This is a genomic window from Mesorhizobium sp. B2-4-1 (genome assembly GCF_006442185.1).
Lineage (GTDB): Bacteria > Pseudomonadota > Alphaproteobacteria > Rhizobiales > Rhizobiaceae > Mesorhizobium.
Genome location: NZ_VFVN01000004.1, coordinates 109,211 through 164,236 on the forward strand (window position 1 = coordinate 109,211; position 55,026 = coordinate 164,236).

The window sequence follows — 55,026 nt, forward strand, 5'->3', positions numbered from 1 at the left end:
GCCTGTCCCTTCCCGCAGTTCCGCTTCGTAGAGCTCGAACGGAAACTCTTCGTAGCGGCCGGAAACGACATCGTCGAACGACTGCCGGTTGAACGGCCCGACCGCCTCGCGCGGCAGCCGGTCGAAGGAATTTGGCCGCCCGCCATGCGCGTAGCGCACGTCGCGGATGAAGCCGAAGATGATGGGCAGCAGTGTTTGGCGAAATGATTGCTGCAGCCGCGTCGCCGGCTTCATCGCCTGGAAATAAAGCAGGATCGAAACCGCGAAACCGACGACATAGAGGAACACATGCGGCGTCGAGAACCATTGCTCGTTGGGATCGGCGACCTTGTTGAACAGCCAGGCGATCAGCACCACCGTCGCCAGCACCAAACCGACGAACAGCGGCACCCGCCAGCGTACCTGCCGCACCACGGAGGCCCGCGCCGCTTCATAAGCCTCGATGTTTTTCCGGATGCCGGCAACCACGGCGTCGCCAGGTATGAAATCCGCTGTTTCCACCGCCACCCCCGCTTGCCTGGACCGGTTCATGATAGCCGGTTTTGTCTGAAGTATCGACTGTAGCGCCTCTTCAACAGATGCTTGCGCCGCCTCTTCATTCGCCAATCATCAGCGCTTGGAAAAGCGCCGACATGGCGATCTTGGCCAATGTCCACCACCTGTAGTTACGGAAAGACCGCGCTCAACCGCCTCTCCACCTTGTCACGCATGCGGCCCTCCAATCCTTCCACCGGCGCCAGCCGCTCATGATCCCCGGCGCGCAGCCGCACAAAGGGATGCATCCGGTAGGAAATGACTGACCCCCGCGTTCCCGCATCGGCGCTGACGTCGGCGACAAGAATCCCGCCAATGCGTCCCGGCCAAGGCTGGCGGATAAGGGCGGTTCCGAGGAAATCGCCAAGTCCATAGGCGACAATCGTATCGCCGATCCACTCCACCGGCTGCACGACATGGGCGTGGTGGCCGGCGATCAGCCCGACGCCCTGCCCTGCCAGGCGCCTCGCCAGTCTCCGCGTTTCGGCGCGCGGAAAGTGGCGGAACTCCCAATCCCAATGCGGCACGGCGCAGAGGAGATCGAACCCGTCACCTCGCAGGTGGGCAATATCGCCGGCCATCGAAACGCGGCCGGCGAACAGGTCCTCGCCCGCATTGCGCCACAGCGTGAAGGCGGCGAACCCGACAGTCAGCGGCCCGACTTCGACAGGCTGCACCGGGCTGTTGCCGGCGAGGCCAATAGTGCCGATACCGAGCCGCTTCAGCGCCGCCACGGTCTCATCGAAACCGGCGACGCCCTGGTCGAGCACATGGTTGTTGGCCAGCGACAGCACCAGTCTTTCACGCGAGATGCCGACTGCCGCCAACGCGTCGCCGAGAAAGCGCTCGCTCATCGCGTGATGGGTGCCGAGCCTGGTGCCGAGCACGGCGCTTGGCTTGTCCACGATCGGGCTTTCGCAATTGCCGATCACCAGGTCGGCCGCGCCAAGCAGCGTTTTGATCACCGGATCACAGTCGGGCGCGCTGCGGTTGGCCACCGCCGAAATGTCGCCGACGAAGGCGAGCCGCACCGTCCGTTTCGGCGCCCGATCCACCATCGTTCCGGCCACGGGCGCGAAGCCTTGCACACCACCGGACAGCGACGGTTTCAGGAATCGCGGCAGCCACGACAGTTTGTAGGAGAGCGGATAGTTCGACACGCGACGTCCAATCGTTTGCCCTGTGTAGACCGTCTGCCGGGCGCGTTGAAGCCAGCCAATGGCAATCATGCATCAGCGCCCGGCAGACGCGGCATTGCAAATGCGTGTATGATTGCCGGCACGACGCGCATGGGAGGGGGAAAATGACACCACTGGCAAGTCTGCTGGCATTGGCACTTGCTCTGGTTCTGCCGATGTCTTCGGCGCAGGCCGCCATGCCCGAAACCGCGGCCGCTCTGTTCGAGGCCAAAACCGTGGTCGCGCGCGACACGGCGCTCTCGACGCTGGAGGCAGCCGCATCCACCGACCCGGCATCCGCCTATGCCGCCGGCGCCGGCGAATTCTTCACCGCGCTGGAATTGCTGGCCAGCGGCCTGCACCGCCACGGCTTCGAGAGCCCGCGATCCTTCATGCTGCCGCTGATGCGGCTGCCTGTGCCGGAAAACCCGAACCCCGAACCGCTGACCTACGAACAGTTCCGCGCCATATTGGTCGCCTTCCGCAACCGGCTCGAGAAATCCGCAGCCACGCTGGGCTCGGTGCCTGCCGATGCCGATATCGGCATTGTCATTGACCTCACCCAAGTCGGCATCGACCTTAACGAGGACGGCACGATCGCGCCGGACGAAAGCATTGCCGCCATAATGGCCTCGCTGTCGCGCGGCGTGGCGCCCGACGATGCCGCGCCTGCGCTCACCTTCCGCTTCGACCGCGCCGACGGTTATTGGCTGCAGGGCTATGCCGAGTTCCTGATGGCGCAGGCCGATTTCTGGCTGGCGCATGATTTCAGGAGCACGTTCGACGGTTCCTTCCACATGCTCTTCCCGCGCGCAAAACTGCCGTTGCAGGACATCCTCGTTCCGCCGGCTGGCGACATGGGCAGCAGCATCTTCTCCTCGGAATGGCGCATCGCCGATTTCATCTCGCTGGTGCATCTTGTCAACTGGCCGGTGGTCGAGCCCGAGCGGCGGCAGGCGGCGCGCCGTCACCTGCTGGAGATGATCCGGCTGTCGCGCGAGGACTGGAAGGCGATCCGCGCCGAGACCGACAATGACCGCGAATGGCTGCCGGGACCGCAACAGAAGGGCGAAAACCCGCTCACCGGCCTCGAAGTCGGAGAGCAGCAGGTCGCGGCCTGGCTCGCCACCTTGACCATGGCCGAGGACCTGCTCGAAGGCCGCGTGCTGCTGCCGCATTTCCGCATCACCGGCAAGGGCATCAACATGAAGCGCTTCTTCGACGAGCCGAAACCCTTCGACCTGGTGCTGTCGATCACCGGCCCGGCCATCGCGCCCTATCTCGAAAGCGGCAGGATCCTGACCAGCGACGATTTCGACCAGATCCAGAGCGAGTTCGGCGGCGGTGGCTTCCTGACGTTTGCGCTGTGGTTCAACTGAGGGCCCAAGAGGGCTGCGTTCCTGGGCGGTCAGCGCCAGCCCCCCACCCGGACCTGCGGTCCAACCTCCCCACAAGGGGGAGGTAGAAGCTCCATTGCAAACCCTAGAAAATCGCGCCTTGGTACAGCACCGCTTCCGCCTCCTCCGGCGCGAACCGCCGCGCCAACACGGTGGCCGATCAATGGTCGCCGCGAAACCGCGGTACGGGCCGGTTATCTGCTGCGGGCGGATAGCAGTTTTGGGGCGACGCACTGGGCCTTCTCGGGAGTACGGAATGACACGCGCCACCGTCGCGGCCCCGCTGAAACGGCCATTCGCTTCAATTAGCAAGAGCTGTTTTGCTTGACTCGGCCGTTAAAAGCAGGCAGCAAAATACTCTTGGAAGGGCTGCAATACCGCGTTCATGGTCGTGGACGAGCCTTTTTTGGCACAAAGTCCACGTCTCTCGGTTGGTTTTGAGAGGGATTGGTTAACCAACTTTGTCCATATTTTGAAGCAATCGGCAACCAAAGACAGGCGCGGCAAACGCGTCGGGGACCACCTGGGATCACTCACAGAATGGTCGTCGCGGCTATCACAGCCGCGGACGTGGGAGCCGATTGGAGCAAGATTGGTTGAATGGCGTTCTTGAGTAAGAAAATTGTCGGGGACAGGCGTTGGGACGGCGAAGCTGCCGACAATGCGTCACGTGCCTCATCCTTCAACTCTAAGCGGATCGTCCGCTGGGTCGCGGTGCCCGGCGTCAGCGCTGCCGTTGGCCTGTGGCTGGTCGGGACAATGGCTGGTCTGAGCTCCGTCGGCGCTTCGCTGTCGTCGACGTCGAGCGTCCTGCCGCAGAGGCTGGCCATGCCGGGCTCGCTCGCTCTTGCCGATCCGCTGAAACAGCATTTCCTGATGCCCGCTGCGCCATTCGCACTGGCCAACGCCGATGGCGGCACGCAGGCGCTGCAGAACCACGCCGTGCAATGCGGCTCCGGATGCTTCAGGCTGGCCGCGCTCGCTCCTCGAGCGGAAAAGTCGGCGCGCCTCGTGGCCGCGTCCACGGCACACCCGGTCCCGGTCGCCAAGACGACCTCGCAGGAGCGCTTCGAGCGCATGGAAGCATCTCTCTCGCCAAGCAAGCTCGCCGCCGCCTTCGCCAACGCGGCCAAGCCCGTGGCCACGGCCGGCGCACCCGCCCGTCCTATCATCTCGACCTCCGCTCCACAGGTCGCCGAGGCATCGCTGGTGCCGGGCGCCAAGCTCGTCGCCAGCCTGTCTGAAGACTTGCCGGCACCCGCGGCGGAGCGCTTCGCCCGGATCGACACCGGCTCGGTGGTTGTCCAGACAGCGCCGCAGCCGATGCATTTTGCCCAGCCGGATGCCGGCACGCCGGACAATTCGCAACTGGCCCTCGCGCTTGCCCGCTCGCTGCCTGTCGAGGACGAGGCATTCGCCTCGCCATTGCCGATGACGGACTCTTCGGCCGATGTCGCGGTTTCGCCTGTCGAAACCCAGCAGGAACAGCCGGGCGATGCCGCGGCCTTGCCCGACGCGCTCACCGATGACGTGCCGCTGCCGACCCGTCGGCCGCAATTCGACGCGCCGGAGCCGTTGAAGTCCGTGGAGCAGGAAAAGCCGACTCAACAGCCCAAGGTCGTGCAGCAGAAGCCGGCACCTCAGACAAAGCCGGTCCAGCAAGCCCAGCCGGCAAAGCCGATCCAGCAAGCCCAGCCGGCAAAGCCGGCCCGGCAGGGCCGGCCGGCGGATGGCGGCGACGCGTTGGCCTATGCAAAGCCAGACACGCCTTCGGGCGGCCTCGGCCAGGCGTTCAGGAACCTGTTCAACGCGCCGGGCGGCTCCAGGAGCGGAGCCGGCAGCGGTGTCGCCATCTATGACATCAGCGCCAAGACCGTCTACATGCCCGACGGTTCGAGGCTCGAAGCGCATTCGGGCATCGGCGCCATGGCGGACCAGCCGCGCTATGCCGATCAGAAGAACCGCGGACCGACACCGCCCAACACCTACAATCTGTCCTTGCGCGAGTCGCGCTTTCATGGTGTCGAGGCTTTGCGTCTGACACCCGTCGATGGCCGCAATAAATACAACCGCGACGGGCTGCTGGCCCACACCTACCTGCTTCGGGGCCGCTACGCACAGTCCAGTGGATGCGTCGCGTTCAAGGACTATGCGCGCTTCCTCGCCGCCTTCAAGAAGGGCAAAATCAAGCGCCTCGTCGTGGTGCCGCGCCTGAACGGATCGCCGACACGCGTGGCGGACAACGCACGCGGCGCCTGACCGCAATAGGCAGGCATCACCGGCACTTGCCTCCTCCTGACAGCCTTCTGTCAGGAGCTGCATCTGGTGATGCGCCTCGGCTGATCGCGCTCTTTCCATTTTCGCCAAGACCTCCCATATTCCGGCCATGGCCAAATCCACCGAAAAGAGAACGCCGTCGACGGCGAATGACGACCGCGCCGCGCCCAAGCGGCGCAGCCCGCTGACCGATTTCCTCGACGCCTCGGAGCCGCTGCACGAAGGCGGCTTCGCCGAGATGCCCCAGCCCGAACTGTCCGGCACGCCGCTCACCGGTTCGGTCGCGGACTGGGCCGAGCAGATCGAGCAGGAAGCCGAACGCGAAGGGCGCCAGGCCGGCAAGGACGGCGGCAAGTCGCCGAAGCCATCGAAGAAGATCCCCGAGCGCTCCGCGGCGCCCGGGCGCACGGCGCGTGGCACCTCGATGGGCGGCGCGGCGACAGCCCGCGAGCGCGCTGCGGCCGGCCTCAATCCCGTCGCCGGCCTCGACGTCTCGCTCGAGGAAGCCGAGACGATGACATCGAGCGGCGTCACCGCGACGGTGGCGGCTCTCTCGGCATTGATTGAATCCGGCAATCCGCTGCACAAGGACGGCGTGCTGTGGACGCCGCACCGCCCGGCCCGGCCGGAAAAGTCCGAGGGCGGGATCACCATCAAGATGGTGTCGGATTTCGAGCCGGCCGGCGACCAGCCAACCGCCATCAAGGACTTGGTCGAGGGCGTCCAAAACAACGATCGCACGCAGGTGCTGCTCGGCGTCACCGGCTCGGGCAAGACCTTCACCATGGCCAAGGTGATCGAGGAGACGCAGCGTCCCGCCTTGATCCTGGCGCCGAACAAGACGCTGGCGGCGCAGCTTTATTCCGAGTTCAAGAAATTCTTCCCCGACAATGCGGTGGAGTATTTCGTCTCCTACTACGACTATTACCAGCCGGAAGCCTACGTTCCGCGCACCGACACCTTCATCGAGAAGGAATCCTCCATCAACGAGCAGATCGACCGCATGCGCCACTCGGCGACGCGCTCGCTGCTCGAACGCGACGACGTCATCATCGTCGCTTCGGTCTCCTGCATCTACGGTATCGGCTCGGTCGAAACCTATACGGCTATGACCTTCCAGATGCAGATCGGCGACCGGCTCGACCAGCGCGCTCTGCTCGCCGACCTCGTCGCCCAGCAATACAAGCGCCAGGACATCAATTTCGTGCGCGGCTCGTTCCGCGTGCGCGGCGACACGATCGAAATCTTCCCAGCCCACCTTGAGGATCGCGCCTGGCGCATCTCCATGTTCGGCGACGAGATCGAGGCGATCACCGAATTCGACCCGCTGACCGGCCAGAAGACGGGCGAGCTGAAAAGCGTCAAGATCTACGCCAATTCGCATTATGTGACGCCGCGCCCGACGCTGAACCAGGCCATCAAGTCGATCAAGGAAGAGCTCAAGCACCGTCTGGTCGAGCTCGAGCGCGCCGGCCGCCTGCTGGAGGCGCAGCGTCTGGAACAGCGCACCCGCTTCGACCTGGAAATGCTGGAAGCCACCGGCTCCTGCGCCGGTATCGAGAACTATTCGCGCTATCTCACCGGCCGCCAGCCGGGCGATCCGCCGCCGACCCTGTTCGAATATATTCCCGACAACGCGCTGGTCTTCATCGACGAAAGCCACGTCACCGTGCCGCAGATCGGCGGCATGTATCGCGGCGACTTCAGGCGCAAGGCGACGCTTGCCGAATACGGCTTCCGCCTGCCTTCCTGCATGGACAACCGGCCGCTGCGCTTCGAGGAATGGGACGCCATGCGCCCGCTCTCGGTCGCTGTCTCGGCAACCCCCGGCGGCTGGGAGATGGAGCAGTCCGGCGGCGTGTTCGCCGAGCAGGTCATCCGACCGACCGGCCTGATCGACCCGCCGGTCGAGGTGCGCCCGGCCAAGACCCAGGTCGACGACGTCGTCGGGGAGATCCGCGAGACGACCAAGGCCGGCTACCGCACGCTGGTCACCGTGCTGACCAAGCGCATGGCCGAGGACCTCACCGAATATCTGCACGAGCAAGGCGTGCGCGTGCGCTACATGCACTCCGACATCGACACGCTGGAGCGTATCGAAATCCTGCGCGATTTGCGCCTCGGCGCCTTCGACGTGCTGGTCGGCATCAACCTTTTGCGCGAAGGCCTCGACATCCCCGAATGCGGCTTCGTCGCCATACTCGACGCCGACAAGGAAGGTTTTTTGCGCTCGGAGACGTCGCTGATCCAGACCATCGGCCGCGCCGCCCGCAATGTCGACGGCAAGGTCATCCTCTATGCCGACCAGGTCACCGGCTCGATGGAACGCGCCATGGCCGAGACCAATCGCCGTCGCGAAAAGCAGATGGAGTGGAACGCCGCCAACGGCATCACGCCGGAATCGGTCAAGTCGCGCATCTCGGACATTCTGGATTCGGTCTACGAGAAGGACCATGTCCGCGCCGATATCTCGCAGTTCACCGACAGCGCCGGCGCCATGATGGGCAACAACCTCAAGGCCCATCTGGACGCGCTGGAGAAGCAGATGCGCGACGCCGCCGCCAACCTCGATTTCGAGAAGGCGGCCCGCATTCGCGACGAGATCAAGCGGCTGCGTGAGATGGAGATGTCGATCTCCGATGATCCGCTGGCCAAATACGCCGATATGGAAAGCCCGGTCTCGGGCCGCGAAAAAGGCAAGCACAACAAGGGCGTGGCCAGGCATCGTACATCGGAGGAACAGGAGCGGTTCCGCAAGCTCGACGAAGCACGCGCCGCCGAAGAGGCAGCCAAGGCTGCCCGGCCCAATCTCTTCCGCAAGCCCGATCTCGACGAGATGGGCGCCGATGGCGCGGTGCCGGTGAAGAAGCCCCTGTTCGCCAAACCGTCGATCGACGACATGGGCCCAGGCACCGACATGCCGACGCCGGCCGGTGCCGTGTCGCGCTCGCTGTTCAAGAAACAATCGGCGTCCGAAGCACACGGCTCGGATTTCGGCATTCCCGGCGAGCCGACCAAACCGCTGTTCAAGAAAAACTCTCTCGACGAGATGACCGTGCGCCGCACCGAGAAACCGGTCGAGGGAAAAGTGCCGGCGAAGCCTCAGCCGATCTCTCCCGTTGTTGGGGCCGGCAGGACAGACGGGGGCGCGAAGGAACGCGAGGACAAACCCGTCGTGCGCCAACGCGCCGGCATTGGTTCTTATGAAGACCCCGGCGACGCCCGCCGCGAAAAGCGCCGGCCCGCGAAGACAGGACGGCCCGGAAAGTAGTTCGTTCGAAAGGCCGGCGGGACGGCGCCCCCTCTGTCCTGCCCGTCCTCCACAGCAGCTGCGCTGCAGCTGCGGAGGGTGGACCGGACATCTCCCCCGCGAGTGGGGAGATTGGCAGCTTCAGCGCCCCGCTCGACGCTACCCTCCTCTTGCCCAGCGCATGACCTTTGGTGTACTCAGTCCCCACACCCAAACGTCTTGAAAGGAGGGCTGCGTGTTTATCGATCACCATCGTCAGCGTGGCCCGATTTCCGCCCTGCGAGCTTGCTTGCAGGGCTGACCAGGGACGGTCCGGGTTTTTCCCGCTTCGATTTTTTGGTCTGCCCTTCGTGGTGCGCATTGCCGAGCCTGATGGCCGCTTGCGCACTGACAAAGTGCATTGAGCCGGACTTTCCGGATAGACCAGAGAAATCGACATGGCCCTGATCAGCCTCAAATCCCTCGGCGTCACGATGAGTGCGCCGCTCTTTTCCAATCTCGACCTCACCATCGGCAGCGGCGACCGGCTCGGCATCGTTGCCGCCAATGGTCGCGGCAAGTCGACCTTGCTCAAATGCCTGGCCGGCGAGATGGAGCCGACCTCCGGCGACATTAGCCGCACGCGCGGCTTGCGCGTCGGCCATGTCGAGCAGTCCGTTCCTGCTGCCCTGCTTGGCCGCAGCTTTCATCAGGTGGTGGCTGACGCTTTGCCGCCCGAGCAAGCCGAAAGCGAACTATGGCGTGTCGATGTGGTGCTGGATTCGCTCGACGTTCCTGAGGCGATGCGCGAGCGAGAGATGCAGGCGCTGAGCGGCGGCTGGCAGAGGCTGGCACTGATCGCGCGTGTCTGGGTCACCGATCCCGACATGCTGCTGCTCGACGAACCGACTAACCATCTCGACCTTGCCCGCATCAGCCAGCTCGAAACTTGGCTGAACGCGCTACCGCGAGAGGTGCCGGTGGTGATCGCCAGCCACGACCGCGCCTTTCTCGACGCCGCCACCAACCGCACGTTGTTCCTGCGCCCGGACCAGTCGCCGGTGTTTTCCCTTCCCTACTCCCGCGCCCGGCAGGCCCTCGATGAGGTCGATGCCTCGACCGAGCGAAAATTCCAGCGCGACATGAAGGTGGCGCAGCAATTGCGACGCCAGGCTGCCAAGCTCAACAATATCGGCATCAATTCGGGCAGCGACCTTCTCACGGTCAAGACCAAGCAGCTCAAGCAGCGCGCGGAGCGACTTGAGGACGCGGCGGCCCCGGCGCATCACGAGAAATCGGCGGGGGCGATCCGGCTGGCCAATCGCGGCACGCACGCCAAGGTGCTGATCACGCTCGACGACGCGGCGGTGGAAACGCCCGACGGCACGCTCTTGTTCAGGACCGGCAAGCGCCACATCTGCCAGGGCGACCGCATCGTGCTGCTTGGCCGCAACGGCGTCGGCAAGTCGCGCTTCGTCACGCTGATCCGCAACGCCATTATCGAACCCGACACGGTTCAGAACGTGAAGGTGACGCCGTCGACGGTGCTCGGCTACAGCGACCAGGCGCTGTCCGGCATCGGCGGCGACGATACGCCACTGGCGATGGTGTCGCGCCGTTACGATGTCGGCGAACAGCGCGCCCGCTCTCTGCTTGCCGGCGCCGGCGTCGGCATCGAGATGCAGGAGCGCAGGATCAGTGTGCTGTCCGGCGGCCAGAAGGCGCGGCTGATGATGCTGGCGCTGAGGCTCGCCAATCCGAATTTTTATCTGCTCGACGAGCCGACCAACCATCTCGACATCGACGGCCAGGAAGCGCTGGAGGAGGAATTGCTCAAGCACCAGGCAAGTTGCGTGCTCGCCTCGCACGATCGCTCCTTCATCCGTGCCATCGGCAACCGCTTCTGGCTGATCGAGAGGCGGCGGCTGACCGAAGTCGACGATCCCGAGGAGTTCTTCCGCTCAGTGGCTGAAGGGGCGGGATAGATCGGATTGTAAATTATCCGCTTACAGGTCCTTGAATCTTGTAAGCGATCTGTTTACATACGTCATGATCAAGTCTTTCAGGAACAAGGCCCTGTCAGAGCTCTTTCAAACCGGGAAAACCGGCAAGATCGACGCCAAGATGCACAAGCGCATCTTGTCCGGCTTGACCGCCTGGAAGCTTCAGAAAAGCCGGAGGAGATGAACCTTCCTGGCTTTGCCTTCCATGCGCTGAGAGGCTTCGATCCCATCCGTTACACGGTCCACGTCAACGGCCCGTGGTGCATCACGTTTGAATTCGACGGCAAGGACGCCGCCCGCGTCGATTTCGAGCAATACCACTGAGGCGGCCAGATTGGAGAAGTTCGACCAATGAGCGTGCACGAGCCGACGCGTCCTATCGAGCTCTGTCCCTCCCACCCGGGAGCGCTGCTTGAGGACATTATCCCGGCAACTGGAAAGACCAAGGTGGAAATTGCAAACCTGCTCGGCATCTCCCGGCAGCAGCTCTATGACATCATCCGCGAAAAGAAGCCGGTTTCACCGGCTGTAGCCGCCCGCCTTGGGAAGCTGTTCGGCGACGGGGCCGCGATCTGGCTTCGCATGCAGGCAGCTTTCGATGCCTGGCATGCCGAACGTGAGGTGGATGTTTCGGCTATTCCGACGCTCAAGGTTGCGTAGGCCGTGGCGCTCGAATGAGAAATTAAACGCTGCGAGAAAAAAAACGACGACCTGTCGGATCGCCTGAACCTGCCTCGTCCTTGGGATGCCGACACGATGATGCCGGCGCCAACCCAGGGAGAATGCATCATGTCCGTCCTTTCCTCCATCGGCCGCATCGCAACCCGATATGCGGCGGCGCGTGCCCGCCATCGCAGCGAGCGCATCCTGCTTTCGCTGCCCGTCGAACTGCGCAAGGACATCGGCTTTCCGGAACTCTTCGACGCGCAGAACAGCCGCCGCTCAGCCGCCGTCCCGGCCAGGGTCATATGAACGGCCGAGCCATGCGTCTATTGCTGGAGTTCGCCGGTCGCCCGGCCAGTCCGGGCCCGGCCCACGAGAAAAATTTCAAGCCCATGTAGGACCGCCGTCACCTCACGCGTCCTATGTCCGCAAGGCCAAATCAAACGTGAAGAGGAACACGCAATGACCGACCAGACCCCTGTTCAGCCCAAGGCGAAAGTGCTCGGCGGATTGACCCCCTATCTGCAGGTGGACGGCGCCTTCAAGGCTGCCGAATTCTACCAGAAGGCGTTCGGCGCCGAACAGGTCTTTGCCTACCCCGCGGACGAAAAAGGCCGCACGATGCATGTCCACCTCCACATCAACGGCTCGACGCTGATGTTGGGCGACGCCTATCCCGAGCACGGCCACCCGCACCAGGCGCCGCAGGGCTATACGCTCCAGCTTCATCTCGGCAGCGACGAGATCGACGGCTGGTGGCAGCGCGCGGTCGACGCCGGCTGCGAGATCGTGACGCCGCTGCAGGTGATGTTCTGGGGCGACCGCTGGGGCCAGGTGAAGGACCCTTTCGGAGTCGCATGGGCGATGAACGCTCCAGTGGAGCAATAACCGTCGCAATTCGATAGCGGGCGTCAGCACTCTCGGCGAGAAGTGCGCGCCCACCTGCCCCGGGTCGCATCCCTGCCGGCCCGGCGCCGGATGCAGCAAACAAGGAGATTGCCATGTCCTATGTCGACGGTTTCGTGCTTGCCGTGCCAAAGGCAAAACTCGACGATTACAAGAAGCTGGCCAACACCGCCGGCGCCGTCTGGAAGGAACACGGCGCGCTCGCCTATGTCGAGTGCGTCGGCGACGATGTGCCTTATGGCGAGGTCACGTCGTTTCCACGCGCCGTGCAGGCCAAGGACGACGAAGTCGTCATCTTTTCCTGGATCGTCTACAAATCCAGGCAGGACCGCGACGCGGTCATGGCCAAGGTGATGGCCGATCCACGATTGCAGCCGGATATGTCGACAATGCCGTTCGACGGCAAGCGCATGATCTTCGGCGGATTCCAGACGTTCATGGAATTGTAGGCAACGCACTTGGGCGGAGCGGGAGCGCTCCGCCGGAAATGCCGAGCCGCATTAAGCCAGTCTGTCCAGCAGGGGCTTCAGCCTGTCGCCGTAGCGCTTCCACAGGTCGACCGAGCCTTGATACATCGGCTGGCGCACCTGCGCGGCGGAAGCCGTGCGCACCGGCCGGTCGGTCTGGTGGAACGACAGCACGGCATCGTCCCATGGCAGCCCGAGATAGTCGATCAGCGCCCGGCTCTGGCCTTCCTGGTCGGCGACGAAATCCTCGTAGCGCACATCGTGCACGACGCCAGGCAGCACCTTGTGCCAATGCGCCATGATGTCCGTGTAGAGATTGTGGAAATCGGCGAGTTCGCCCAGATCATAGCCGTAGCGGTGGCTGTCGCCGCGGAAATGCACCTTGTAGATCGAAAGGCAGGTTGCCGCCGCATCGCGGGCGCAATGGATGATCCTGGCCTTTGGCATCATCATGTGGATGAAGCCGACAAGCAGGAAGTTGCCCGGCATCTTGTCGGTGACGTGGCGCATGTGCGGATAGCGGGCATGCAGCATGTCGAGATAGGCGCGTCCCGCCTCGGCAAAATCCGTATCGGGCGCATCCGAAACGCCCCAGGGGAAGCCGCCGGGCATGGTCGCCGGGAACTGCCTGCCGACCGCCGTCTTCAGGATGCCGAGTTCGCCGGCGCCGTAGACCTGCGGATGGCTGGCGATGATCTGCTCGACCAGGGTCGTGCCCGAACGAGGCATGCCGACGACGAAGATCGGCGTATCGTCGGAGATCGCGCTGGGCCTGTGCTTCTGGAAGAAATCCCTGTCGAACACCGTTTTCATAGCCTCGAATTCGGCGCGTGTCCTTTCCGCGTCGTAGTCGATGCCCTTGCGGCGGATGGCATTGCCTTCGGCGAAATAGTCGAAGGCTCTGTTATAATCCTTCAGATCGTCATTGACCTTGCCGAGGCCGAAGGCAAGCTGCATGCGCGCCAGGCTGTCCGGCAGCGCCTTGGCGTGCTGGGCCTCCATCCCGGTCAATTCGGCATCGCGCTCCTTCTGACGCTTGACCTGCGTCAGCATCAGCCAGGCGCGCGCCATGCCGGGATCGGCCGCCAGCGCCTGCCGGAACAGGTCGGCCGCCTCGTCGAGCTCGCCTTTTTCCATCAACCCGACGCCCAGCCCGTGCAGCAGTTCGGCGTCCTTCGGACGGATCGACAGCGCCCCGCGAAAGACGGCCAGCGCCTCGTCCAGGCGCCCCGCTTCCTGCAAGGTTTCGGCAAGCCCGATGCGGGCGCGGAAATGGAAGGGATTGCGCGCGACCGTGCCGCGATAGATCTCCTCGGCGCCCTCGAACTGCCCAAGCTGTTTCAGTGACGAGCCGAGATTGTCGCGCGCCGCGAGCTGGTCCGGCCGCAGCGCCACCGCGCCGCGGAAGAAGTCGGCGGCCGCCGCGACACGGCCGAGATCGCGCATCACCGTGCCGAGGTTGTTGAGGAAATCCGGATTCTTCGGCTGCAAGCGCACCGATTGCTCGAGGAGACCGAGCCCCTCGGCGCTGCGCCCGGTCTGGTGCAGCAAAAGACCGAGAAAATGCGCAGCCGCCGCATGGTTGACCTTGTGCGTCAGCACTTGCCGATAGAGCGCCTCGGCCTCTTGCCGCCGCCCCGCCTGATGCAGTTGCAGCGCCCTCTGCACATGCTGGTCGAGACTCGACGGCGGCTGTCCGCCCGAGCCGGAGTTGGCGCCAGCACCCGCCGCTCGTCTCTGATCTCTGTTAATGGGAAACCTGCCGTGTTTGTCCGCCTGCCGCGATCTAGGCCATTGGCGCGGCGGGTTCAAGGCTTTGCTTGGTTTCTTGCGCTTGCCATCGGCGCGGACAAGATCAAATCAGCCGGTTGGTCTCAGCCGTCTGCCTGGCGCGCCGAACCGTTCCGTCAGTATCGGCGATCGTCCGCCTTTCAGCCTCGTCGCTTCTGATGGTCAGCCGCGCCGACTTGACGATCATAGGTTTGCCGGTACGCCCGATGGCGACGGCATATGCGGTGGCCGGCCTGATAGGCGGGTTGATCGCTGTGGTATTGCCTCTTGAGCTTCTCGCAGAAACCATGGTTTTTGTCCTTTTTGGAGAAATAAAACGCAAATTTCGGGAGCGGACCCCAAAATGATTTTTTGAGAATTTTTGGAAAATATCACCAAACCATAGCAGAGTTTTTCAAATGGACGCAGCAATCTTTTTCCTTTGGCTTACTTATTTTTCCAAATCTTCTTGAAACCCATGCAAAGTCGAGCTACATATATATAAGCGTTTGGGCCAGAATTGGCATTTCGCGGCGTCAGAGGTTCTCGACCCGCCAATCTCACTCCAAATCATCGATATCGGCAGCGCGGCGCATTTGCTCCGCGACCGTTCTCATTCTTCGAAAGATACCCATGAACACCGGAACCGTGAAATTCTACAATGGCCAGAAGGGTTTTGGCTTCATTCAACCAACCGACGGCGGCAAGGACGTTTTCGTCCACGTCAGCGCATTGGAACGCGCGGGCTTTCCTGGCCTCGCCGAAGGCCAGAAGCTGCAATTCGAGTTGGAGCGTGATGCCAAGGGCCGCGAGTCGGCCGCCAATTTGCAACTGATCTGATCCGGCCGAATTCGATGACCGCTGACCACGGATGTACTGGCAGCTCTCGAAAATGGCTTATTTCCAGCGATTGCCGGAAATAGGAAAGCGGGGCTCGTCCCCGCTTTTTTGCTTTGAGGCTCTCCGCCTCGCATGTCGCCACAGGGCTTAAAACATCAAGGCAGGACAATGCCGGACCGCACGACCCATTCCGTCGCACATTTCATGGCTCCTTTCGTACTCGGCGGGCTGGAAGGGCAACTGCCGGCGGGCGACTACGACATCGATCACGACGAAGAGCTGATGGAGGGCATGTCGCGGCTTGCCTGGCGCCGCGTCGCCACCTTCATCCATTTGCCGGCAAGAGCGGTGAAAAACCCGACCACCAGTCAACTCGTCGCCATCGATTACCTGGACCTCGAAACAGCGCTGAAGCGCGACAGGGAGAATGCAGCATGATCCGTTTCCAGCAGAATGCGCGTCCGCGCACCGACACGCCCTCGCATCTCTTCGCGGTCGGCCAGACCGTGCGCATGAAGAGCCGCACAGGGCTCCTCAACAAGACAACGGAACTGTTCGAGATCAAGAGCAGGCTGCCGGTCAAGGACGGCTCCCCGCAGTACCGCATCCGCAGCGAGCAGGAGACCCACGAGCGGGTCACCACGGAAGACAATCTCGAACCAGCCGACAATCCGATTGGTGACAATCCGACTGTTGGCAACAATCCGGCGGTCTGAGACCCCGGCGCCGCCAGACCACCAGCACGAGGAGCAGACAAGATGGCCAAGGGTCAACAGCGCAGCAACCGCGAAACACGAAAGCCCAAGAAGGACAAGGTGGTGGCCAAGCCCGCCTCCCCGTTCGGCTCGTCGGTCAAGCAGGCCGAGAGCGGCCTGAAGCCGAAATCGAAGAGCTGATCGCGGACGACTTCTTCCGCGCCCATCCCTGCCGCAGAATCTCCTGCCGGAGAATCTCCCTGGCGGAACAACGCATCATGGAGGCGTCCTTGAATTTCGTCATCGAGTTTTACCGATCGCGCGAAGCCGAGGAAGCGACGCTCGACAAGGTGTCGCTGGAAGCCCCTACCCTGCGCGCAGCCTGGCAGGGCGCCACCGCGCTCTTCCATACGCTCGCAATGCCGCAAATCCCCGACCGCGTGCGCATCTGCGATGAGCACGGCAGCGAGCTTTACTCCGGCCCGGCCGACGGCGCCTATCCATCCGCGTTGTGACCGTCACACGTCCCCGAAATTTGTTTTAGACGGCATCCGCGTTTCCCAAAGTACGGAAAAGACGAACACCCGGCCTTTCAGCAGCGGCCCCCGCCAACGATGCGGTAGTCGGCGGCGCGTGCCTCGCAGGCGTTGGGGAAGGTTCGCAACTCTCCGCCGCGCCGGGCGCAGACCGGCGCGTATTCGCGGGTGCAGAAAGTCTGCTCGCCGCCACCCTCGCCGCCGTCACGGCAGGGACCGTCGCGCACGATGCCATAACCCGCCCGGTCGGCAAGACAGGCATTGGCGAAGGTCTGGCGGTCGCCACCGCGCCGGGCGCAGACGGGCTCGTACTGTTTGGTGCAGAATTGCGGTCCCGGCCGCGGCGGCCGTGGCCGCGGTCCCGGGCCGTCGTCGACGACCACTGTACAGGCGGCAAGAACAGCCGACAGGAACAGGACGACAAAACCCTGTCGCGAGAAGATTGCCGCAAGAAACCTCATGATCGTCTCTCCCTCGATCCTCGCCTCGCTGCGTGCCGCTCCAAATACGCAGCTGTTCGGGACAATGATATTCACGAAGCAAAGGCTCAAACCAGTCGCGCTGTTGCGATCCTCCGCATTCCATCGCCGATTGCAACCCTCGTTTGCAGCCGGCTGCTAAAAAGAACGTCGCCTGGATTATCCCGGCGCCTCGCACCGCCAGCCGTCGCCGCCGCTGGCCCATGCGTGACGGGGCTGTGGCCGATGACCCCTCAGGCAACGAGGCCTATTTGCGGCGCGTCGATGCTCGGATTGGTCGATTCATGAGTCGGGACGCGCCCATCGGGGGCGGCCCGCGGCGCTATCTTGCAACCTTCACTTTTCCGTGCGATAAATTCCGTGTTCGGGCATTTGCGACCCGGAGAGCGGAACGTTTTGGACGACCTTTCCCCGATACTGTGAATCTCTGACGGCCCCGTTTTTCGGCGGGGGGTTTGACCATGCGCCAATGCATGACTGCCGAAAGCTACCACCGGGAACTGCCCTCGACGCGAGGTGGCGGGCAGGACCATCAAGACTGAACGGGTGAAGGAGTTTCCCCAATGGCCCAGACCGGCACCGTTAAATTCTTCAACGCGACCAAAGGCTTCGGTTTCATCACGCCCGACGGTGGCGCCAAGGACGTATTCGTCCACATTTCCGCGATCGAGGCCTCGGGCCTGCGCACGCTCGTCGACGGCCAGAAGGTCACCTTCGACGTCGAGCCGGATCGCATGGGCAAAGGCCCCAAGGCCGTCAACCTCCGCGCCGCCTGAGCCATCGGCCAGCAGCACGCCCTTCCTGGCCGTGCGACTGAGGCTCCGAAGCTTGAATGACTTCGGAAGAGGCAAACGAATTTTGAAGGCGCGGCGATTTTCGTCGCGCCTTTTTCATGTCGCAGCGCAGCAAAAATGCTGTCGCCCCAAAGTGGATCCGGTGTCGGGTCAACGACATGCATCATAATGAAAACTTAAAGCGCGACGCGCTTTAAGTGCCCGCAAAACTTTCTCTTGCCGATGACGCTAAAATAAAGGACAAATTTCCATTCGGGCATTTGCCGGCCCGAGACTGGAGTTTATGGGATCAAAGGAGCTTCCCATGCCGCAGACCGGCACCGTCAAATTCTTCAACCATGCCAAAGGGTTCGGCTTCATCACACCGGATGATGGCGCGAAGGATGTCTTCGTTCATATTTCGGCCGTGCAGGCGTCGGGTCTTCCCGGTCTTGAGGATGGGCAGAAAGTGACATTCGACACCGAGCCTGACAAGCGCGGCAAGGGTCCCAAGGCCGTCAACCTGTCGATCGGCTGAGCCTGCTCCGGAACGGCGGCTGTTCTGGCAGGACAGCTTCGCTCCCTGGAGCGTTCGATAGTTGATGCCCGTGCCCTCCGGTCAGGCAAAAATTCGTTCAGCCCCCGTTCAGCCACGGTCTCATATTAATCTTTCGTAAAGCCGGACCGCATCCCCGGAATTCTTACGGGCCGGCACGAAGGAGATCGACATGAACCGAATTTTCAAGACAGCCGTGCTGTCCGCCGCAGTGGTTGCCACCACGTTCGCGGCCTTGCCCGCGGCCAATGCGGGCGATTGGCGTCACCGCCACCATCATGACCATGGCGATGCCGTTGCCGCCGGCGTCCTCGGCCTCGCGGCCGGCGCGCTGATCGGCGGTGCGTTGGCCAACCAGCAGCCGCCGCCCCGCGACTACTACGATGATGGCTATTACGATCGCGATGTGCGGATTCGCCCGGCGCCGGTCCGCCGCTACTATGCCGAACCGCAAGTGGTCTACGCCGACCGCTATGCCGAACCGTGGACGCGCGGCTGGTACGACTATTGCTCCGACCGGTACCGCACCTTCAACGCCCGCACCGGCACCTTCACCGGCAATGACGGCGAGCAGCATTTCTGCACCGCTAACTGATCAAGGGCTTCCCTGCCTCAACAAAAGCGCTGACCGCAAGGCCGGCGCTTTTTTGTCAAGCCGGCACCGGCTTCGGCGCGACGCGCTTCACGTCAAAAACGGATTGCTCCGCCGCTCCTCGCCGAAACGCCCGCCCGGACCGTGGCCGCAGATGAAGCCGATGTCGTCGCCGAGCGGCAAAAGCTTGTCCTTGATCGAGGCGATGAGTGCCGCATGATCGCCGCCCGGCAGGTCGGTGCGCCCGATCGAGCCGCGAAACAGCACGTCCCCGACATGGGCGAATTTGGCCGCGCGGTTGTAATAGACGACATGGCCGGGCGCGTGGCCGGGGCAATGCAGCACCTCGAAGAGATGCGAGCCGAACGAGACCGTCTCGCCTTCGGTGAGAAACCGGTCGGGCACGCAGTTGCGCACGCCGGCAATGCCATAGCGCTCGCCCTGGTTCTCAAGATTGTCGAGCAACATCCTGTCGGCCTCGTGCGGGCCGATGATCTCGACACCGAGCGCTTCCTTCAACTCCATCGCGCCGCCGGCATGGTCGATATGACCATGCGTGATCCAGATCGCGCCGGCCGATATCGCATTGTCCTTCAGCGCCGCCAGCACCTTGTCGATATCGCCGCCCGGATCGACGACGACACCGTGCTTGTCGTCCATGTCGAACAGGATCGTGCAATTCTGCTGGAAAGGCGTGACCGGCACGATGCCGGCATTGAGCTGACCCATGATCGTCCTTTCGATGTTCACGCCGTGATGTAGAGGCGCGAGCGAAGGGCGTCCACCCTTGGGATCGGTCGTTCCAAAGCGCGTCGCGTCGAAACGCATTCATGCGGCGCGCTCTGGAAACAGAAATGGGCGGCCGAAGCCGCCCATTTGGCCAGCCCGAGATCGCAGGCTTACTTCTTCATGGCGCCCATGACCGCGCCGATAATGCCGGTCAGGATCGCGCCGCCGCCGGCGCCGCCGACGATGTTCTGCAGGTTGAGCGCGCTGCCCAGACCACTCGTCGCTGCCGCAGCCGCTGCCGGATCGACTGTGCCGCCGAGCAGGCTGCCGAGGATCGCCGCGCCGCCGACGCCGCCAATGGCGCCGCCCAGGATCTTGGGAAGCTGCCCCAGCGCCGCCGTCTTGATCGCCGCGCCGACCGCCTGACCACCGATGATGCCTGTAATGATCTGAACGATGATCGGAAGAAGCGTATTCATGTCCATCTTACCAGTCCCTCCATAGCTGCCAGCCTCCCGGGCCGACACCATCATGGAGACGCTGAATTCGGCGAAAGTCAAATGCAGAAACGCTGAAATAAAAGGGGCGGCCCGAAAACCGCCCCTGCTTGCGTGAAAAGCTGTGACTTTCGTTATTCTGCGGCGATCGCGTGCTTCGGCTGAACGGCCGCAGAATAGTCATTCATCAGAGTCTTGGCGATCTCGCCGACCTCGAATCGGTACGGCCCGATCTCCGAAACCGGGGTCACTTCCGCTGCCGTTCCAGTCAGGAAGCACTGCTCGAAGCCCTCGAGTTCTTCCGGCATGATGGCGCGCTCCACCACCTCCAGGCCGCGGTCCTTGGCGAGGCCGATGACCGTGCGGCGGGTGATGCCGTCGAGGAAGCAGTCCGGCTTTGGCGTGTGGATCCTGCCGTCCTTGACGAAGAAGATGTTGGCGCCGGTGGCTTCCGCGACCTGGCCGCGCCAGTCGAGCATCATGGCGTCGGCATAGCCCTTGGCCTCGGCGGCATGCTTGGACATGGTGCAGATCATATAGAGGCCTGCAGCCTTCGATTTGGACGGCGCCGTGCGCGGGTCGGGCCGGCGCCATTCAGCCATATCGAGACGTATGCCTTTCAGCTTCTGCGCCGGATCGAAGTAGCTAGGCCACTGCCAGATGGCGATGGCGCAATTGATGCGGTTGTTCTGCGCCGAAACGCCCATCTGCTCGCTGCCGCGCCAGGCGATCGGCCTGACATAGGCATCCTTGAAGCCCTGCTTCTTCAGCAGGGTGCTGGAGGCGTCGTTGAGCTCGGCCACCGAATAGGGGATCTTGAAGCCGAGCAGCCGCGCCGATTCATGCAGGCGCTCGGTATGCTCGTTGAGCTTGAAGATCTCGCCACCATAGGCGCGCTCGCCCTCGAACACCGCGCTGGCATAGTGCAGGCCGTGGGTCAGCACATGGATCTTGGCCTCGCCCCATTGCACGAACTCGCCATTCATCCAGATGAAGCCGTCCAGTTGATCAAAGGGAACGGATGCCATGGTAACCTCCCGCGGGCGGCAGCCCGCATATCGTTGTTCGTTGCGTGCTCTTGTCGGCCGCGCCATCTGGTTGGGGCGCCTGCCGCTGTCTGGAAAGGTAGGCGGATAATCGTGCTCTGGCAAACTCAGGAAGTTCCGGAAAACCCGGCCTGCCTTGCCTTTTCGTTCGCAATCCGCCCAAAACCTTGTCAAAAATTACCATTGCAGGGAAATTACGTCAATAGTACTGACATAATCTTCCCTGCCCATGGAGAAAAGATGACGGATCGAAGCCGAGCAGCCGGGACACCGATCAGGACCGCGATGTCAATCGAGGATGGCATTGATTTCGCCCTCATCGAGCTGTTTTTCTTCGCCTATCGCGATTTCACCTCGGATCCCGATCAGATCCTGGCCGACTATGGCTTCGGCCGCGCCCACCACAGGGTGCTGCATTTCGTCAACCGCAGGCCGGGCCTGACGGTCGCCGAACTGCTCGATGTCTTGAAGATCACCAAGCAGAGCCTGGCGCGCGTGCTGAAGCAGCTGATCGACACCGACCATGTCGTGCAGTTGCAAGGGCCGCGCGATCGTCGCCAGCGCGAACTGTATCCGACCGCCAAGGGCCGCGCGCTGGCGCTGGCGCTGGCACGGCCACAGTCGCGCCGCATCCATGCTGCATTGGAAGATTCCGGAGCCGCCGAACGGACCCAGGTGGAACGCTTCCTCGAAGCAATGGTCAATCCGGAACTGAGAGCCCAGATCGACGTTGGGTCCGCAAAAATGTCAGGGAAAAGCCATGGAGAGCACTGAACGCGCTGATCACGCGGCCGCACCGGACGACGATGCGCCGCATTTGCTTGTGGTCGATGACGACACCCGCATCCGCAACCTGCTCAAGCAATATCTGACCGAAAACGGTTTTCGCGTCACCGTCGCCGGCAATTCGGGCGAAGCCCGGCGCAAGCTCGCCGGCCTCGACTTCGATCTTCTTGTGCTGGACGTGATGATGCCCGGCGAAAACGGCGTCGATCTGACCAAGGCGCTGCGGGCCGAGAAGAACGTGCCGATCCTGATGCTGACAGCGCTATCGGAGACCGACAGCCGCATCACCGGCCTGGAGGCCGGCGCCGACGATTACCTGCCAAAGCCTTTCGATCCGCGCGAATTGATCCTGCGCATCAACAACATCCTGCGCCGCGGCGGCCCTGCGACCACGCCCAAGGTGGAGCAGCTCGTCTTCGGTCCCTACACATTCCAGATCGCCAGGCGCGAATTGAAGCGTGGCGGCGAGGCGCTGAAGCTGACCGATCGCGAGCAGGAGATCCTGGCGATATTCGCCGCGCGCGCAGGCGAAACCATTCCACGCCACGAACTGGTCGGCGACGAATCGGATGTCGGCGAACGCACCATCGACGTCCAGATCAATCGGCTGCGCCGCAAGATCGAGCGCGATCCCTCCAATCCGGTCTGGCTGCAGACGGTCCGCGGTATTGGGTATCGGCTCAGCGTCGAATAGACTACCGCCTTCGGCCTGCCTGACGGCCACGGAGCGAGCGAAAGGTGAATGGCGACCACGGAACTGGAACAGCCGGAATCTGACGGCTTGAGCACCCGCTCCACACGGCTGCTCAAGAGGGGTCCGCGCGTCTGGAACCGGTTCTGGCGCCTCGTTTCGCTCTACATGCCCAAGCGCCTCTACGCGCGCTCGCTGATCATCGTCATCGCGCCGATGATCCTGCTGCAATCGGTGGTCGCTTTCGTCTTCATGGAGCGGCATTGGGCGACCGTGACGCAGCGCCTGTCGCAGGCGACCGTGCGCGACATCGCCGCCATCATCGACCTGATCGAGACCTATCCGCACGACGCCGACTACGCCAACATCATCCGCATCGCCCAGGACCGCATGCAGTTGAAGGTCGACCTCCTGCCGCCCGACCCGCTGCCGCCGCCCGGGCCGAAGCCGTTCTTCTCCATCCTCGACGACGTTCTCTCCGCCGAGATCACCCGCCAGATCAACCGGCCGTTCTGGATCGATACGGTCGGCAACTCCAACATCATCGAGGTCCGCGTCCAGCTCGAAGGCAAGGTGTTGCGCGTCTTCGTGCGCCGCAGCCAGGCCTATGCTTCGAACACGCACATCTTCCTGATCTGGATGGTCGGTACCTCGCTGGTGCTGCTGATGATCGCCATTCCCTTCCTGCGCAACCAGATCCGGCCGATCCTGACGCTGGCCGAAGCCGCCGAAAGCTTCGGCAAGGGCCGGCCGATGCCGCGTGATTTCCGCCCGCGCGGCGCGGAGGAGGTCCGCCGCGCCGGCTTTGCCTTCATCCAGATGCGCGAGCGCATCGAGCGCCAGATCGAACAGCGCACCGCCATGCTCACCGGCGTCAGCCATGACCTCAGAACCATCCTCACCCGCTTCAAGCTGCAGCTGGCGCTGGCGGGCGGCAAGGCCGAGACGAAGGCCGCGCTCAACCAGGACATCGACGACATGCAGTCAATGCTCGAAGGCTATCTTGCCTTCGCCCGCGGCGAGGCCTCGGAAGACACCGGGCGCTTCGATCTCGAAGCCTATTTCCAGAAGCTGAGCGAGGAAGCTCGGTTGCGCAAATGCAAATTGTCGACGACGCTTTCCGGCGATCCGACCGTGCATGTGCGGCCGAACGCCTTCGCCCGGCTGATGTCGAATGTCATCGGCAACGCCTTCCGCTACGCCAAGACGGTGGAGGTGGCCGCCAATCATGGCCGCGGCTCGCTCGTCGTCACCATCGACGATGACGGTCCAGGCATTCCGGCCGAAAAGCGCGAAGAGGTGTTCAAACCCTTCATGCGGCTCGACGAGGCCCGCAATCTCGATGCCAGCGGCACTGGCCTCGGCCTGTCGATCGCCCGCGACATCGCCCGCAGCCATGGCGGCGACATCACGCTCGACGTCAGCCCGCTCGGCGGCTTGCGCGCCGTGATCAAGGTTCCGGCCTGACAGGGATTCAATCGCGGGAAGCGGAAATCGTTTCCGGACGAGGTCATGTTCGGCCGATTTCATTGGCGCGTCATGAAACCATGCTGAAGAGCGCGCATGAAGCGCGCGACCTCACTTGATTCGAGCCCGCCGTCTGACTTCGATCCCGTACCCGCCCGGGTGTGCTGGAGCGAAGCGAGGGCAGCAGGCTGGTCGCCGTCCGGGCATCGGGCCGAGGCAACCGCCGACCTTTCGAGCAAAGGCCCGTCATGCGCATATTGATGGTCACCGACGCCTGGCGCCCACAGGTCAATGGCGTCGTCCACACGCTGGAGCGGCTCACCGAAACACTGAAATCGTTCGATGTCGCGGTGGATTTCCTGACGCCCAACATCTTTCGCACTTTGCCCTTGCCGACCTATCCCGATATCCGCCTGGCGTTGACCACGCCAGGTCATGTCGCGCGCCTGATCGAGGCCTACAAGGCAGACCACATCCACATCGTCACCGAAGGTCCGCTCGGCATCATGGCGCGGCGCTACTGCCGCAATGCCGGCCGGCCGTTTACCACCAGCTACCACACACGCTTTCCTGAATATCTCAGCGCCCGGCTGCCGGTGCCGGAAAGCTGGGCCTATCGCTGGCTGCGCGATTTCCACAATTCCGGCCAAGGCACGCTGGTCGCGACGCAGTCGCTGGCGGATGATCTTGCAGCGCGTGGCTTCAACAAGCTGAGGCCATGGACGCGCGGCGTCGACACCGATCATTTCCGGCCCGACAAGAGGAAGGATCTCGGCTTCCCCGGCCCGTTGTTCCTCTGTGTCGGCCGCGTCGCCATCGAGAAGAACCTCTCCGCCTTCCTCGATCTCGACCTGCCCGGCAGCAAGGTGATTGTCGGCGAGGGCCCGGAACTGGCGAAGCTCAAGGCGCGCTACCCCGCCGCGCATTTTCTTGGCCACCGCCCCAACGATGAACTGGCCGAAATCTACGCCTCGGCCGACGTTTTCGTCTTTCCGAGCCGCACCGACACTTTCGGCAACGTCATCATCGAAGCGCTGGCCAGCGGCACGCCGGTCGCCGCCTTTCCGGTCACGGGACCGATCGACATCGTCGGCGACGGCTTCGGCGGCGCGGTCTCCAACGACCTGCGCGCGGCATCGCTCGCCGCCCTCGATGTCGACCGCGCCCAGGCGCGAGAACGCGCTATGCGCTACAGCTGGAAAGCCTGCGCGGAAATGTTTCTCGATACGGTCCAGGAGGCGCTGGGCACGACGCGGAAGCTGGCCGCCTGACGCTCCCTCTCGGCTAAAACAGCCGCCCGCCGTCCGGCACCTTGCGCTCGATGGCGCCGAGCACCACGGCGCCCTCCTCGTCGGGAAAGCCGAGCGTCAGCACTTCCGACATGAATGGCCCGATCTGGCGCGGCGGAAAATTGACCACCGCGAACACCTGCCGGCCGATCAGCGTCTCGGGCGTATAATATTTGGTGATCTGCGCCGACGATTTCTTCACCCCGATCTCGGGGCCGAAATCGATCTTGAGCTTGAACGCCGGCTTGCGCGCCTGCGGAAACGGTTCGGCCTCGATGATCGTGCCGGCACGGATGTCGACACGATCGAAATCGGCGAAACTGATCTCGGGCTTGCGCTCGCTGCTTGAACTCATGTCGAAGGCATCTTGGTCAGGCGTTGCCGAAAGTCTCGAACAGCACCCCGGCCAGCGCGTCCTTGGCCGATGTGCCGGACCAGACGACGAACTGGAACGCCTGGAAGTAGCATTCGCAGGCCTCCAGCGCCGACGACAGCAGCACCTCCACCTGCTGGCTCGAAGGCTCGACCCCGCCGGCCAGAAGCAGCGACTGGCGGAACATGATCGCGCCTTCCTGCTCCCACAGGTCGAAATGGCCGAACAGCATCTGTTCGTTGATCAGCGACAACAGCCGCATCACTTCCAGCGCGCGCGCCTCCGGCACCTTGATGTCGAAGGCACAGGCCAGATGCAGCGCCTCGAAATCCTCCATCCACGAGAAGGAGACGTGATAGTCGGTCCAGCTTCCGGCGACCGAGATCGAGATTTCGTCGTCGCCGGCCCGTTCGAAGGACCAGTCATTGTTGTGGGCCACCTGCTCAATGACATCCACCGGATGGATTTCGCGGGAGAATTCGAGTTCGAGAAGTTCCATGGAATGCTTCCTGTGTTCAGGGGAGCGCCACACGCTCCGCGGGGCACACACGACGAACAATCTGATCTAGAACTCGGACGGCCAGGACTTCTCGACGCAAAGACCCCAGACCGGACCCCACCGCCCGGCGCATGACCCTGCTCCGAATCATGCAACAAATTCAGTCTATTGATCGGGAGTCGCGTGAACAGCCCAATTTTTCGCGCTGCGTCATTCGCATGTGGAAAGGCGCTGTCACACAGAGTCACGCAATGCCGGTAAGCGATTCACGGCAAAGCGCTTTTCAGGCTGGTGCTTTGTGGAAAAGTTTAACGAATTATTTTTTCGGCCTGGGCTTTGCGGAAGCCGCAGGTGTGGCCTGCCCGGTCAGTTCGGCAAGCCTGGCCTCAAGCGCCTCGATGCGGTCGGCAAGGCGAGCATTCTCTTCCCTGGCCTTGGCGGCCATCTCGCGCGCGGCCTCGAACTCCTCGCGCTGCACCACGTCCATCGAATTCAGGATGCGTTCGGCCTGTCCCTTGAAGGCGGTCTCCACCTCGCGCCGCACGCCCTGCGCGGCGCCCGCGGCATCGGTCATCAGCTTGGCGAATTCGTCGAGAATGCGGTTCGGTCCGGTCGACATGGCAAATCCTCGGTTGCTGAAATTGAGTTAGTAGTGCCGCGCGCCGAATGCAAGAACGTTGAGGGTTGCCGTTCCATCTGCGTTGCTGTGGCGCATGGCGGTGCCATTCCTGTAAGAAGCTCCCGGACGACGCCAGAGCTGTACTTGAGGGCGCAAGCTCGCCTATTGTGTTCTCGTCTCGTATTGCCTCAAGCACACTTCAGTCAGGTCACCAATGGCAACCCCTCCGCGCCGACCGACCAATCCGATGGCAGCCGCCGAAGCTGCCTTCAAACCGGTGAAGAAGCCGGCACCGCCAATTCGCGAAGCTTCGGCCGCGCCGAACGTCCGCGAGCTTGTTTCGATCCGGATCGACCGGGCCGTGCTCGATCATTTCCAGGAAGATGGCCCCGGCTGGCAGGACAGGATCAACGACGCGTTGCGGCAGTTGGTGGCCGCCAAGCCAAGGGATTGAGCTCACCGCCCGCACGGCGCGATGGGCCTGCAAGCGGTGATCCGATCCGATCTTTGACGCCGACCACCTTGCCTTGACCCCGCCAAAACCCTGCCGCATGGTCCGCGCCAAACGCAACCGAGAGCTCCCCGTTGAACGAATATTTCCTGCTGCCGCTGGCCTCGTTGCCCTTTCCCAACATCGACCCGGTGCTGATTCAGATCGGGCCGCTGGCGGTGCACTGGTACGGCGTCGGCTACATCGTCGGCATCCTGTTCGCCTGGTGGTACGCCAAGCGGCTCGCCGCCAATCCGAAACTCTGGCCCGACGGCATCCTGCCGATGAAGCCGGAGGACCTCGATGATTTCATCATCTGGGCGGCCATCGGCGTCGTGCTGGGCGGGCGCACCGGCTACGTGCTGTTCTATGACCTGCCGCGCTATATCGCGCATCCGCTCGACATCTTCGCCGTCTGGCAGGGCGGCATGTCGTTCCATGGCGGCCTGCTCGGAGTCATCCTCGCCATGACGCTGTTTTCGATCAAGCGCGGCATCCGCACCTGGTCGCTGTTCGACGTCGTGGCCGCTGGCGTGCCGGTCGGTCTTGGCCTCGTGCGCGTCGCCAACTTCATCAACTCCGAGCTCTGGGGCCGGCCAACCGACGTGCCATGGGCGATCGAGTTTCCCAATGGCGGGCCGTTTACCCGCCATCCGAGCCAGCTTTACGAGGCCCTGCTTGAAGGCCTGGTGCTCTTTCTCGTGCTGCGCTTCCTCACCCATTCGCGCCTCAAGCTGAAGACGCCGCGCTTCGTCGGCGGCGCCTTCATCTGCGGCTATGGCCTGTCGCGCATAGCAGTCGAATTCTTCCGCGAGCCCGACCAGCAGCTCGGCTATCTCCTTGGCACCAACTGGCTTACCATGGGCATGATCCTGTCCTCGCCGATGGTGCTGGCCGGCATTTGGGCGATGACGACAGCCAAGCCGGTGCCACAGTCACGGCCGCAGGCGACATGACGCGGCTGAAGGCACGCATCGTCGATCTGATCGAGGCGACGGGGCCGATCCCCGTCAACGAATACATGGCATTGTGCCTGTTCGATCCCGAGGCGGGCTACTACACCACGCGCGAACCGTTCGGCGCCGCCGGCGATTTTATCACCGCGCCGGAGATCAGCCAGATGTTCGGCGAGCTCGTCGCCGTCTGGCTCTACCAGGCCTGGCTGGCGGTCGGCCGGCCGACGCCGGTCACCATCGCCGAGATCGGCCCCGGCCGCGGCACGCTGATGAAGGACATGCTTCGCACCCTGTCACGGCTCGAACCGGCACTGGCCAACGACGCTGCCTTCGCCATGATTGAGACCAGCCCTCGCCTGACCGAGGTGCAGAAACAGACGCTCGGCGCCACACCGTTCTCGATTCGCTGGCACGAGACCATCGACACGCTGCCGCCACAGCCGCTTTTCATCGTCGGCAACGAATTGTTCGACGCCATCCCCATCCGCCAGTTCGTCCGCACCGGCACCGGCTGGCGCGAGCGCGTGATCGGCCTCGACGGCGCTGACAATCTTTGCTTCTTCGCCGGCGCCGGCTCGCTCGACCCGACGCTGCTGCCCGCCGATGCCGGCGAGGCGCCGCAAGGCGCGATCGTCGAAGTGGCGCCGGCGCGCAGCGCCCTGATGGCGACCATCGCCGAGCGCATAGCGGCTCACGGCGGCTCCGGCCTGTTTGTCGACTATGGCCATCTGCGGCCGGGTGTCGGCGACACGTTGCAGGCCTTGCGTCGTCATGATCACGAAGATGTGCTGGCCAATCCCGGCGAAGCCGATCTCACCTCCCATGTCGATTTCGCCGCCCTTGCCGGGGTGGTGCGCGCGCATGGTCTCGACGCCCATCTGTCGACGCAGGGCGATTTCCTGCTCGGCCTGGGCATTCTGGAGCGCGCCGGCCGGCTTGGCGCCGATGCCAGCCAGGCGGCACGCGACAAGATCGCCGGCGATGTCGAACGCCTCGCCGGGCCGCAGGCCATGGGCGACCTGTTCAAGGTGCTTGCCATAGTGCCGCGCGGCGTTGCCGTTCGCCCCTTTGCCCAGGCTCCGAGCTCGGATTGACAAGGCGTGACGACGGCCAGTCCAGTTGTGTCGGTAGCTTTTCATGGCCGGCAACTTCTCATGATAGGAATTTTTTCTTGACAGGGTGAAGGCAACTATGGTAGATATTTGGTTATGGTGCTGAGTTGCGCCAGGGACCCGCCGCACAGGCGGGTTTTTCCGTTCAATGCTCCCTCACCGCACAGCGGCGAAGGAACCGTTACCCCGGATTCGTTGCGTTGCCCCTTCGCAACGCCGGATTGACTTTTCATCGTCACCCCTCCCAATCTCCCGCCCGGTAAAAGAGCGGCTGAACGCCGGTCGTCTCGCTTCGGACTTTTTCTTGACGAAACCGCCCACACGGACAACAACGCCCACATGCTGAATCAGACCAAACTGGATCCCGTGCGGTCGCCGCTGCTGGACCTGGCGCAGGCACAAGGCATCCGCCACGGTTATTTCACCCGCGTCGGCGGCGTCTCGACCGGCATCTATCAGGGCCTCAACATCGGCACCGGCTCGGATGACGACCAGGCGCTGGTCGCCGAGAACCGCCGCCGTGTCGCCGCCTGGATGGGCGTGCCGGCGGACCATCTCCTGACCGCCTGGCAAATCCATTCGCCTGATGTCGTCGTCGCCAGGGGACCCTTTGCAGGCGAGCGTCCCAAGGCCGACGCCATCGTCACCGACCGGCCGGGCATCGCCATCGGCGCCTCGACCGCCGATTGCGGCCCTGTGCTGTTCGCGGATGCCGCGGCGCGTATCATCGGCGCGGCGCATGCCGGCTGGAAAGGCGCCTTCACGGGGGTGCTCGAGAACACCATTGCCGCCATGGAAAGTCTCGGCGCCAGGCGTGAAAACATCGTCGCCGTGCTCGGCCCCTCGATCGGCCCGGAAAACTACGAGGTCGGGCCTGAATTCGTCGCCCGCTTCGTCGAGGCCGATGGCGAAAATGACAGATATTTCGCGCCTTCGGCGAATCCCGGTCATTCGATGTTCGACCTCAACCGCTACACGGTGGACCGGCTCGACAGGGCGGGTGTGACCGCGCAAGGTCTCGGCCGCTGCACCTATGCCGAGGAAGATCTGTTTTACTCCTACCGGCGCACGACGCACCGCAAGGAACCCGATTACGGCCGGCAGATATCGGCAATCGTTTTGGAGAGTGAATAATGGCGCTGCATTTTGAACGATCCGAATTCGACGCGCGCCGCGACCGGCTGGTGATCGAGATGGCCGAGAAGAAGCTCGACGCCATCCTGCTCTTCGCGCAGGAAAGCATGTATTGGCTGACCGGCTACGACACGTTCGGTTTCTGCTTCTTCCAGTGCCTGGTGGTGAAAGCCGACGGGTCCATGGTGTTGCTGACCCGCTCGGCCGACCTGCGTCAGGCGCGCCACACCTCAATCATCGACAACATCGTGCTGTGGACCGATCGCGATTGCGCCAATCCGGCCGTCGACCTGCGCAATCTGCTGAACGAGCTCGACCTGCTCGGCGCCCGCATCGGGGTCGAATACGACACTCATGGGCTGACCGCCTATAATGGCCGCCGCCTCGACGAGCAGCTGCAGACCTTCGGCCAGATCGCCGATGCATCCGGCATCGTCGGCCGGCTGCGCCTGTTCAAGAGCCCGGCCGAGATCGCCAAGGCCGAGAAGGCGGCGAACCTGGCCGACGACGCGCTGGATGCGGCCTTGCCGCTGATCAAGCAGGGCGGTGACGAGGCGCTGATCCTTGCCGCCATGCAAGGCGCGATCTTTGCCGGTGGCGGCGACTATCCGGCCAACGAATTCATCATCGGCTCCGGCGTCGACGCGCTGCTGTGCCGCTACAAGGCCGGTCGCCGCAAGCTCACCAAGAACGACCAGTTGACGCTCGAATGGGCGGGAGTCTTTCATCACTATCATGCGCCGATGATGCGCACGGTGCTGACCGGCAAGGCCTCGAAGCGTCACCAGGACTTGTTCGACGCGGCCCGTGCCGCGCTGCTGGCGGTCGAGAAGGCGATGACGCCGGGCAACAGTTTCGGCGATGTGTTCGACGCGCATGCCCGTGTCATGGAGGCACGTGGACTGACCAAGCATCGGCTGAATGCCTGCGGCTACTCGGTCGGCGCCCGCTTCACCCCGTCCTGGATGGACATGCCGATGTTCTACCAGGGCAATCCCGAGCCGATCGCGCCGAACATGACGTTGTTCGCCCACATGATCATCATGGATTCCGAAACCGAGACGGCGATGACGCTTGGCCGCACCTATCTCACGACCGAATCACAGCCGAAGCCGCTTTCCCGCCATGATCTCGACTTGATCGTACAGTGAATCCACGATGGGAGGCGTTCTTCGCCAAGGAGTTAGAAGGCAAATGAGACGATCGCAGCTGACGACCGTGTCATTGCTCGTGGTCCTGGCGCTCGCCGCCTGCACCAACGCAAAAGACGTCCTCGAACCCTCCGCCATCACCCCGCCCACGGCCGCGGCGCCGGCCACGCCGGCAGCCCAGGGCAGCGCCGCCACCCCGGCGCCCGCTGGCCCTGCCACGACCACGGCGGGCGCTCCAGCAACGACCACGACGTCAGCCACGCCCGCACAGACCGCCGCAATCCTTGCCAGGACGCGCCTGCAGATCGCGCCGATCGTCGGCGCTTCGGTGGAAGCGGCGACGCCGCTGACGGCGGAGTTGCAGACGCGCGCTAGGCAGCGCGGCATCACGCTGGCCGGCAGCGCCGACCAGACCGCGACCCATGTGCTCAAAGGCTATTTCTCGGTGATCTCCGAAGGCAAGGACACCACCGTCATCTATGTGTGGGACGTCTACGATCCCTCGGGCAACCGCCTGCATCGCATCAACGGCCAGCAGAAGGCGGCTTCGGCCAGTTCCGGCGCCAGCGGGGGCGGCGACAGCTGGAAAGCGGTGGCGCCAGCCACCATGCAGGCGATCGCCGACCAGACCATCGACCAGTTCGCGGCATGGCTCGGCGGCAAGGCGGGCTAGACCATCGGACCCGAATGGAAACGGCCGCGGGGAAATCCCATGCTCGAACAAGGGGAAGGAGCAGCGGCGGCGGGTCAGCTGCCCAGTGTTGCCCATACGCGATGGCGCGAACATTTCCCAGGATTAGCCGGCGGATTTCCAATCACGGTGCTTGCAATAGCCGCGCGGGCCGCTAAAAGCCCGGTTAAAGGGCGTAGGCGAGTCTGTTGGGGCTCTCCATCCTCCACCAGGAACGGTGCATGAAACTCTTCGCGGGCAATTCCAACAGGGTGCTGGCCGAGGCGGTCGCCCGCTATCTCAACATCCCGCTGGGCAAGGCCAGCGTCAGGCGCTTCGCCGACCAGGAAATCTTCGTCGAGATCCAGGAAAACGTGCGCGGCGAGGATGTCTTCATCCTGCAGTCGACTTCCTTTCCGACCAACGATCACCTGATGGAACTGCTCATCATGATCGACGCCTTCATGCGCTCGTCGGCCAAGCGCATCACGGCGGTGATCCCCTATTTCGGCTATGCCAGGCAGGACCGCCGCGCCTCCGGCCGCACGCCGATCTCGGCCAAGCTGGTCGCCAACATGATCACCCGCGCCGGGGTCGACCGCGTGCTCACGCTCGACCTCCACGCCGGCCAGATCCAGGGCTTCTTCGATATTCCGACCGACAATCTGTTCTCGGTGCCGGTCATGGCCCGCGATGTGAAGGCGAAATACAAGCAGCTCGGCAACGTCGTCGTGGTGTCGCCCGACATTGGTGGCGTGGTGCGTGCACGCGCGCTGGCCAAGCGCTTCGACGCACAGCTCGCCATCGTCGACAAACGCCGCGAGCGTCCCGGCGAATCGGAGGTCATGAACATCATCGGCGCGGTCGCCGGCAAGGACTGCCTGCTGATCGACGACATCGTCGATTCCGGCGGCACGCTGTGCAACGCCGCCGATGCGCTGCTGGCCAACGGCGCCACCAGCGTCACCGCCTATATCACTCATGGTGTGCTGTCGGGCGGCGCGGTCACCCGCATCAGTGGCTCCAAGCTGCAGGAACTGGTGATCACCGATTCCATCCAGCCGACCCAGGGCGTGCTCGACGCCCCCAATATCCGCGTCATCTCGATCGCCGACCTGATGGGCGAAGCCATCTCGCGCACGGCAACCGAGGAATCGGTGTCGAGCCTGTTCGACTAATTGTCGATCCCGGCGGGCGCGTAGCGCAGCAAAACCGATTACAACGTGCAATCAGTGCTCCTGCAAATGGACCTTAGACCGAAGGTTGGCGCATCAGCTTGATGCCATCGGCATGCCTCAAGCGGCGATCGGACCGCCTATGCGCCGCGGGTTTTCGCCGGCATCTCGCGCACCGCGCATATAGCCGCGCGGCGAGGCGCCCAGCATGCGCTTGAACATGGTGATGAAGGCCGGCACGCTGTCATAGCCGAGATCGAGCGCCACCCGGGTGATCGGCTCCCCATCGGCGAGCCTCGGCAGCGCCGCGAACAGGCATGCTTGCTGGCGCCATGTCGACAGCGACAGTCCGGTCTGGCGATGAAAGGCGCGCGTGAAGGAGCGTCGGCTCATGCCGGCGGCGTCCGCCCACTCGTCGATCGTCGCGCGCGGCGACGGTGCCGCCACGAAACGCCGGCACAGCGCCGCCAGCCTGGGATCGGAGGGGAACGGCAGGCCAAGCGGCCGCTCCGGCAAAGTCGGAATTTCGTGCAGCAGGAGATTCATGATCAGCCCGCCACGCCCTTCCAGCACGCCGCCTTGCGGCAGTTTTTCCGATTCAACGATCAGGCTGTGCATCAGGTCGGTGACGCCGACGACGCGCAAGCCTTCCGGCAGTCCGGGGATCGCTCCCGGCATGACATAGACCGAGCGCATCGAGACATCGCCCAGCATCTCGACGGAATGCTCGGTGCCCGCGGGGATCCACATGGCGTGATCGGGCGGCACCATCCAGCGCCCGTGCCGCGTCGTCACCAGCACGACGCCGACCAGCGCATGCAGCAACTGGCTGCGGCTGTGGCGGTGCCGCGGCACATGGTAGCCGTCGGGATATTCGGTCGGCAACGCCACCGCCGGCCCGGCCACTTGCTCCAGCCATAGCCAGCGACGCTCGTGCAACTGCTCGAGGTCGGCATTGCCAGCGTGAAAAATTTCCCTGCCATGCGGCATAAGCTATGGCCCACTTGCGAAACTATTGGACCAAACCACGAAAGAAGTCGTCCCGCAAGCGGCCTATAAGCCATCCGTTCCCAAGGCGGCCGCAGGAGCGTCCGCCAGCTTGCCCGCGGGTATGCCCGCCAAAAAGACTACGGAGCCTGCCTTGACCGATACGACAGCCGTCGCCCCTCCCGCGACCGCCAGCCATGCTTCAGCCCAGGCGACGGCCTTCACCGTCATCCTGGCGGTGAGTTTTTGCCATTGCATCAACGACATCATGCAGTCGCTGCTATCGGCCATCTATCCCCTGTTGAAGGAGAATTACGGCCTCGATTTCTGGCAGATCGGCCTTCTGACCTTCACCTTCCAGGTGACTGCGTCGTTGCTGCAGCCGGTGATCGGCATGATCACCGACAAGCGGCCAATGCCCTATTCCCTGCCCTACGGCATGGCCTCTTCGCTGATCGGCCTGATCGTGCTTGCCTATGCCGGCCACTACACGCTGCTCCTGATCGGCGCTTCGCTGATCGGCATCGGCTCGGCGATCTTCCATCCGGAATCCTCGCGCATCGCCCGCTTCGCCTCAGGCGGCCGCTTCGGCCTGGCGCAGTCGCTGTTCCAGGTCGGTGGCAATTTCGGCCAGTCCATGGGACCGCTGCTGGCGGCATTTATCGTCGTGCCTTTCGGCCAGACCAGCATTTCATGGTTCGCCGTCGGCTCGCTTATCGGCATCGTCGTGTTGTGGCAGGTCGGCGGGTGGTACAGCCGCTTGCGCGCCACACAGGCGAACCGCAAGACGTCCAGTTTCGTCTCGCCCTTCCCGCGCCGCAAGGTGATGGGGGCCCTGGCCGTGCTGACGCTGCTGGTGCTGACCAAGAACGCCTACATCGCCAGCCTATCCAGCTACTACACCTTCTACGCCATCCATAAGTTCGGCGTTTCGGTGCAGATGTCGCAGGTCATGCTGTTCCTGTTCCTCGGCGCCTCGGCGCTGGGCATCCTGCTCGGCGGTCCGTTCGGCGACCGCTACGGACAGAAGGCGATGATCTGGTTTTCCATCGTCGGCGTGCTGCCCTTCACGCTGGCGCTGCCTTACGCCAACATGGAATGGACGATGGTGCTGACGGTGCTGATCGGCCTGATCCTGTCGTCGGCCTTCTCCAACATCGTCGTCTTTGCGCAGGAACTGGTGCCGGGCCGCGTCGGCATGATCGCCGGCATCTTCTTCGGCTTCGCCTTCGGCGTCGGCGGTATCGCCGCCGCCGTGCTCGGTATCGTCGCTGACATGAAGGGCATCGACTTCGTCTTCCAGATCTGTTCGTATTTGCCGTTCCTGGGCCTGTTGACGGTGTTCCTGCCCAATATGAAGGAAGCACGGAAGGCCTAACCTGGGAAAGCGCCTCGACACGTGCGAGCGCGTCGAGGCCTCAGTGCAGGCCGAATTCGCGCAGCAACTCCTCACGGTGGCGCACGAAGCGGCTTTCGCTGCGATCACGGGGGCGCGGCAGGTCGACGGTGATCAGACGCGCCGCGCCGCCTTTCTCCTTGGGCAGGATCAGCACTCTGTCGGCGAGATAGATCGCCTCCTCCAGATCGTGGGTGACCATGACCATGGTGACGTTTTCCTCGCTCCAGATGCGCGCCAGTTCCTCCTGCATGGAGATCTTGGTCATGGCGTCGAGGGCGCCGAGCGGCTCATCGAGCAGCAGAATTTCGGGCTGCACCGTCAGCGCCCGGGCGATGCCGACGCGTTGCGCCATGCCGCCCGAAAGCTGCCGCGGGTAGGCATCGCTGAACTCGGCAAGACCGACCAGCGCTATGTAGAAGCGCGCCCTCCGCTCGGCCTGCACCTTGGGCACGCCGCGAACTTCGAGGCCGAAGGCGACGTTGCCAAGCACGCTCAGCCAGGGCAGCAAGCGCGGTTCCTGGAAGATCACCGCCCGCTCCGCGCCGACGCCTTTTATTTGCTTGCCATCGATCGCAACGGCGCCTTCGTCGGCGGTTTCCAACCCGGCAAGGATGCGCAGCAATGTCGTCTTGCCCGATCCGCTGGCGCCGACAATGACCAGACACTCGCCGGAGCGGATGTCGAGATTGAGCGAACGCAGCACGGCGAGCGAGCGCCCGCCGAGTGCAAAGGACTTCGACAGGTCGCGGATCGTGACCTCGCCGCGTGCTGTGGCCATGCTGGGTGCCTCCTTGCTCAATTGGTCTTGCTTTCGCCTGGCCGGTAGAGGATGTCGGCAGCCTTGAGTTTGCCTCTCGGCAGGCGGCCGTCGCGCTCGAGCACAGCCACCCAGAAGTCGATGTCGCGGTCGGTCGCCACCGCCTTTTCGCGCAGACCGAAACCCGTCCAGTAGCGCGCCAGTTCGCCGTTCTCGCCGCGTTTGTCGAGGATTTCGGCCAGCACCTTGCGGGCCTCGTCGGGATTCTGCCGCGACCAGTCGGCCGCACGCGCGGACTGTTCGACGAAGTTCTTGGCGGCGTCGCGATTGGCGGCGATGAAATCCCGCCGCAGCACGATGAAGCCGCCCGCGATCTCGCCCAGCACGTCGGCGTCGTTGAACACGCCGCGCACACCGCCATTGGCCACCAGGGCACCGGCGAAAGTCGCCTGCCAGTAGCCGAGCCCGGCGACATCGACCTGATGCGAGCGCAACGTCTGCTCGAGTTGCGGCCCGGGCACCACGACGAGCTTGGCGGCGTCCGGCGGCAGGCCGACGCTGTGCAGCGCTTCACGCACCGCGTAGTCGAGATGGGCGCCGAGCGTGTTGACCGAGATCGTCTTGCCGGCGACGTCCGCGATCGACCTGATCGGGCTGTCCTCCAGCACATAGAAAACACTTTTGACCTGGCTGTTGATGCCGTTGCTCGGATAGGCGGCGACGAAGTCGTTGCCGCCGGCGATCGAGTTGATCACGGCCGGCGTGGCGGCCGAACCCAGGTCGACGCTGCCGGAGGCGAGCGCAAACAGCGATTCCGGGCCGCCGCCGGCATAGCCGACATTCTCGAGCTCGATGCCGAGGCCCTTGAAGTAGCCGAGTTGGTCGGCAAGCTCATGCGGCGAGATGCTGCCGCGGCTGGCGAGATAGCGTATCTTGACGGAAGCGGCCTGCGAGCGCGCGATCGATGGTAGCCCGACGGCGATGATGCCGGCGGCAAGAGGGGCGCGCAGAAGCAGCGAGCGGCGTGTGATGGTCATGATCCGGCCTTTCACTTTTCAAAAATGACGATGATGGGGGCGGCTGTTCAGCCGGCGGAACTGCTCCAGCGGCAAAGCCGCCGCTGCAGGCTGACCAGCACCTGGTTCGCGATCAGGCCGAGCGCGGCCAGGATGACGATCGACGCGAACATCAGCGGGATCTGGAAATTGTACTGCGCGTTCATCACCTGGAAGCCGATGCCTTTGTTGGCGCCGATCATTTCCGAGGCAATCAGCAGCAGCAGCGCGGTGGTCGCGCCGAGCCTCAACCCGACGAAGATCGAAGGCACGGCGCCCGGCAGCACGACGCGCCGGAATATGGTCAGCCGCCGGGCGCCGTAGACGCGCGCCATTTCGAGCAGCTTCGGATCGACCTCCTTGACGCCGCTGATCGTGTTGAGCAGCAGCGGAAACAGCGTCGCCCAGAAGATGACGAACACTTTGGAGGCCTCACCCAGACCCAGGAGCAGGATGAAGACGGGGTAGAGCGCCAGTGCCGAGGTCTGCCGGAACAGTTGCAGGATCGGATCGAGCGCCGTCTCGACGCTGCGGGTCTGACCCATGACGAGGCCGAGCGGGATGGCGACCGTAGCCGCCGCGGCGAAGGCGAGGCCGGCGCGCTGCAGGCTGATGGCGATGTCGCCGAGCAGGCTGCCCCCGGCGAGGCCCTTCCAGAGCGCTACGACGATCATGTCGATCGGCGGCAATACCGCGGCATTGACCCAGCCGCCACTCGCCGCCGCCTGCCAGAGCGCCAGGAACCCCAAAAGCACGCCATAGCGCGACAGCAGACGCGTGAGGGTTCGGCCAGCCAGGCTCAGAATATCGGCGCCGAGCCCGTTGCCGTTTTCATGCGCGCCGATGCCGGTCGGCCGTTCAATGTGCTGCAAAGTCATCCTCATGCCTTTCGCTTCAACGCATCATTCGGCGGCGAGCACGGTCGAACGGGCAACCGTCCAGGGGTTCTGCGGCCGCTTGAGGCCAAGATTCTCGCGCAGCGTCCTGCCCTCGTAAGCAGTACGAAACAGGCCGCGCCGCTGTAATTCGGGGACCACCAGGTCGACGAAATCGTCCAGCGCGCCGGGCAGCCATGGCGGCAGGATGTTGAACCCGTCGGCGGCTTCGTTGCTGAACCATTCCTCCAGTTGGTCCGCGACCTGGGTGGCGCTGCCGATCACGGTGTAGTGGCCTCGTGCGGTCGCGACCCATTGATAGAGCTGGCGGATGGAGAAGTTGTGCTCGTCGGCGATCTGGCGGATCAGCGCCTGGCGGCTCTTCATGCCTTCGGTTTCGCGGCTCGGCGGCAGCGGTCCGTCGAGCGGATAGCCCCTGAGATCGAGCGTTTGTCCGGCAAGCCCGTTGAGCAGTGCGACGCCGTCCTCGGGCAGGATCAGGTCGTTCAATTGCTGATACTTGGTTCGCGCCTCTTCTTCGGTGCGGCCGACAAAGGGCGCCACGCCGGGCATGATCAGCACCTGTTCGGGATCTCGGCCGGCCGCCGCCACGCGGGCCTTGATGTCGCGATAGAATTCCTGCGCGGAGGCAAGGTTCTGATGCGCGGTGAAGATGACCTCGGCCGAGGCCGCCGCGAGCTTGCGCCCATCCTCGGACTGGCCCGCCTGCACGACCACGGGGTGGCCCTGCACCGGGCGGGGCACATTGAGCGGCCCTTTGACACTGAAATGCTCACCCTTGTGGTCGATGTCGTGAAGCTTGTCCTTGTCGTAGAAGCGGCCCGTTTTCTTGTCGCGGATAAAGGCGTCGTCCTCCCAGCTGTCCCACAGCGCCTTGACCGTCTCGACATGCTCATGCGCTCGTGCGTAGCGCTCGGCATGGTTGGGCTGGATGTCGCGGTTGAAGTTGCGCGCCGTGTCGTCGCCCGCCGAGGTGACGACGTTCCAGCCGGCCCGGCCATTCGACAAGAGGTCGAGCGAGGCGAATTTTCGGGCAAGCGTGTAGGGCTCCTCATAGGTGGTCGATGCCGTGGCGATGAATCCGAGATGCGTCGTCAGCGGCGCCAGCGCCGCAAACAACGTCACCGGTTCGAAGCCCGCGATCTTGGCGTTGCCGCCTTCGCGGGCGCCAAGCCCGACCGTCAGGTTGTCGGCGAGGAAATAGGCATCGAACAGGCCGCGTTCGGCAGTCAGCGCGAGCTGCTTGTGAAACTCGAAATTGGTCGCGCCGTCGGCCGGAGCGTCGGGATGGCGCCACGCGGCGACATGCTGGCCGCCACCGGGTAGAAAGGCGCCGAGCTTGATCTGTCTTGATTTGATGGTCATGGCTGGGTCCCTCTGTTCGAAAACCATTTGGAGTTCAGGCGGCGAGGCCGACGCTGCGTGCCGACCCGACGACGCGGGAAACCTCGGCAACCGCCTGCCGGGCGCGGGCATGGATGGCCTCCGACACCAGGACGCCGTCGGCGAAATCCCTGTCCGATGCGTAGATCGCGGTCGGCACGGTCAGCGCCTCGAAAAAACCGAACAGCGGCCGCAGCTGATGTTCGACGATCAGCGAGTGGCGTTCGCCGCCGCCCGTCGCGGCAAGGATGACCGGTTTTCCGCGCAGCGACGACGGATCGAGCAGATCGAACAAATGCTTGAAGAGCCCGGTATAGCTGCCTTTGAAGGTCGGCGACCCCGCGACCAGCACGTCGGCGCCGACCAGTTGTTCGATGATGGCGCGGGCCGCCGGATCGAGATCGCCGAGGCGCCTTGCCGCCGGCAGCGACGGACCGAGATTTTCAATGTCGTATATAGCCGAGGTCGCCCCGATGCGGTTCGCCGCCTCGCCGGCGATATGGCTGATAAAGGCCTTGGTCTTCGATGGGCGGGTCAGGTTGCCGGATATTCCCACCACCAGCTTGTTCGTCATCGGGCTCTCCTCGCGGTCCTTATTCATTAAGACTACCGATTTTGTAGAATTAAATGAGCGAGAAGATTTCAAAACTGGCGGAATAGGGAGATTGAGTTTGCGCCGCGGCGCCCTTCAGTGGTTCGGCAGATGCGCGGTTTCGGCCAAGGGCGTCGCCATTCTCGGACGCCAGGCCGACGAGCGACAGATACAGGTCGACCCGACCGCCGCCGCAAGCTGCCCGTCCACTGCAACGCCCGAATGAGACCCCGACCGAACGCTCGGGCATGACGCTGGCCGAACTCGATGCCTGAACCGAGAGATCCAGGCGCTGTGCGCGGCGTTGACGAGCGATCGTTGGCCACACCCGCGCCTGGCAGCCGTTCCGACGGTGAATTGTGCGGGGCGAGGATCAAATCGACGACCCGCCGTGCGGGTCGGCGGGACCTGAGCCAAGACTGATCAGGCGGATTTCAGCACGGTGAATGGGCGCTTGACGGTCCGTTTAACCTGGAAACTCCCGGCCGGAGCGGGACGGCCGACATGAAAACCCTGGACCTTGTCGATGCCGAATTCGCGCATGAGAGCCATCTGCTCGTCCGTTTCCACCCCTTCGACCAGGATTTTGTGGCCGCGGTTTCGGACCAGGGCGACAATGTCCTGGAGCATTGCCTTGCCGTTCGGGGTGGCGCAGTCGTGAAGGAAGGAGCGGTCGATCTTCACCGTATCGAAATCGATCAGGCGAAGCCACGAGAGGCCAGCGAAGCCGGTGCCGAAATCATCAAGCCAGATCTTGATCCCCAGCAGCTTCAGGTCGCTGATGCAGCGAAGAATGTCCGAGTGCATCTCCATCTCCAGCCCCTCGGTGATCTCGAAGGCCAGCCTGTTGCCGGTTACGCCGGTCTCGCCCAGGATGGTCGCGACCGACGCCGCGAAGCCGGGGGTCTTGAGCTGAATCGGAGAGACGTTGACGCTGACGACGCGCACATGATCGTGCGCCAGGAGCTCGGCGCAAACAGTCCTGATGGCCCAGCGCCCGAGTTCCAGGATGGCGCCGGTTCGCTCCGCTACGGGAATGAACAGGCTCGGCGGAACCGATGTGCCGTCCAGCATTTTGAGGCGCATCAGGGCCTCCACCGCTTCAACCCGGTCCGTCGCGACATCCTGGATAGGTTGATAAACGAGTGAAACGAGATCCTGGCCGATCGCGATCTTCAGCAAAGCCGCAATGTTCTCGCTCTCGTCGCTGCTCTGGGGATCGGTTGGGTCGAACAGCCGGGCACAGTTTCGACCGCCTGCCTTTGCCAGATAGAGTGCGCGATCGGCCTCGTGGATGATCTTCTCCAGCTTGGCACCGGTCTGCGTCCTGGTGAATGCAGCGCCAACGCTTACCGTCACAACCGAGATACCGTCGCGCCGCAATTCGTGGGTAAGCGCCAGGTTCTCGACGGTGCGGCAAATGGCTTCCGCGATATCTATGATCTGATCCTTGTTCTCCATGCGGGCCAGGACGATGAATTCTTCACCGCCGTAGCGGCCGATCGAGCCATTGTATTCCCTGATCATATCCCGGAGGGCATTGGCGACATGGATAAGGCAACGGTCGCCTTCCTGGTGGCCGTAGCAGTCATTGAACTTCTTGAAGAAGTCCACGTCGATGAGCATCGCCACGAAACTGGTACCGACCCTTTGCCACTCCCCCCAGTAGTCCCTGAGCTTTTCATCGATCGCCCGTCGATTCTCCAGACCCGTAAGCGGATCGGTCCGCGACAGCCGCAGCAGGGCCTTGCCGCGTTCGGTGGCTTCCTTGTGCTGGATTTTGGCTTCCAGCGCGTTCAGGAAGACGTTGTAGCGCTCCTCGTTCAGCTTCCAGTTCACATAGGACGTGAATGTGAAACACGAAACGTAGAAGGCGCCAAATACCATCTTGTATGTTACCGTGGCGGGCACAAAATAATTCACGGCATACAAGACACACATGATGATGGTTGATGTCACGATCGATAGATTGAAACTGAATGTGAAGAATAGATTTGCACTCATCATGAAGATGGTGCCGAATACCATATAGTAGGCGACGCCTTCCTTGTCCGCGCTCATAAAGGCCGGGAACAACCAGCCGATATAGCCGAAAATGATGGCCCCGGCGCAAGTCACGTCGAGCCATTCCGTGGCCACTCCCCGGCGAAGTTGCGCCTCCAGGATCGACAGTGCGGTCACGCCGACGGCGAAGCGCGCCATGATCGTATAGGCCGCCACGTCCGGGATCAGCAGCAGATCCGTTGCCGAAAACAGGAGATAGATGGCCACGGCGATCCAAAGCCCAGGCCGGGCTTCCAGTCTTCGCTTCGCCTGGGCTTCCCTTCGGTAAAGGACGCGGAGCTCGTCGGGCCCCGGCTCGTAGCGGGCTTCGTACGGCTCTACATGCGCCATGTCGGCCAGTCTGGATGACACGCGTTCGCTCTCGACAAATCCTGGTTGAAGGGGATTTTGCGTTCCAAGTTCTTTTTTGGCTTCTGCCCCCACGCGGGCCAACTCCTTGGACGCGACGGCGACTGCGCACCTCGCACGACAATGCAACGGCGCGAAACAAATTTCGGTTAATTCAGGCCGGGAATCCAATGCGGCAGATTTTAACGCGCGAACATGGTTGGCGGGAAATTAAGCATACCGTTAAAATGCGTTCGGGACGACATTGGCAAATCGAGCATTGTACGCAATAAGTTAACTGACTGTTAACTATGGAGTGCTCGAGTGCAAAGTGTCTTTGATGGCAAAAGCCTGATTACTGCCGAGATGATTGCCGGCAGTTTTCCTCGAAGAAAGCCGGAGCATCACGGCGAGGCGTTCGAAACCGCCCGCGCGGAACTCGCGCTCATTCTCCATGCGACACACCAGCAGGTCGAGGAAGAGAAAGACCCTGCCGAGATCGTTCGTCGCCTGCTGTCCTATCTTAACGCCCTGCGGGCCAAGGTTCACCCCGACGTTTGGCAGTCGTTGATCCCGGTGGCGCAGAACCATCCGATCCTTGACTACTTTCTCCAGGACCCGCTCACCCGGTGGTCATTCACCAAGCCCAGGGGCTATTCCGGCGACGCGCAGTTGCTTGACTACATCTATTGTGATCCGCACGTGGCCGAAAGCGTGGCGAGCGCCTCGGACACAGGGAAGGCACTCTACAGCCATACCAAGGACGTACCGTCCTGCGTGGCGGCGCGGGAACGGCGCGATCTCTTGACCCGGTATGTCGACGAGACGGCGGACAAGAGCGGACCGCAAGCCGAGGTCCTGGCGATCGCCGCCGGTCATTTGCGCGAGGCCAATCGTTCGACCGCCTTGGCTGAGGGCCGCCTCAAGCGTTGGGTTGCGCTCGATCAGGATCCCCAGAGCGTTGGATTGATCGCGCGAGACTTCCAGGGCACCGCGGTCGAGGCCGTCGACGGCTCGGTGCGGACTGTGCTCACCAGGGGCCACAAGCTGGGCAAGTTCGACCTCATCTACGCCTCCGGTCTTTACGACTACCTCCAGCACAACGTCGCCGTGAAACTCACGAAGACTTGCCTGCAGATGCTGAAGCCGAACGGCAGGTTCCTTTTTGCCAACTACGCCGAGGGCAATCCCGACGCCGGCTATAGGGAAACGTTCATGGACTGGGTGTTGCTGCTGCGCTCCGAGGCCGACATGTGGAACATCATCAATGCCAGCGTCGACCGCAACACCGTCGAGGCGCAGGTGTTCTTTGGCGAAAACCGCAACGTGCTGTATGGCGTCATCGAAAAGCGCGGATAGGGCAATTCCAGGAAAAATGTGCAGCGGTTTTCCCGGAGAAAGTGCGTAGCGCCTTCCCGGGCAATTGCCTAAGACAAAGAACTGGAGCGGGTCGGCGATCCTATCGACGCTGAACCGCTCCAGTGACAACCTTGGACCGGCGCCGGCGTGAAGCCTCGAGCGCTTTCGGCCGGGCGAGGCGTCCCGTCCCGGACCATTGCCTTTGGATGACTGCCTTTGGCTTGCACCTCCGGCCGCCTTCCGCTATAGAGCCGCCACCCGCGTAGACACCCTTGGAGGCAACGCGGCGGAAGGCCGCCTCACCCGGCGGCTTTCGACGTTTACGGTCCAGGCCCATTGCCAACCGCAAACGCTCCAGAACAACGCGAAAGGAAGTGCCATGAGCCACGATACTTACGAGCTCAAGGCCGAAGCGCGCGAACAGGTCGGTAAGGGGTCCGCCCGTGCAGTTCGCCGCAACGGTAAAGTGCCTGCAGTAATTTACGGTGACAAGCAGCCTCCCCTGGCGATCGCTCTCACCTACAAGGACATCTACTACAAGATCCACGGCGGCGGGTTCCTGACCACGATCGCCACGATCGATGTCGACGGCAAGAAGATCCAGGTCCTGCCGAAGGACTTCCAACTCGACCCCGTCAAGGATTTCCCTGTCCATGTCGACTTCTTGCGCATCGGCAAGGACACCGAGGTCAATGTCGACGTGCCTGTCCACTTCATCAACGAGGACAAGTCGCCCGGCATCAAGCGCGGCGGCGTGCTCAACATCGTGCGTCACGAGGTCGAGTTCCACTGCCCGGCCAATGCGATCCCGGAATTCATTACCGTCGATCTCACCGGCGCCGACATTGGCGATTCGATCCATATCTCGTCGGTCAAGCTGCCGGCCGGCGTCAAGCCCGTCATCTCCGACCGCGACTTCACCATCGCGACCGTCGCCGGTTCGTCGGCGATGAAGCCGGAGACGGAAGAGACGGTCGAGGCTGCACCTGAGGCGGCTCCCGCCGCCGAAGAGAAGTAACTTTTTCACGCCCGGAGCTGACGATGCCGCTTGTCTTTGCAGGCCTCGGCAATCCGGGCGCGAAATATGCCGCCAACCGGCACAATGTCGGCTTCATGGCGGTGGACGCGATCGCCCGCCGCCACTCCTTTTCGCCCTGGTCTAAGAAATTCCAGGGATTGATCGCCGAGGGCACGCTCGGCGGTGAAAAGATCATCCTGATCAAGCCGCAGACCTTCATGAACCTGTCCGGCCAGTCGGTCGGCGAAGCGCTGCGCTTCTACAAGCTCGGCCCCGGGGCGCTGACCGTCTTCTACGACGAGATCGACCTTGCCGAAGGTAAGCTGCGCATCAAGACCGGCGGCGGCGCCGGCGGCCACAACGGCATCCGCTCGATCGACGGCCATGTCGGCAACGCGTATCGGCGTGTGCGCATCGGTGTCGGCCATCCCGGCGTCAAGGAGATGGTGCAGCATCATGTACTCGGCGATTTCGGCAAGACCGACCGCGACTGGCTGGACCCGCTGCTCGACGCGGTCGCCGACAACGCGGCGATGATCGTCAAGGGCGACGAATCCGGCTTCATGAACAAGGCCGCCCTCGCCCTTCAGGGCAAGGCCGGCGTGGAACCGGAAAAGCCGGCGCCCAAGCAGCAAAGCCACATCCGCCAGGCACGGCCGCAACAGGCGCCCGCCAAGCTGCCGGAGAGCGGCCCGATGGCCGCCATGCTGAAGAAGCTGTTCGGCAACAAGGACTGAGCTCGGGTCCATACGGCGTTACAGGGCTTGACGTTCATCACCCCTATCGCCCATAGCCCTCACCAAATCTCAAATTCCCGATAGGACCGGACAAAATGGGTTTCAAATGCGGCATCGTTGGCTTGCCCAATGTCGGCAAGTCGACGCTTTTCAACGCGCTGACGAGGACGGCCGCCGCGCAGGCCGCCAACTACCCGTTCTGCACCATCGAACCGAACACCGGCGAGGTGGCGGTGCCCGATCCGCGCCTGCAGAAGATCGCCGCGATCGGCAAGTCGAAGGAGATCATCCCGACCCGCATCTCCTTTGTCGACATCGCCGGCCTGGTGCGCGGCGCCTCGAAGGGCGAAGGCCTGGGCAACCAGTTCCTCGCCAACATCCGCGAGGTCGATGCCATCGTGCATGTGCTGCGCTGCTTCGAGGATGACGACATCACCCATGTCGAGGGCCGCATCGACCCGGTCGCCGACGCCGAGACGGTCGAGACCGAGCTGATGCTCGCCGACCTCGAGAGCCTCGAACGCCGCATCGCGCAATTCCGCAAGCGCGCGTCCGGCAAGGACAAGGAAGCCTTGACCGTGCTGCCGATGATGGAGGCAGCGCTTGAGCTTCTGCAGGCAGGCAAGCCGACCCGCATCCTGCTCAACGGCATCTCGGCGGAAGACCTGCGCATTCTGCAAGGCTTGAACCTTCTGACCTCGCATCCCGTGCTCTACGTCTGCAACGTCGCCGAGGCTGACGCGGCCACCGGCAACGAGCACACCAGGGCCGTGGAGCAGATGGCCGCCGCGCAGGGCGCACGCACCGTCGTTATTTCGGCCGCGATCGAAGCCGAGGTTGCGCAGCTCTCCGACGAGGAAGAGATGGAATTCCTGTCCTCGCTCGGCCTCGACGAGCCCGGCCTGAACAAGGTGATCCGCGCCGGCTACGAATTGTTGCAGCTCATCACCTATTTCACCGTCGGGCCGAAGGAGACGCGCGCCTGGACTGTGCACAAGGGCGCCAAGGCGCCGCAGGCCGCCGGCGTCATCCACACCGATTTCGAGCGCGGCTTCATCCGCGCCCAGACCATCGCCTACAATGATTTCGTCACGCTGGGCGGCGAAGTAGCGGCCAAGGAAGCCGGCAAGGCGCGCGACGAAGGCAAGGAGTATGTCGTCCAGGACGGCGACATCATGCTGTTCAAGTTTAATACGTGATCCTTCGGTCATCTCCGCAGGGACCACAGACCGGAGCGTGAACAGACCAGGCCGGGTCGCATTCCCGACAGGGTAAGGCCGTGCACGGGCTGCCCTCGCTAGGCCTTTCCGCTATTGGCTCAGTGAACGCGGAAGGGGACCATATGAAAAGGACCATCCCGACCCTGATCGGTTTCTCGGCCATTCTGACCTGGTCGTTCCTCGCGCTGCTGTCGACCGCCGCGGGGCCGATCCCGCCCTTTCAATTGGCGGCAATGACGTTTCTGCTGGGAGGCTCAGTCGGGGCGGCCAGCTGGATTGTCCGCCCGTCGGCGCTCAAGTCGCTACGGCAGCCATGGCAGGTCTGGGCAATCGGCACGGCAGGGCTGTGCATCTATCACTGCGCGTACTTTTTCGCCATCCAGTCCGCCCCGCCCGTCGAGGTGAGCCTGATTGCTTATCTCTGGCCATTGCTGATCGTCGTCTTCGCCGCTTTCCTGCCGGGAGAGCGGCTGAGGTCTCACCACATAGCCGGTGTGATGCTCGGCCTGGCGGGTGCCATCGTCGTCATCACCAAAGGCGGCAGCGTGGGGCTTGCCGACGGCGTGAAGCCGGGCCACGTCATTGCCCTGTTCTGCGCCTTCGTCTGGTCCGGTTATTCCGTCCTGTCGCGCCGTTTCGGCCAGGTGCCGACCGATGTGGTGGCGGTGTACTGCCTGGTCACCGCGGCCGTGGCCTTCACTCTCCATCTCGCGCTCGAGATCACTGTCTGGCCGCAGACAATGACGCAATGGAGCGCTATCGTCATTCTAGGCGTGATACCGCTCGGCGCCGGCTTCTACGCATGGGACCATGGCTGCAAGCGTGGAGACATCATGATCCTGGGCGCGCTTTCCTATGCCGCGCCGCTGTTCTCGGTGATCGTGCTGCTGCTGGCCGGGTTCGGCCTCTTCCACTGGTCTGTTGCGCTCGCTTGCGTCCTGATCACGGTCGGCGCGGTGATCGCCGCCAAGGACGTGTTGCTGAAGGCGCAAAAACAACCTCTTACCGAGGAACCATCGCGCGCATAGGGCCCGATCTGAGACTGCGACGTGGCTACTGCCCCACCACCGCCCGTCCACTCACCCAGACAGCGGCGATGTTGGCGGGTGCCGCGTTGAGCACGATCTTCTGGAAGACATCGTCGAGCGTGTCGTCCGCCATGCTGACATGAATGTTCGAGGCCTTCGCCGTCGTGTCGATCAGCAGCGCATCGAATTCATGGCCGACGCGAAAGCTGCCCGTCGGCAGGTCGAGCGCTTCGGCACCGCCGGCGGTGGCCAGCCAGAACGCCTCCTGATGCGTGATCGGCGCGCCGGGCGCGCCGCGCTGCGCTGCGTCCATGCCGGGATGGACACCGCTCTGCAGCGTCCTCGAGGCTGACAGCGCATGCCGGCAGCCGTCGAAGAGCGACGGGCTGTAGCCGCCGGAAATGTCCGTCCCGAGCCCGACATGCATGTGCCGGTCCAGCGCGTCGCGCAGCGGAAACACCGCATTGGCGAAATAGAAATTGGACAGCGGGCAATGCGCGACGCCAGCCCCCTTCCCCTTGATGAGGTCCATATCCTGCCCGTCGATGAAGTTTGAATGCGCCAGAATGGTGCGGCGCGTCAGCAGGCCGAAATCGTCCAGGCTAGCCGCGTCGGTGCGGCCGAAGCGCGTCTCGACGAATTCTTTCGCCCAATCGCTCTCTGAGCAATGTGTCTGCACGTGGCAGCCGAACTCGGAAGCGAGTTCGCCCAGGCCTTGCAGCGCCGCATCCGTGCAGCTGGGGATGAAGCGCGGCGTGATCACCGGCCGGACCAGCGGTCTTTCGCCGGTATCCAACGATCTGACCGCCTCGATGAAGCGTCTGGTGTCGGAAATGGCGCTTGCCGCGTCGGCATCGCGATAGAAAGACGGGCACTGCTCGGGATCGTCCATCGCCACCTTGCCGACCAAAGCGCGCTGGCCCTTTTCGAGGCATATCTCGGCAAGCGCCAAGCTGGCCTCGACATGGACGGTGGCAAAATAGAGCGCCGTGGTGGTGCCGTTGGCGAGAAGATTGTCGACCAGGTCGGCATAGACCTCGCGGGCGTAGCCGGTGTCGGCATAGCGCGCCTCGAGCGGAAACGTATATTTTTGCAGCCAGACCTCGAGCGGCACGTCCAGTGCCTTGCCCATTTGCGGCCATTGCGGCGCGTGGATGTGCAGGTCGATCAGGCCGGGCAGCAGGAACTGGCCTTCGCCGAGCTCCACTAGGCTGCCCGCCTGGCGGGCATCGCTCTTCCTCGCCGCGTATTCGGGATGGCCGGGTGCGACAATCTCCGCGATCCGTCCCTGTGCATCGATGCTGAACAGATGGTCCTTCAGCACCTCCAGCCGGCCGCGCTCCGGCGTGTGGAAGGCGGTGCCAAGCAGCGTGAAGGCCTCTCTTGTCATGGATCGCTCCGGTTGCGCTGGCGCGTGTGGCCGTTATTGCATGGCGCGCAAGAAAACAGTTGGCAAACCTTTGCGCCGCTGTCCTTTGGCGCCGACTGATCCCATGATCGGCCGGGAAATTCCAGAGGGGACATCATGGAACGCACTGCACCGGAAATCACTTTGATTGCTCAGCCGGACGATCCGCTGCCACTGGGCAAGGCCGCCCTGCTCGGCCTCCAGCACGTGCTGGCGATGGATGTTTACATCGTGCCGTTCATCATCGCATCGGTCCTGGCCTTCAGCGCGGGCGATGCCGGCGCCTTCATCCAGTCGGCTTTCGTCGCGGCGGGCATCGCCACCCTGATCCAGTCGCAGCTTCTGATGCGCCTGCCGGTGGTGCAGGGGCCGTCCTTTGTGCCGATCGGCGCGGTGCTGGCTATCGCCTTCGGCGCCGGCGGCGGCATTGCCGGTCTTTCCGCGGTGATCGGAGCGCTCATTCCCGGCGCCATACTGGTCATGCTGCTCGGTTCGCCCACGGGAATCTTCCATCGCTTGGTAGACCGCTTTGTCCCGCCCATCGTCGGCGGCGCCATCATCATCGTCGTCGGCATCGCGCTGATGCCGGTCGCACTCCGCGAAAGCGTGTTCGCGGTCCACGGCACTGCCACCGTCGGCGGCAATATCATCCTTGCCTTTGTTGCGGCGGCGGTGCTCGTCGGCTGTATGCTGACCGGCATGGCGCTCGGCGCGAAGGGCGCCTGGCTGCGCCTGCTCTCCGTAATCATCGCACTTGTGGCCGGCTGCGTGGCCGCCGCCTCCATGAGCCAACTCAACATGGGAGCGGTCTCCGAGGCGACCTGGTTTTCGATGCCGCGCGTGGCATTCCTCAACCTCGACGTGACGTTCTCGCTCTCGGCGACGCTCACGATGCTCATCGTCTATATCGTGGTCCTCGCCGAAACCACCGGCACCTGGTTCGCGGTCGGCGCCGTCATCGACAAGCCCCTGTCGAACGAACAGCTCGACAGGGGCGCCACCGGCGAAGGCCTCGGCTGCCTGGTCAGCGCACTGCTTTGCAGCACCCCGGTCACCGGCTATTCGTCGAATGCCGGCATCATCGCCATCACCGGCATCGCCAGCCGCGCCGCCTTCGCCGCGGCAGGCATCTTCCTGGTCCTGTTCGGACTGGTCGGCAAACTGTCGGCGGTCATCGCCTCGATCCCGGGCCCGGTCATCGGCGGCGTGTTCGGCGTGCTCTGCGTCGTCATCGCCATGAACGGGTTCCGCGTCGTGCGCGGCACGCCGCTGACGGAAAGGAACATGCTGGTCGTCGGCCTGCCGATCCTGATGGCCCTGTTTGCCACGCTTGCGCCGCCGGATTTCGTCAAGACGCTTCCCGATATCGTGCAGTACATTCTGGGCTCGTCCATCGCCTTCGGCGCCGTCTGGGCCATCGTGCTGCACCAGATCCTGCCGAGCGCCCGATAGGGACATTCGCAGGCCGACCCCCGCGGGTCCGGCCTGCTCTCCACGATAAGCCCGAAGCGCGGTCGATGACCCGACCCGTCGAAGCTTTCATGCTGCCGGCTGCTCGACGAATTTTCTGAGCGCCCCTGGTGTCGGCCCCAAGTCCGGCGTGTCTTGATTTTGTCATGCCGCAAGTCTAAGCGGCGGGCACAGGCTCGGCGCACGAAGGCTAGTGCGATCCGATACGACGCAGCAATCCGAACGCGCTTTCCGGCAGGGAGATCTGGCGATGATCAAGGCTTTCGTCGTGGACAATGATCGCCTGCGTCTCACGGACGATCTCCTGGCCAATGGCGACAAGGTCGTCTGGGCCGATCTCTTCAATCCGACCAAGGACGAAGAGGCAACAATCGAGAATTGGCTCGGCATCGCCATTCCGACCCGCGAGGAGATGGAGGAGATCGAGATTTCCAGCCGCCTCTATATCGAGGACGGCGCCTACTTCATGACCGCCACCTTGCCCGCCCAGACCGACGTCGACGATCCCCTGATCTCGCCGGTTACCTTCGCACTCGCCGGCAACAGGCTGGTCACCGTGCGCTATCACGAACCGAAAGCGTTCAAGACCTTCCCTTTGCGCGCCGAGAAGGTGGCGACCGGCTGCACCAGCGGCGACACCATCCTGATCGGCCTGCTGGAAGCGATCGTCGACCGGCTCGCCGACATCCTCGAGCGCGCCGGCCGCGACGTCGAAGCGATCTCGCGCGACATTTTCGAGGCGCGATCGACCAAGGTGTCGAAGCGCAACCGTGATTTCCAGGAACTCTTGAAGGGCATCGGCCGCAAGGAGGACATCGCTTCCTCCGTGCGCGACAGCCTGATCTCCTTGCAGCGGCTGGCCGGCTTCCTCGCCCATGTCGCGACCCAGGCCAAGATGAGCAAGGACGTCCGCGCCCGTATCAAGACCTTGTCGCGCGACGTGCTTTCTCTTGCCGACCACGCCACCTTCCTGTCGCAGAAGATCTCCTTCCTGCTCGACGCCACGCTCGGCATGATCTCGATCGAGCAGAACGCCATCATCAAGATCTTCTCGGTCGCCGCCGTCATCTTCCTGCCGCCAACGCTGGTCGCCTCGATCTACGGCATGAATTTCGACGTCATCCCCGAGCTCAAATGGGAGTTCGGCTATCCGTTCGCGATCGCCATGATGGTCCTCTCGGCGATCCTGCCCTTCTGGTATTTCCGCCGCCGCGGCTGGCTGTGATCGCAACGGCCGGCCGGGCGCCCGCGGCTGGCTCACCAGAAAGGGCTTGACCAAACGCCGTCCGGCCTGCATCCGGGTTGCCGATCCATGTGGATCGCGCGTTCGGCAACCGGATTCCACGCCATGACTGGAAAGACATGGGCCTATGAGGACTTCGTCGAAGGAGCCTCGTTCGACCTCGGCACCAAACAGGTGAGCGCGGCCGAGATCATCGAGTTCGCCAGCGAATTCGATGCCCAGCCGATGCATCTCGACGAGGAGGCCGGCAAGGCAAGCATCCTGGGCGGCCTCTCGGCCTCGGGCTGGCATACCTGCGCCATGTTCATGCGCATGCTGTGCGATGCCTTCCTGCTGGACTCGACCTGCCAGGGCGCGCCCGGCGTCGATCAGGTCAAATGGAAGAAGCCGGTGCTGGCCGGCGACACGCTCAAGGGCAGCCTCGTCGTCCTGGCCAAGCGTCCTTCGAAATCGAAGCCGCAGCTCGGCTTCGTGACCATGCGCAGCGAGCTGGTCAACCAACGCGGCGAAAGCGTCTTCGAGCTCGAGAATTCCGTCATGTTCCTCACGCGCAATGCCGCGGGGAGCCTTGCATGATGCTCGACGAATTCTTCCGCGTCGGCACCACCGTCACGCTGGGCTCTCATACGTTCGAAGCCGAGGCGATCAAGGCCTTCGCCCGCAAATACGACCCCCAGGTCTTCCACGTCGATGAGGATGCCGCGAAGAAGAGCGTGCTGGGCGGGCTGTGTGCGTCCGGCTGGCATACCGCCGCCACCTGGATGAAACTCAACCTCGAAACCCGCATGGACGCCGAGTGGAGCGGCCCTGGCCCGACGCCCGAATTTGGCCCCTCGCCCGGCTTCAAGAACCTGAAATGGTTGAAGCCGGTCTATGCCGGACAGACCGTGACCTTCACCCGCACCGCCCTTTCCCACCGCGCGATCGCCTCACGTCCGGGCTGGCGGGTGCTGACCTTGCGCTCGGAAGCCTTCGATTCGACCGGCGACAAGGTACTGGAGTTCGAGAGCGCCGTGCTGGTCAAGGTGGAGTAGGCGCCTCTTCCTTCTCCCCAGGGGGAGAAGGAAGAACTGCTCTCTCAATGCCCCTCGAACCCGATCAGCGTCCGCACCGGCACGCCGAGCGCTTCCAGCTTGGCGCGGCCGCCGAGATCCGGCAAGTCGATGACGAAGCAGGCGGCAAGGATATCGGCGCCGATCTGGCGCAGGAGATTCACCGCCGCCTCCGCCGTGCCGCCGGTGGCGATCAGATCGTCGACCAGGATCACTTTCTCGCCCGGCGACACGCCGTCCTTGTGCATCTCCATCTCGTCCAGCCCGTATTCCAGGCTGTAGGCGACGCGCACTGTCTCATAAGGCAGCTTGCCTTTCTTGCGGATCGGCACGAAACCGGCGGAGAGCTGATGGGCGACGGCGCCGCCGAGGATGAAGCCGCGCGCTTCGATGCCGGCGATCTTGTCGATCTTCTCGCCGGCATAGGGATGCACCAGCTCATCGATCGCGCGGCGGAAAGCGCGCGCGTTGCCAAGCAGCGTGGTGATGTCGCGGAACAATATGCCGGGCTTGGGATAGTCCGGGATGGTGCGGATCGCCGCCAGCAGCGTGTCTTCGAGCGAAGGTTTCATGAGGCGGCTCCGGGTGGTCCAGTTTCGGCGGAAGGGCGTGAAATGGCGCAGCGCCAAATCCTATCCCGGCGCGACCGACAACGGCTAGCGCGATGTGGCGGCCGAGACAAGCGCATCCGGCGAAAGGAGCACATACGTCCAAGGGCTTGCCTCTGCCGGCGCTGCGATCTTTCGCATCGAAGCAATGGCCATCACCGAAAACGCAAATTCTGGCGGGTCAACTGTTCGATCGAGCTGCACCCCATCAGCTTCATGCCGCGTTCGATCTCGATGCGCATCTGTTCGAGTGCGCGTTCGACGCCAGGCTGGCCCGCCGCCGCCAGCGGAAACAGATAGTAGCGTCCGACGCCGACGGCCTTGGCGCCGAGCGACAGCGCCTTTAGCACATGCGTGCCGCGCTGCACGCCGCCATCCATGATGACGTCGATCTGGTCGCCGACCGCATCGACGATCTCGGCGAGCTGGTCGAAAGCCGCGCGCGAACCGTCCAGTTGCCGGCCGCCATGGTTCGACAGCACGATGCCCTTGCAGCCGATCTCGACGGCGCGTCTGGCATCCTCCACCGACATGACGCCCTTGAGGCAGAACGGTCCCGGCCAAAGCCTCACCATCTCGGCGACGTCGTCCCACGTCATCGACGGATCGAGCATTTCGGTGAAGTAGCGGCTGATCGACATCGTGCCGCCGCCCATGTCGATATGCTCGTCCAGCTGCGGCAGCTTGAACGCCTCATGCGTGAAATAGTTGATCGCCCAGGCAGGCTTCATCGCGAACTGCGCCATTCCCGCCAGGTTGAGCTTGAAGGGAATCGCAAAACCGGTGCGCTTGTCGCGCTCGCGGTTTCCCCCGGTGATGCTGTCGACGGTCAGCATCATCACTT

The 55,026-nt window shown here is 63.4% G+C and carries 58 protein-coding genes and 2 pseudogenes (2 of these 60 only partly in view); 39 read left to right on the forward strand and 21 right to left on the reverse strand.

The genetic code is table 11. The features are described from left to right. Both FJ949_RS12195 and FJ949_RS12200 read right to left on the reverse strand, forming a co-directional pair. Positions 1-501: pseudogene (locus tag FJ949_RS12195) on the reverse strand (hypothetical protein); it reaches 467 nt to the left of the window's first position. A gap of 164 nt (positions 502-665) precedes the next feature. Next, positions 666-1,694, reverse strand: a complete 1,029-nt coding sequence (locus FJ949_RS12200) for a CapA family protein (RefSeq protein ID WP_140495987.1) — start codon at positions 1,692-1,694, stop codon at positions 666-668. Positions 1,695-1,837: 143 nt separating this feature from the next. Here FJ949_RS12200 and FJ949_RS12205 point away from each other — a divergent pair, with 143 nt between their 5' ends. The 9 genes and pseudogenes from FJ949_RS12205 to FJ949_RS12245 all read left to right on the forward strand — a co-directional run bounded on the left by FJ949_RS12205 (position 1,838) and on the right by FJ949_RS12245 (position 12,636). After that, positions 1,838-3,091 carry a hypothetical protein gene (locus tag FJ949_RS12205; protein ID WP_140495988.1) on the forward strand — a complete coding sequence of 418 codons (1,254 nt, stop codon included), beginning with the start codon at positions 1,838-1,840 and terminating at the stop codon, positions 3,089-3,091. A gap of 618 nt (positions 3,092-3,709) precedes the next feature. After that, complete coding sequence (locus FJ949_RS12210) at positions 3,710-5,368, forward strand: DUF2778 domain-containing protein (protein ID WP_140495989.1); 1,659 nt, start codon at positions 3,710-3,712, stop codon at positions 5,366-5,368. A gap of 127 nt (positions 5,369-5,495) precedes the next feature. Then, positions 5,496-8,657 carry an excinuclease ABC subunit UvrB gene (gene uvrB / locus FJ949_RS12215; RefSeq protein WP_140495990.1) on the forward strand — a complete coding sequence of 1,054 codons (3,162 nt, stop codon included), beginning with the start codon at positions 5,496-5,498 and terminating at the stop codon, positions 8,655-8,657. A gap of 416 nt (positions 8,658-9,073) precedes the next feature. Further along, entirely contained in the window at positions 9,074-10,600 is a 1,527-nt protein-coding gene (locus FJ949_RS12220; RefSeq protein ID WP_140495991.1) for an ABC-F family ATP-binding cassette domain-containing protein, read from the forward strand. A 64-nt stretch (positions 10,601-10,664) separates the two neighbouring features. After that, a pseudogene (locus FJ949_RS12225) lies at positions 10,665-10,942 on the forward strand (type II toxin-antitoxin system RelE/ParE family toxin). Between the two features lie 27 nt (positions 10,943-10,969). Next, positions 10,970-11,278 (forward strand): HigA family addiction module antitoxin, encoded by a 309-nt coding sequence (locus FJ949_RS12230; RefSeq protein WP_140495992.1) that lies wholly within the window; start codon positions 10,970-10,972, stop codon positions 11,276-11,278. Between the two features lie 129 nt (positions 11,279-11,407). Next, positions 11,408-11,590: a hypothetical protein gene (locus tag FJ949_RS12235; RefSeq protein ID WP_140495993.1), complete on the forward strand. Its 183-nt coding sequence runs from the start codon at positions 11,408-11,410 to the stop codon at positions 11,588-11,590. A 153-nt stretch (positions 11,591-11,743) separates the two neighbouring features. Beyond that, positions 11,744-12,169 (forward strand): glyoxalase/bleomycin resistance/extradiol dioxygenase family protein, encoded by a 426-nt coding sequence (locus FJ949_RS12240; RefSeq protein WP_140495994.1) that lies wholly within the window; start codon positions 11,744-11,746, stop codon positions 12,167-12,169. A 113-nt stretch (positions 12,170-12,282) separates the two neighbouring features. Further along, on the forward strand, positions 12,283-12,636 hold the full coding sequence (locus FJ949_RS12245; protein WP_140495995.1) for a DUF1428 domain-containing protein: 354 nt from the start codon (positions 12,283-12,285) through the stop codon (positions 12,634-12,636). Positions 12,637-12,687: 51 nt separating this feature from the next. Here FJ949_RS12245 and FJ949_RS12250 read toward each other — a convergent pair whose 3' ends face one another. After that, positions 12,688-14,322, reverse strand: coding sequence for a tetratricopeptide repeat-containing sulfotransferase family protein (locus FJ949_RS12250; protein ID WP_140495996.1), 1,635 nt, complete (start codon positions 14,320-14,322; stop codon positions 12,688-12,690). A gap of 187 nt (positions 14,323-14,509) precedes the next feature. Then, positions 14,510-14,734, reverse strand: coding sequence for a hypothetical protein (locus FJ949_RS12255; protein WP_140495997.1), 225 nt, complete (start codon positions 14,732-14,734; stop codon positions 14,510-14,512). A 323-nt stretch (positions 14,735-15,057) separates the two neighbouring features. On the opposite strand from FJ949_RS12255, the gene FJ949_RS12260 reads away from it, so the two are divergent. The 5 genes from FJ949_RS12260 to FJ949_RS12275 all read left to right on the forward strand — a co-directional run bounded on the left by FJ949_RS12260 (position 15,058) and on the right by FJ949_RS12275 (position 16,474). Further along, positions 15,058-15,264, forward strand: coding sequence for a cold-shock protein (locus tag FJ949_RS12260; protein WP_140495998.1), 207 nt, complete (start codon positions 15,058-15,060; stop codon positions 15,262-15,264). Positions 15,265-15,432: 168 nt separating this feature from the next. Beyond that, a complete protein-coding gene (locus FJ949_RS12265) occupies positions 15,433-15,702 on the forward strand; it encodes a hypothetical protein (protein ID WP_140495999.1) in 270 nt (89 codons plus the stop codon). Then, positions 15,699-15,980, forward strand: coding sequence for a hypothetical protein (locus FJ949_RS12270; protein WP_140496000.1), 282 nt, complete (start codon positions 15,699-15,701; stop codon positions 15,978-15,980). The genes FJ949_RS12265 and FJ949_RS12270 overlap by 4 nt, the downstream gene beginning before the upstream one ends. Positions 15,981-16,022: 42 nt before the next feature. After that, positions 16,023-16,160: a hypothetical protein gene (locus FJ949_RS30325; RefSeq protein ID WP_181165218.1), complete on the forward strand. Its 138-nt coding sequence runs from the start codon at positions 16,023-16,025 to the stop codon at positions 16,158-16,160. An 89-nt stretch (positions 16,161-16,249) separates the two neighbouring features. Beyond that, a complete protein-coding gene (locus FJ949_RS12275; RefSeq protein ID WP_140496001.1) occupies positions 16,250-16,474 on the forward strand; it encodes a hypothetical protein in 225 nt (74 codons plus the stop codon). 77 nt (positions 16,475-16,551) lie between these two features. Here the strand turns inward: FJ949_RS12275 and FJ949_RS12280 are convergent, their stop codons facing one another. Continuing rightward, entirely contained in the window at positions 16,552-16,956 is a 405-nt protein-coding gene (locus tag FJ949_RS12280) for a Kazal-type serine protease inhibitor (protein WP_140496002.1), read from the reverse strand. Between the two features lie 581 nt (positions 16,957-17,537). Here FJ949_RS12280 and FJ949_RS12285 point away from each other — a divergent pair. From FJ949_RS12285 to FJ949_RS12295, 3 genes are all read left to right on the forward strand, one after another. Further along, the gene (locus FJ949_RS12285) at positions 17,538-17,750 is read left to right on the forward strand and encodes a cold-shock protein (RefSeq protein WP_006202520.1); all 213 of its coding nucleotides are present in this window, start codon (positions 17,538-17,540) and stop codon (positions 17,748-17,750) included. A 322-nt stretch (positions 17,751-18,072) separates the two neighbouring features. Beyond that, positions 18,073-18,285 (forward strand): cold-shock protein, encoded by a 213-nt coding sequence (locus tag FJ949_RS12290; protein ID WP_006202521.1) that lies wholly within the window; start codon positions 18,073-18,075, stop codon positions 18,283-18,285. Positions 18,286-18,475: 190 nt separating this feature from the next. Next, positions 18,476-18,898, forward strand: coding sequence for a BA14K family protein (locus FJ949_RS12295; protein WP_140496003.1), 423 nt, complete (start codon positions 18,476-18,478; stop codon positions 18,896-18,898). 87 nt (positions 18,899-18,985) lie between these two features. Here the strand turns inward: FJ949_RS12295 and FJ949_RS12300 are convergent, their stop codons facing one another. The 3 genes from FJ949_RS12300 to FJ949_RS12310 all read right to left on the reverse strand — a co-directional run bounded on the left by FJ949_RS12300 (position 18,986) and on the right by FJ949_RS12310 (position 21,149). After that, a complete protein-coding gene (locus FJ949_RS12300; protein ID WP_140496004.1) occupies positions 18,986-19,624 on the reverse strand; it encodes an MBL fold metallo-hydrolase in 639 nt (212 codons plus the stop codon). Positions 19,625-19,794: 170 nt separating this feature from the next. After that, positions 19,795-20,109: a hypothetical protein gene (locus tag FJ949_RS12305; protein WP_140496005.1), complete on the reverse strand. Its 315-nt coding sequence runs from the start codon at positions 20,107-20,109 to the stop codon at positions 19,795-19,797. A gap of 146 nt (positions 20,110-20,255) precedes the next feature. Then, entirely contained in the window at positions 20,256-21,149 is an 894-nt protein-coding gene (locus FJ949_RS12310; RefSeq protein WP_140496006.1) for a branched-chain amino acid aminotransferase, read from the reverse strand. Positions 21,150-21,407: 258 nt separating this feature from the next. Here FJ949_RS12310 and FJ949_RS12315 point away from each other — a divergent pair, with 258 nt between their 5' ends. From FJ949_RS12315 to FJ949_RS12330, 4 genes are all read left to right on the forward strand, one after another. After that, on the forward strand, positions 21,408-21,941 hold the full coding sequence (locus tag FJ949_RS12315) for a MarR family transcriptional regulator (protein WP_181165219.1): 534 nt from the start codon (positions 21,408-21,410) through the stop codon (positions 21,939-21,941). Next, a complete protein-coding gene (locus FJ949_RS12320; RefSeq protein WP_140496007.1) occupies positions 21,928-22,647 on the forward strand; it encodes a response regulator transcription factor in 720 nt (239 codons plus the stop codon). Before FJ949_RS12315 ends, FJ949_RS12320 begins: the two co-directional genes overlap by 14 nt. A gap of 48 nt (positions 22,648-22,695) precedes the next feature. Then, on the forward strand, positions 22,696-24,111 hold the full coding sequence (locus tag FJ949_RS12325; protein WP_140496008.1) for an ATP-binding protein: 1,416 nt from the start codon (positions 22,696-22,698) through the stop codon (positions 24,109-24,111). Positions 24,112-24,359: 248 nt separating this feature from the next. Continuing rightward, positions 24,360-25,382, forward strand: a complete 1,023-nt coding sequence (locus FJ949_RS12330; protein ID WP_140496009.1) for a glycosyltransferase family 1 protein — start codon at positions 24,360-24,362, stop codon at positions 25,380-25,382. Positions 25,383-25,395: 13 nt separating this feature from the next. Here the strand turns inward: FJ949_RS12330 and FJ949_RS12335 are convergent, their stop codons facing one another. The 3 genes from FJ949_RS12335 to FJ949_RS12345 form a co-directional block, all read right to left on the reverse strand. After that, on the reverse strand, positions 25,396-25,755 hold the full coding sequence (locus tag FJ949_RS12335; RefSeq protein ID WP_140496010.1) for a tRNA-binding protein: 360 nt from the start codon (positions 25,753-25,755) through the stop codon (positions 25,396-25,398). 16 nt (positions 25,756-25,771) lie between these two features. After that, the gene (locus tag FJ949_RS12340) at positions 25,772-26,272 is read right to left on the reverse strand and encodes a YbjN domain-containing protein (protein ID WP_127855850.1); all 501 of its coding nucleotides are present in this window, start codon (positions 26,270-26,272) and stop codon (positions 25,772-25,774) included. A gap of 316 nt (positions 26,273-26,588) precedes the next feature. Further along, positions 26,589-26,891, reverse strand: a complete 303-nt coding sequence (locus tag FJ949_RS12345) for an accessory factor UbiK family protein (protein WP_140496011.1) — start codon at positions 26,889-26,891, stop codon at positions 26,589-26,591. 214 nt (positions 26,892-27,105) lie between these two features. Between FJ949_RS12345 and FJ949_RS12350 the strand changes: the two genes are divergently transcribed. The 7 genes from FJ949_RS12350 to FJ949_RS12380 all read left to right on the forward strand — a co-directional run bounded on the left by FJ949_RS12350 (position 27,106) and on the right by FJ949_RS12380 (position 33,582). Next, entirely contained in the window at positions 27,106-27,345 is a 240-nt protein-coding gene (locus FJ949_RS12350) for a BrnA antitoxin family protein (RefSeq protein WP_031250360.1), read from the forward strand. Between the two features lie 131 nt (positions 27,346-27,476). Continuing rightward, a complete protein-coding gene (gene lgt / locus FJ949_RS12355) occupies positions 27,477-28,337 on the forward strand; it encodes a prolipoprotein diacylglyceryl transferase (protein WP_140496012.1) in 861 nt (286 codons plus the stop codon). After that, a complete protein-coding gene (locus FJ949_RS12360) occupies positions 28,334-29,431 on the forward strand; it encodes a class I SAM-dependent methyltransferase (protein ID WP_140496013.1) in 1,098 nt (365 codons plus the stop codon). Before lgt ends, FJ949_RS12360 begins: the two co-directional genes overlap by 4 nt. 357 nt (positions 29,432-29,788) lie before the next feature. Continuing rightward, entirely contained in the window at positions 29,789-30,583 is a 795-nt protein-coding gene (gene pgeF / locus FJ949_RS12365; protein ID WP_140496014.1) for a peptidoglycan editing factor PgeF, read from the forward strand. Then, positions 30,583-31,734 carry a Xaa-Pro peptidase family protein gene (locus tag FJ949_RS12370; RefSeq protein ID WP_140496015.1) on the forward strand — a complete coding sequence of 384 codons (1,152 nt, stop codon included), beginning with the start codon at positions 30,583-30,585 and terminating at the stop codon, positions 31,732-31,734. Before pgeF ends, FJ949_RS12370 begins: the two co-directional genes overlap by 1 nt. Positions 31,735-31,777: 43 nt before the next feature. After that, positions 31,778-32,407 (forward strand): hypothetical protein, encoded by a 630-nt coding sequence (locus FJ949_RS12375; protein WP_140496016.1) that lies wholly within the window; start codon positions 31,778-31,780, stop codon positions 32,405-32,407. A gap of 239 nt (positions 32,408-32,646) precedes the next feature. Next, positions 32,647-33,582: a ribose-phosphate pyrophosphokinase gene (locus tag FJ949_RS12380; protein ID WP_140496017.1), complete on the forward strand. Its 936-nt coding sequence runs from the start codon at positions 32,647-32,649 to the stop codon at positions 33,580-33,582. A gap of 117 nt (positions 33,583-33,699) precedes the next feature. Here the strand turns inward: FJ949_RS12380 and FJ949_RS12385 are convergent, their stop codons facing one another. Beyond that, positions 33,700-34,569, reverse strand: coding sequence for a helix-turn-helix transcriptional regulator (locus FJ949_RS12385; protein WP_140496018.1), 870 nt, complete (start codon positions 34,567-34,569; stop codon positions 33,700-33,702). Between the two features lie 151 nt (positions 34,570-34,720). Here FJ949_RS12385 and FJ949_RS12390 point away from each other — a divergent pair, with 151 nt between their 5' ends. After that, entirely contained in the window at positions 34,721-35,944 is a 1,224-nt protein-coding gene (locus tag FJ949_RS12390) for an MFS transporter (RefSeq protein ID WP_140666080.1), read from the forward strand. A gap of 40 nt (positions 35,945-35,984) precedes the next feature. On the opposite strand, the gene FJ949_RS12395 is transcribed toward FJ949_RS12390, so the two are convergent. Genes FJ949_RS12395 through msuE form a run of 5 tightly spaced genes read right to left on the reverse strand, consistent with a single transcriptional unit; the run spans position 35,985 to position 40,630 of the window. Next, positions 35,985-36,743: an ABC transporter ATP-binding protein gene (locus FJ949_RS12395; RefSeq protein ID WP_140496020.1), complete on the reverse strand. Its 759-nt coding sequence runs from the start codon at positions 36,741-36,743 to the stop codon at positions 35,985-35,987. Positions 36,744-36,760: 17 nt separating this feature from the next. Continuing rightward, entirely contained in the window at positions 36,761-37,759 is a 999-nt protein-coding gene (locus FJ949_RS12400) for an ABC transporter substrate-binding protein (RefSeq protein WP_140496021.1), read from the reverse strand. 47 nt (positions 37,760-37,806) lie between these two features. After that, positions 37,807-38,655 (reverse strand): ABC transporter permease, encoded by an 849-nt coding sequence (locus FJ949_RS12405; RefSeq protein WP_140496422.1) that lies wholly within the window; start codon positions 38,653-38,655, stop codon positions 37,807-37,809. Positions 38,656-38,679: 24 nt separating this feature from the next. Continuing rightward, positions 38,680-40,038 carry an LLM class flavin-dependent oxidoreductase gene (locus FJ949_RS12410; protein ID WP_140496022.1) on the reverse strand — a complete coding sequence of 453 codons (1,359 nt, stop codon included), beginning with the start codon at positions 40,036-40,038 and terminating at the stop codon, positions 38,680-38,682. Between the two features lie 34 nt (positions 40,039-40,072). Beyond that, on the reverse strand, positions 40,073-40,630 hold the full coding sequence (gene msuE, locus FJ949_RS12415) for an FMN reductase (protein ID WP_140496023.1): 558 nt from the start codon (positions 40,628-40,630) through the stop codon (positions 40,073-40,075). 91 nt (positions 40,631-40,721) lie between these two features. Between msuE and FJ949_RS30330 the strand changes: the two genes are divergently transcribed. After that, positions 40,722-40,874 (forward strand): hypothetical protein, encoded by a 153-nt coding sequence (locus tag FJ949_RS30330; protein ID WP_181167704.1) that lies wholly within the window; start codon positions 40,722-40,724, stop codon positions 40,872-40,874. 197 nt (positions 40,875-41,071) lie between these two features. Here the strand turns inward: FJ949_RS30330 and FJ949_RS12420 are convergent, their stop codons facing one another. Next, the gene (locus FJ949_RS12420; protein ID WP_140496424.1) at positions 41,072-43,042 is read right to left on the reverse strand and encodes an EAL domain-containing protein; all 1,971 of its coding nucleotides are present in this window, start codon (positions 43,040-43,042) and stop codon (positions 41,072-41,074) included. Positions 43,043-43,363: 321 nt separating this feature from the next. Here FJ949_RS12420 and FJ949_RS12425 point away from each other — a divergent pair, with 321 nt between their 5' ends. The 5 genes from FJ949_RS12425 (at position 43,364) to FJ949_RS12445 (ending at position 48,401) form a co-directional block, all read left to right on the forward strand. Next, positions 43,364-44,398 (forward strand): class I SAM-dependent methyltransferase, encoded by a 1,035-nt coding sequence (locus FJ949_RS12425; RefSeq protein ID WP_140496024.1) that lies wholly within the window; start codon positions 43,364-43,366, stop codon positions 44,396-44,398. Positions 44,399-44,777: 379 nt separating this feature from the next. Beyond that, positions 44,778-45,416: a 50S ribosomal protein L25/general stress protein Ctc gene (locus FJ949_RS12430; protein ID WP_140496025.1), complete on the forward strand. Its 639-nt coding sequence runs from the start codon at positions 44,778-44,780 to the stop codon at positions 45,414-45,416. 23 nt (positions 45,417-45,439) lie between these two features. Then, positions 45,440-46,153, forward strand: coding sequence for an aminoacyl-tRNA hydrolase (gene pth / locus FJ949_RS12435; protein WP_140496026.1), 714 nt, complete (start codon positions 45,440-45,442; stop codon positions 46,151-46,153). A 95-nt stretch (positions 46,154-46,248) separates the two neighbouring features. Next, positions 46,249-47,352 carry a redox-regulated ATPase YchF gene (ychF, locus tag FJ949_RS12440; RefSeq protein WP_140496027.1) on the forward strand — a complete coding sequence of 368 codons (1,104 nt, stop codon included), beginning with the start codon at positions 46,249-46,251 and terminating at the stop codon, positions 47,350-47,352. A gap of 143 nt (positions 47,353-47,495) precedes the next feature. Next, the gene (locus FJ949_RS12445; protein ID WP_140496426.1) at positions 47,496-48,401 is read left to right on the forward strand and encodes an EamA family transporter; all 906 of its coding nucleotides are present in this window, start codon (positions 47,496-47,498) and stop codon (positions 48,399-48,401) included. Between the two features lie 25 nt (positions 48,402-48,426). Here FJ949_RS12445 and guaD read toward each other — a convergent pair whose 3' ends face one another. Next, positions 48,427-49,791: a guanine deaminase gene (guaD, locus tag FJ949_RS12450; RefSeq protein ID WP_140496028.1), complete on the reverse strand. Its 1,365-nt coding sequence runs from the start codon at positions 49,789-49,791 to the stop codon at positions 48,427-48,429. Positions 49,792-49,926: 135 nt separating this feature from the next. On the opposite strand from guaD, the gene FJ949_RS12455 reads away from it, so the two are divergent. From FJ949_RS12455 to FJ949_RS12470, 4 genes are all read left to right on the forward strand, one after another. Continuing rightward, on the forward strand, positions 49,927-51,261 hold the full coding sequence (locus tag FJ949_RS12455) for a solute carrier family 23 protein (protein WP_140496029.1): 1,335 nt from the start codon (positions 49,927-49,929) through the stop codon (positions 51,259-51,261). A 268-nt stretch (positions 51,262-51,529) separates the two neighbouring features. Then, positions 51,530-52,504 carry a magnesium/cobalt transporter CorA gene (corA, locus tag FJ949_RS12460; RefSeq protein ID WP_140496030.1) on the forward strand — a complete coding sequence of 325 codons (975 nt, stop codon included), beginning with the start codon at positions 51,530-51,532 and terminating at the stop codon, positions 52,502-52,504. A 123-nt stretch (positions 52,505-52,627) separates the two neighbouring features. Continuing rightward, positions 52,628-53,098 carry a MaoC family dehydratase gene (locus FJ949_RS12465; RefSeq protein ID WP_140496031.1) on the forward strand — a complete coding sequence of 157 codons (471 nt, stop codon included), beginning with the start codon at positions 52,628-52,630 and terminating at the stop codon, positions 53,096-53,098. Continuing rightward, positions 53,095-53,556 (forward strand): MaoC family dehydratase, encoded by a 462-nt coding sequence (locus tag FJ949_RS12470; protein WP_140496032.1) that lies wholly within the window; start codon positions 53,095-53,097, stop codon positions 53,554-53,556. The genes FJ949_RS12465 and FJ949_RS12470 overlap by 4 nt, the downstream gene beginning before the upstream one ends. A 44-nt stretch (positions 53,557-53,600) precedes the next feature. Here the strand turns inward: FJ949_RS12470 and FJ949_RS12475 are convergent, their stop codons facing one another. Beyond that, complete coding sequence (locus FJ949_RS12475; protein WP_140496033.1) at positions 53,601-54,146, reverse strand: adenine phosphoribosyltransferase; 546 nt, start codon at positions 54,144-54,146, stop codon at positions 53,601-53,603. A 191-nt stretch (positions 54,147-54,337) separates the two neighbouring features. Next, positions 54,338-55,026: the 3' portion of an alpha-hydroxy acid oxidase gene (locus tag FJ949_RS12480; protein WP_140496428.1), read on the reverse strand. It continues 457 nt past the right edge of the window; the window shows 689 of its 1,146 coding nt (coding positions 458-1,146); its start codon lies off the right edge, out of view; its stop codon occupies positions 54,338-54,340.

What these genes read in the sequence shown, in the direction of transcription:
- FJ949_RS12205 (WP_140495988.1), top strand. Translation starts at nt 1,838, where the DNA reads ATGACACCACTGGCAAGTCTGCTGGCATTGGCACTTGCTCTGGTTCTG.
- FJ949_RS12210 (WP_140495989.1), top strand. Translation starts at nt 3,710, where the DNA reads ATGGCGTTCTTGAGTAAGAAAATTGTCGGGGACAGGCGTTGGGACGGC.
- uvrB (WP_140495990.1), top strand. Translation starts at nt 5,496, where the DNA reads ATGGCCAAATCCACCGAAAAGAGAACGCCGTCGACGGCGAATGACGAC.
- FJ949_RS12220 (WP_140495991.1), top strand. Translation starts at nt 9,074, where the DNA reads ATGGCCCTGATCAGCCTCAAATCCCTCGGCGTCACGATGAGTGCGCCG.
- FJ949_RS12230 (WP_140495992.1), top strand. Translation starts at nt 10,970, where the DNA reads ATGAGCGTGCACGAGCCGACGCGTCCTATCGAGCTCTGTCCCTCCCAC.
- FJ949_RS12235 (WP_140495993.1), top strand. Translation starts at nt 11,408, where the DNA reads ATGTCCGTCCTTTCCTCCATCGGCCGCATCGCAACCCGATATGCGGCG.
- FJ949_RS12240 (WP_140495994.1), top strand. Translation starts at nt 11,744, where the DNA reads ATGACCGACCAGACCCCTGTTCAGCCCAAGGCGAAAGTGCTCGGCGGA.
- FJ949_RS12245 (WP_140495995.1), top strand. Translation starts at nt 12,283, where the DNA reads ATGTCCTATGTCGACGGTTTCGTGCTTGCCGTGCCAAAGGCAAAACTC.
- FJ949_RS12255 (WP_140495997.1), bottom strand. Translation starts at nt 14,734, where the DNA reads ATGGTTTCTGCGAGAAGCTCAAGAGGCAATACCACAGCGATCAACCCG.
- FJ949_RS12260 (WP_140495998.1), top strand. Translation starts at nt 15,058, where the DNA reads ATGAACACCGGAACCGTGAAATTCTACAATGGCCAGAAGGGTTTTGGC.
- FJ949_RS12265 (WP_140495999.1), top strand. Translation starts at nt 15,433, where the DNA reads ATGCCGGACCGCACGACCCATTCCGTCGCACATTTCATGGCTCCTTTC.
- FJ949_RS12270 (WP_140496000.1), top strand. Translation starts at nt 15,699, where the DNA reads ATGATCCGTTTCCAGCAGAATGCGCGTCCGCGCACCGACACGCCCTCG.
- FJ949_RS30325 (WP_181165218.1), top strand. Translation starts at nt 16,023, where the DNA reads ATGGCCAAGGGTCAACAGCGCAGCAACCGCGAAACACGAAAGCCCAAG.
- FJ949_RS12280 (WP_140496002.1), bottom strand. Translation starts at nt 16,956, where the DNA reads ATGAGGTTTCTTGCGGCAATCTTCTCGCGACAGGGTTTTGTCGTCCTG.
- FJ949_RS12285 (WP_006202520.1), top strand. Translation starts at nt 17,538, where the DNA reads ATGGCCCAGACCGGCACCGTTAAATTCTTCAACGCGACCAAAGGCTTC.
- FJ949_RS12290 (WP_006202521.1), top strand. Translation starts at nt 18,073, where the DNA reads ATGCCGCAGACCGGCACCGTCAAATTCTTCAACCATGCCAAAGGGTTC.
- FJ949_RS12295 (WP_140496003.1), top strand. Translation starts at nt 18,476, where the DNA reads ATGAACCGAATTTTCAAGACAGCCGTGCTGTCCGCCGCAGTGGTTGCC.
- FJ949_RS12300 (WP_140496004.1), bottom strand. Translation starts at nt 19,624, where the DNA reads ATGGGTCAGCTCAATGCCGGCATCGTGCCGGTCACGCCTTTCCAGCAG.
- FJ949_RS12305 (WP_140496005.1), bottom strand. Translation starts at nt 20,109, where the DNA reads ATGGACATGAATACGCTTCTTCCGATCATCGTTCAGATCATTACAGGC.
- FJ949_RS12310 (WP_140496006.1), bottom strand. Translation starts at nt 21,149, where the DNA reads ATGGCATCCGTTCCCTTTGATCAACTGGACGGCTTCATCTGGATGAAT.
- FJ949_RS12315 (WP_181165219.1), top strand. Translation starts at nt 21,408, where the DNA reads ATGACGGATCGAAGCCGAGCAGCCGGGACACCGATCAGGACCGCGATG.
- FJ949_RS12320 (WP_140496007.1), top strand. Translation starts at nt 21,928, where the DNA reads ATGGAGAGCACTGAACGCGCTGATCACGCGGCCGCACCGGACGACGAT.
- FJ949_RS12325 (WP_140496008.1), top strand. Translation starts at nt 22,696, where the DNA reads ATGGCGACCACGGAACTGGAACAGCCGGAATCTGACGGCTTGAGCACC.
- FJ949_RS12330 (WP_140496009.1), top strand. Translation starts at nt 24,360, where the DNA reads ATGCGCATATTGATGGTCACCGACGCCTGGCGCCCACAGGTCAATGGC.
- FJ949_RS12335 (WP_140496010.1), bottom strand. Translation starts at nt 25,755, where the DNA reads ATGAGTTCAAGCAGCGAGCGCAAGCCCGAGATCAGTTTCGCCGATTTC.
- FJ949_RS12340 (WP_127855850.1), bottom strand. Translation starts at nt 26,272, where the DNA reads ATGGAACTTCTCGAACTCGAATTCTCCCGCGAAATCCATCCGGTGGAT.
- FJ949_RS12345 (WP_140496011.1), bottom strand. Translation starts at nt 26,891, where the DNA reads ATGTCGACCGGACCGAACCGCATTCTCGACGAATTCGCCAAGCTGATG.
- FJ949_RS12350 (WP_031250360.1), top strand. Translation starts at nt 27,106, where the DNA reads ATGGCAACCCCTCCGCGCCGACCGACCAATCCGATGGCAGCCGCCGAA.
- FJ949_RS12360 (WP_140496013.1), top strand. Translation starts at nt 28,334, where the DNA reads ATGACGCGGCTGAAGGCACGCATCGTCGATCTGATCGAGGCGACGGGG.
- pgeF (WP_140496014.1), top strand. Translation starts at nt 29,789, where the DNA reads ATGCTGAATCAGACCAAACTGGATCCCGTGCGGTCGCCGCTGCTGGAC.
- FJ949_RS12370 (WP_140496015.1), top strand. Translation starts at nt 30,583, where the DNA reads ATGGCGCTGCATTTTGAACGATCCGAATTCGACGCGCGCCGCGACCGG.
- FJ949_RS12375 (WP_140496016.1), top strand. Translation starts at nt 31,778, where the DNA reads ATGAGACGATCGCAGCTGACGACCGTGTCATTGCTCGTGGTCCTGGCG.
- FJ949_RS12380 (WP_140496017.1), top strand. Translation starts at nt 32,647, where the DNA reads ATGAAACTCTTCGCGGGCAATTCCAACAGGGTGCTGGCCGAGGCGGTC.
- FJ949_RS12385 (WP_140496018.1), bottom strand. Translation starts at nt 34,569, where the DNA reads ATGCCGCATGGCAGGGAAATTTTTCACGCTGGCAATGCCGACCTCGAG.
- FJ949_RS12395 (WP_140496020.1), bottom strand. Translation starts at nt 36,743, where the DNA reads ATGGCCACAGCACGCGGCGAGGTCACGATCCGCGACCTGTCGAAGTCC.
- FJ949_RS12400 (WP_140496021.1), bottom strand. Translation starts at nt 37,759, where the DNA reads ATGACCATCACACGCCGCTCGCTGCTTCTGCGCGCCCCTCTTGCCGCC.
- FJ949_RS12405 (WP_140496422.1), bottom strand. Translation starts at nt 38,655, where the DNA reads ATGACTTTGCAGCACATTGAACGGCCGACCGGCATCGGCGCGCATGAA.
- FJ949_RS12410 (WP_140496022.1), bottom strand. Translation starts at nt 40,038, where the DNA reads ATGACCATCAAATCAAGACAGATCAAGCTCGGCGCCTTTCTACCCGGT.
- msuE (WP_140496023.1), bottom strand. Translation starts at nt 40,630, where the DNA reads ATGACGAACAAGCTGGTGGTGGGAATATCCGGCAACCTGACCCGCCCA.
- FJ949_RS12420 (WP_140496424.1), bottom strand. Translation starts at nt 43,042, where the DNA reads ATGGCGCATGTAGAGCCGTACGAAGCCCGCTACGAGCCGGGGCCCGAC.
- FJ949_RS12430 (WP_140496025.1), top strand. Translation starts at nt 44,778, where the DNA reads ATGAGCCACGATACTTACGAGCTCAAGGCCGAAGCGCGCGAACAGGTC.
- pth (WP_140496026.1), top strand. Translation starts at nt 45,440, where the DNA reads ATGCCGCTTGTCTTTGCAGGCCTCGGCAATCCGGGCGCGAAATATGCC.
- ychF (WP_140496027.1), top strand. Translation starts at nt 46,249, where the DNA reads ATGGGTTTCAAATGCGGCATCGTTGGCTTGCCCAATGTCGGCAAGTCG.
- FJ949_RS12445 (WP_140496426.1), top strand. Translation starts at nt 47,496, where the DNA reads ATGAAAAGGACCATCCCGACCCTGATCGGTTTCTCGGCCATTCTGACC.
- guaD (WP_140496028.1), bottom strand. Translation starts at nt 49,791, where the DNA reads ATGACAAGAGAGGCCTTCACGCTGCTTGGCACCGCCTTCCACACGCCG.
- FJ949_RS12455 (WP_140496029.1), top strand. Translation starts at nt 49,927, where the DNA reads ATGGAACGCACTGCACCGGAAATCACTTTGATTGCTCAGCCGGACGAT.
- corA (WP_140496030.1), top strand. Translation starts at nt 51,530, where the DNA reads ATGATCAAGGCTTTCGTCGTGGACAATGATCGCCTGCGTCTCACGGAC.
- FJ949_RS12465 (WP_140496031.1), top strand. Translation starts at nt 52,628, where the DNA reads ATGACTGGAAAGACATGGGCCTATGAGGACTTCGTCGAAGGAGCCTCG.
- FJ949_RS12470 (WP_140496032.1), top strand. Translation starts at nt 53,095, where the DNA reads ATGATGCTCGACGAATTCTTCCGCGTCGGCACCACCGTCACGCTGGGC.
- FJ949_RS12475 (WP_140496033.1), bottom strand. Translation starts at nt 54,146, where the DNA reads ATGAAACCTTCGCTCGAAGACACGCTGCTGGCGGCGATCCGCACCATC.